At 73.9% G+C, this 56,617-nt stretch carries 52 protein-coding genes (1 of these 52 cut by a window edge); 21 read left to right on the top strand and 31 right to left on the bottom strand.

The genetic code is table 11. The annotated features are described in order from the left end of the window. The 8 genes from ABD811_RS42535 to ABD811_RS42500 form a co-directional block, all read left to right on the top strand. A protein-coding gene (locus tag ABD811_RS42535) for a SpoIIE family protein phosphatase (RefSeq protein WP_344959250.1) crosses the window boundary here: on the top strand, nt 1-1,796 show its 3' portion. Its footprint begins 616 nt before the window's first position; only the last 1,796 of its 2,412 coding nucleotides appear in the window; its start codon lies beyond the left edge, outside the window; the stop codon is at nt 1,794-1,796. Nucleotides 1,797-1,849: 53 nt separating this feature from the next. Continuing rightward, the gene (locus ABD811_RS42530; protein ID WP_344959248.1) at nt 1,850-3,064 is read left to right on the top strand and encodes an acyl-CoA dehydrogenase family protein; all 1,215 of its coding nucleotides are present in this window, start codon (nt 1,850-1,852) and stop codon (nt 3,062-3,064) included. Next, the gene (locus ABD811_RS42525) at nt 3,061-3,846 is read left to right on the top strand and encodes an SDR family oxidoreductase (RefSeq protein ID WP_344959246.1); all 786 of its coding nucleotides are present in this window, start codon (nt 3,061-3,063) and stop codon (nt 3,844-3,846) included. Before ABD811_RS42530 ends, ABD811_RS42525 begins: the two co-directional genes overlap by 4 nt. Before the next feature lie 13 nt (nt 3,847-3,859). Then, on the top strand, nt 3,860-4,477 hold the full coding sequence (locus ABD811_RS42520; protein WP_344959244.1) for a TetR/AcrR family transcriptional regulator: 618 nt from the start codon (nt 3,860-3,862) through the stop codon (nt 4,475-4,477). Between the two features lie 16 nt (nt 4,478-4,493). Next, nucleotides 4,494-5,648: an acetyl-CoA C-acetyltransferase gene (locus ABD811_RS42515; protein ID WP_344959242.1), complete on the top strand. Its 1,155-nt coding sequence runs from the start codon at nt 4,494-4,496 to the stop codon at nt 5,646-5,648. 34 nt (nt 5,649-5,682) lie between these two features. Then, on the top strand, nt 5,683-6,828 hold the full coding sequence (locus tag ABD811_RS42510; protein ID WP_344959240.1) for a CoA transferase: 1,146 nt from the start codon (nt 5,683-5,685) through the stop codon (nt 6,826-6,828). Further along, nucleotides 6,825-7,631 (top strand): HTD2 family dehydratase, encoded by an 807-nt coding sequence (locus ABD811_RS42505; protein WP_344959237.1) that lies wholly within the window; start codon nt 6,825-6,827, stop codon nt 7,629-7,631. The genes ABD811_RS42510 and ABD811_RS42505 overlap by 4 nt, the downstream gene beginning before the upstream one ends. 232 nt (nt 7,632-7,863) lie before the next feature. Then, complete coding sequence (locus tag ABD811_RS42500; RefSeq protein WP_344959235.1) at nt 7,864-9,045, top strand: acyl-CoA dehydrogenase family protein; 1,182 nt, start codon at nt 7,864-7,866, stop codon at nt 9,043-9,045. Between the two features lie 39 nt (nt 9,046-9,084). Here ABD811_RS42500 and ABD811_RS42495 read toward each other — a convergent pair whose 3' ends face one another. From ABD811_RS42495 to ABD811_RS42455, 9 genes are all read right to left on the bottom strand, one after another. Next, the gene (locus ABD811_RS42495) at nt 9,085-9,879 is read right to left on the bottom strand and encodes an ABC transporter ATP-binding protein (protein WP_344959233.1); all 795 of its coding nucleotides are present in this window, start codon (nt 9,877-9,879) and stop codon (nt 9,085-9,087) included. Further along, on the bottom strand, nt 9,852-10,898 hold the full coding sequence (locus ABD811_RS42490; RefSeq protein ID WP_344959230.1) for a FecCD family ABC transporter permease: 1,047 nt from the start codon (nt 10,896-10,898) through the stop codon (nt 9,852-9,854). Before ABD811_RS42490 ends, ABD811_RS42495 begins: the two co-directional genes overlap by 28 nt. Then, nucleotides 10,891-11,991 carry an ABC transporter substrate-binding protein gene (locus ABD811_RS42485; RefSeq protein WP_344959228.1) on the bottom strand — a complete coding sequence of 367 codons (1,101 nt, stop codon included), beginning with the start codon at nt 11,989-11,991 and terminating at the stop codon, nt 10,891-10,893. Before ABD811_RS42485 ends, ABD811_RS42490 begins: the two co-directional genes overlap by 8 nt. Nucleotides 11,992-12,061: 70 nt before the next feature. After that, the gene (locus ABD811_RS42480) at nt 12,062-12,643 is read right to left on the bottom strand and encodes a hypothetical protein (RefSeq protein WP_344959226.1); all 582 of its coding nucleotides are present in this window, start codon (nt 12,641-12,643) and stop codon (nt 12,062-12,064) included. Nucleotides 12,644-12,857: 214 nt separating this feature from the next. After that, on the bottom strand, nt 12,858-14,177 hold the full coding sequence (locus tag ABD811_RS42475) for an ABC transporter substrate-binding protein (protein ID WP_344959224.1): 1,320 nt from the start codon (nt 14,175-14,177) through the stop codon (nt 12,858-12,860). Between the two features lie 47 nt (nt 14,178-14,224). After that, nucleotides 14,225-15,325, bottom strand: coding sequence for a branched-chain amino acid ABC transporter permease (locus tag ABD811_RS42470; RefSeq protein WP_344959222.1), 1,101 nt, complete (start codon nt 15,323-15,325; stop codon nt 14,225-14,227). After that, complete coding sequence (locus ABD811_RS42465) at nt 15,322-16,200, bottom strand: branched-chain amino acid ABC transporter permease (protein WP_344959220.1); 879 nt, start codon at nt 16,198-16,200, stop codon at nt 15,322-15,324. Before ABD811_RS42465 ends, ABD811_RS42470 begins: the two co-directional genes overlap by 4 nt. A gap of 12 nt (nt 16,201-16,212) precedes the next feature. Beyond that, on the bottom strand, nt 16,213-16,920 hold the full coding sequence (locus ABD811_RS42460) for an ABC transporter ATP-binding protein (protein WP_344959218.1): 708 nt from the start codon (nt 16,918-16,920) through the stop codon (nt 16,213-16,215). Then, a complete protein-coding gene (locus ABD811_RS42455; RefSeq protein WP_344959216.1) occupies nt 16,913-17,740 on the bottom strand; it encodes an ABC transporter ATP-binding protein in 828 nt (275 codons plus the stop codon). The genes ABD811_RS42460 and ABD811_RS42455 overlap by 8 nt, the downstream gene beginning before the upstream one ends. Before the next feature lie 232 nt (nt 17,741-17,972). On the opposite strand from ABD811_RS42455, the gene ABD811_RS42450 reads away from it, so the two are divergent. Next, nucleotides 17,973-18,641 (top strand): TetR/AcrR family transcriptional regulator, encoded by a 669-nt coding sequence (locus ABD811_RS42450; protein WP_344959214.1) that lies wholly within the window; start codon nt 17,973-17,975, stop codon nt 18,639-18,641. A 13-nt stretch (nt 18,642-18,654) separates the two neighbouring features. Here ABD811_RS42450 and ABD811_RS42445 read toward each other — a convergent pair whose 3' ends face one another. Beyond that, a complete protein-coding gene (locus ABD811_RS42445) occupies nt 18,655-20,313 on the bottom strand; it encodes a long-chain fatty acid--CoA ligase (RefSeq protein WP_344959212.1) in 1,659 nt (552 codons plus the stop codon). A gap of 257 nt (nt 20,314-20,570) precedes the next feature. On the opposite strand from ABD811_RS42445, the gene ABD811_RS42440 reads away from it, so the two are divergent. Next, the gene (locus tag ABD811_RS42440; RefSeq protein ID WP_344959210.1) at nt 20,571-21,584 is read left to right on the top strand and encodes an aldo/keto reductase; all 1,014 of its coding nucleotides are present in this window, start codon (nt 20,571-20,573) and stop codon (nt 21,582-21,584) included. 88 nt (nt 21,585-21,672) lie between these two features. On the opposite strand, the gene ABD811_RS42435 is transcribed toward ABD811_RS42440, so the two are convergent. After that, complete coding sequence (locus tag ABD811_RS42435; RefSeq protein ID WP_344959208.1) at nt 21,673-22,251, bottom strand: peroxiredoxin-like family protein; 579 nt, start codon at nt 22,249-22,251, stop codon at nt 21,673-21,675. A gap of 60 nt (nt 22,252-22,311) precedes the next feature. Between ABD811_RS42435 and ABD811_RS42430 the strand changes: the two genes are divergently transcribed. Continuing rightward, nucleotides 22,312-22,932, top strand: coding sequence for a TetR/AcrR family transcriptional regulator C-terminal domain-containing protein (locus tag ABD811_RS42430; RefSeq protein ID WP_344959206.1), 621 nt, complete (start codon nt 22,312-22,314; stop codon nt 22,930-22,932). A 7-nt stretch (nt 22,933-22,939) separates the two neighbouring features. On the opposite strand, the gene ABD811_RS42425 is transcribed toward ABD811_RS42430, so the two are convergent. From ABD811_RS42425 to ABD811_RS42410, 4 genes are read right to left on the bottom strand one after another with little or no spacing between them, the layout of a single operon-like run. Next, on the bottom strand, nt 22,940-24,007 hold the full coding sequence (locus tag ABD811_RS42425) for an NAD(P)H-dependent flavin oxidoreductase (protein WP_344959266.1): 1,068 nt from the start codon (nt 24,005-24,007) through the stop codon (nt 22,940-22,942). Nucleotides 24,008-24,063: 56 nt separating this feature from the next. Beyond that, nucleotides 24,064-24,795, bottom strand: coding sequence for a CoA-transferase subunit beta (locus tag ABD811_RS42420; protein ID WP_344959204.1), 732 nt, complete (start codon nt 24,793-24,795; stop codon nt 24,064-24,066). Next, the gene (locus ABD811_RS42415) at nt 24,792-25,652 is read right to left on the bottom strand and encodes a CoA transferase subunit A (RefSeq protein ID WP_344959201.1); all 861 of its coding nucleotides are present in this window, start codon (nt 25,650-25,652) and stop codon (nt 24,792-24,794) included. The genes ABD811_RS42420 and ABD811_RS42415 overlap by 4 nt, the downstream gene beginning before the upstream one ends. Continuing rightward, entirely contained in the window at nt 25,649-26,422 is a 774-nt protein-coding gene (locus ABD811_RS42410) for an enoyl-CoA hydratase family protein (protein ID WP_344959199.1), read from the bottom strand. Before ABD811_RS42410 ends, ABD811_RS42415 begins: the two co-directional genes overlap by 4 nt. Nucleotides 26,423-26,486: 64 nt before the next feature. Here ABD811_RS42410 and ABD811_RS42405 point away from each other — a divergent pair, with 64 nt between their 5' ends. The 4 genes from ABD811_RS42405 to sigJ all read left to right on the top strand — a co-directional run bounded on the left by ABD811_RS42405 (nt 26,487) and on the right by sigJ (nt 30,278). Further along, a complete protein-coding gene (locus ABD811_RS42405) occupies nt 26,487-27,284 on the top strand; it encodes an SDR family oxidoreductase (RefSeq protein WP_344959197.1) in 798 nt (265 codons plus the stop codon). Next, on the top strand, nt 27,281-28,186 hold the full coding sequence (locus tag ABD811_RS42400) for an SDR family oxidoreductase (protein WP_344959195.1): 906 nt from the start codon (nt 27,281-27,283) through the stop codon (nt 28,184-28,186). Before ABD811_RS42405 ends, ABD811_RS42400 begins: the two co-directional genes overlap by 4 nt. Nucleotides 28,187-28,297: 111 nt before the next feature. Beyond that, nucleotides 28,298-29,131 (top strand): NAD(P)H-binding protein, encoded by an 834-nt coding sequence (locus tag ABD811_RS42395; protein WP_344959193.1) that lies wholly within the window; start codon nt 28,298-28,300, stop codon nt 29,129-29,131. 214 nt (nt 29,132-29,345) lie between these two features. After that, on the top strand, nt 29,346-30,278 hold the full coding sequence (gene sigJ / locus ABD811_RS42390) for an RNA polymerase sigma factor SigJ (protein WP_344959191.1): 933 nt from the start codon (nt 29,346-29,348) through the stop codon (nt 30,276-30,278). A 13-nt stretch (nt 30,279-30,291) separates the two neighbouring features. Here the strand turns inward: sigJ and ABD811_RS42385 are convergent, their stop codons facing one another. The 4 genes from ABD811_RS42385 to ABD811_RS42370 all read right to left on the bottom strand — a co-directional run bounded on the left by ABD811_RS42385 (nt 30,292) and on the right by ABD811_RS42370 (nt 36,028). Beyond that, nucleotides 30,292-30,843 carry a carboxymuconolactone decarboxylase family protein gene (locus tag ABD811_RS42385; RefSeq protein WP_344959189.1) on the bottom strand — a complete coding sequence of 184 codons (552 nt, stop codon included), beginning with the start codon at nt 30,841-30,843 and terminating at the stop codon, nt 30,292-30,294. 53 nt (nt 30,844-30,896) lie between these two features. Further along, a complete protein-coding gene (locus tag ABD811_RS42380) occupies nt 30,897-31,496 on the bottom strand; it encodes a TetR/AcrR family transcriptional regulator (RefSeq protein WP_344959187.1) in 600 nt (199 codons plus the stop codon). 151 nt (nt 31,497-31,647) lie between these two features. Beyond that, nucleotides 31,648-35,721 (bottom strand): trypsin-like peptidase domain-containing protein, encoded by a 4,074-nt coding sequence (locus ABD811_RS42375; RefSeq protein ID WP_344959185.1) that lies wholly within the window; start codon nt 35,719-35,721, stop codon nt 31,648-31,650. Nucleotides 35,722-35,728: 7 nt separating this feature from the next. Next, nucleotides 35,729-36,028 carry a trypco2 family protein gene (locus ABD811_RS42370; protein ID WP_344959183.1) on the bottom strand — a complete coding sequence of 100 codons (300 nt, stop codon included), beginning with the start codon at nt 36,026-36,028 and terminating at the stop codon, nt 35,729-35,731. 260 nt (nt 36,029-36,288) lie between these two features. Between ABD811_RS42370 and hrpA the strand changes: the two genes are divergently transcribed. Then, the gene (gene hrpA / locus ABD811_RS42365; protein WP_344959181.1) at nt 36,289-40,239 is read left to right on the top strand and encodes an ATP-dependent RNA helicase HrpA; all 3,951 of its coding nucleotides are present in this window, start codon (nt 36,289-36,291) and stop codon (nt 40,237-40,239) included. Between the two features lie 108 nt (nt 40,240-40,347). Beyond that, nucleotides 40,348-41,874 (top strand): coiled-coil domain-containing protein, encoded by a 1,527-nt coding sequence (locus ABD811_RS42360; RefSeq protein ID WP_344959179.1) that lies wholly within the window; start codon nt 40,348-40,350, stop codon nt 41,872-41,874. A gap of 66 nt (nt 41,875-41,940) precedes the next feature. Here ABD811_RS42360 and ABD811_RS42355 read toward each other — a convergent pair whose 3' ends face one another. Together ABD811_RS42355 and ABD811_RS42350 are read right to left on the bottom strand one after the other, a co-directional pair. Continuing rightward, nucleotides 41,941-42,729 carry a hypothetical protein gene (locus ABD811_RS42355; RefSeq protein ID WP_344959177.1) on the bottom strand — a complete coding sequence of 263 codons (789 nt, stop codon included), beginning with the start codon at nt 42,727-42,729 and terminating at the stop codon, nt 41,941-41,943. 244 nt (nt 42,730-42,973) lie between these two features. Continuing rightward, on the bottom strand, nt 42,974-43,489 hold the full coding sequence (locus tag ABD811_RS42350) for a hypothetical protein (RefSeq protein ID WP_344959175.1): 516 nt from the start codon (nt 43,487-43,489) through the stop codon (nt 42,974-42,976). Between the two features lie 240 nt (nt 43,490-43,729). On the opposite strand from ABD811_RS42350, the gene ABD811_RS42345 reads away from it, so the two are divergent. Next, on the top strand, nt 43,730-44,536 hold the full coding sequence (locus ABD811_RS42345; RefSeq protein ID WP_344959172.1) for an ABC transporter ATP-binding protein: 807 nt from the start codon (nt 43,730-43,732) through the stop codon (nt 44,534-44,536). A gap of 46 nt (nt 44,537-44,582) precedes the next feature. Here the strand turns inward: ABD811_RS42345 and ABD811_RS42340 are convergent, their stop codons facing one another. The 5 genes from ABD811_RS42340 to ABD811_RS42320 form a co-directional block, all read right to left on the bottom strand. Beyond that, a complete protein-coding gene (locus tag ABD811_RS42340) occupies nt 44,583-45,968 on the bottom strand; it encodes an AAA family ATPase (RefSeq protein WP_344959170.1) in 1,386 nt (461 codons plus the stop codon). After that, nucleotides 45,965-47,431 (bottom strand): hypothetical protein, encoded by a 1,467-nt coding sequence (locus ABD811_RS42335; protein ID WP_344959168.1) that lies wholly within the window; start codon nt 47,429-47,431, stop codon nt 45,965-45,967. Before ABD811_RS42335 ends, ABD811_RS42340 begins: the two co-directional genes overlap by 4 nt. 144 nt (nt 47,432-47,575) lie before the next feature. Next, complete coding sequence (locus ABD811_RS42330; protein ID WP_344959166.1) at nt 47,576-48,670, bottom strand: hypothetical protein; 1,095 nt, start codon at nt 48,668-48,670, stop codon at nt 47,576-47,578. Beyond that, nucleotides 48,667-49,779, bottom strand: a complete 1,113-nt coding sequence (locus tag ABD811_RS42325) for a hypothetical protein (RefSeq protein WP_344959164.1) — start codon at nt 49,777-49,779, stop codon at nt 48,667-48,669. The genes ABD811_RS42330 and ABD811_RS42325 overlap by 4 nt, the downstream gene beginning before the upstream one ends. An 80-nt stretch (nt 49,780-49,859) precedes the next feature. Beyond that, on the bottom strand, nt 49,860-50,486 hold the full coding sequence (locus ABD811_RS42320) for a class I SAM-dependent methyltransferase (RefSeq protein WP_344959162.1): 627 nt from the start codon (nt 50,484-50,486) through the stop codon (nt 49,860-49,862). A 133-nt stretch (nt 50,487-50,619) separates the two neighbouring features. Here ABD811_RS42320 and ABD811_RS42315 point away from each other — a divergent pair, with 133 nt between their 5' ends. Next, nucleotides 50,620-51,324, top strand: coding sequence for a histidine phosphatase family protein (locus ABD811_RS42315; RefSeq protein ID WP_344959160.1), 705 nt, complete (start codon nt 50,620-50,622; stop codon nt 51,322-51,324). Nucleotides 51,325-51,340: 16 nt separating this feature from the next. On the opposite strand, the gene ABD811_RS42310 is transcribed toward ABD811_RS42315, so the two are convergent. The 4 genes from ABD811_RS42310 to ABD811_RS42295 form a co-directional block, all read right to left on the bottom strand. Beyond that, complete coding sequence (locus tag ABD811_RS42310) at nt 51,341-52,207, bottom strand: NAD(P)-dependent oxidoreductase (protein ID WP_344959158.1); 867 nt, start codon at nt 52,205-52,207, stop codon at nt 51,341-51,343. A 36-nt stretch (nt 52,208-52,243) separates the two neighbouring features. Continuing rightward, on the bottom strand, nt 52,244-52,840 hold the full coding sequence (locus ABD811_RS42305) for a TetR/AcrR family transcriptional regulator (RefSeq protein WP_344959156.1): 597 nt from the start codon (nt 52,838-52,840) through the stop codon (nt 52,244-52,246). Between the two features lie 58 nt (nt 52,841-52,898). Further along, the gene (locus ABD811_RS42300; protein WP_344959154.1) at nt 52,899-53,954 is read right to left on the bottom strand and encodes a phosphotransferase enzyme family protein; all 1,056 of its coding nucleotides are present in this window, start codon (nt 53,952-53,954) and stop codon (nt 52,899-52,901) included. 126 nt (nt 53,955-54,080) lie between these two features. Continuing rightward, nucleotides 54,081-54,482, bottom strand: a complete 402-nt coding sequence (locus tag ABD811_RS42295; RefSeq protein WP_344959152.1) for a nitroreductase family deazaflavin-dependent oxidoreductase — start codon at nt 54,480-54,482, stop codon at nt 54,081-54,083. A 182-nt stretch (nt 54,483-54,664) separates the two neighbouring features. Between ABD811_RS42295 and paaI the strand changes: the two genes are divergently transcribed. Then, nucleotides 54,665-55,078 (top strand): hydroxyphenylacetyl-CoA thioesterase PaaI, encoded by a 414-nt coding sequence (gene paaI, locus ABD811_RS42290; protein ID WP_344959264.1) that lies wholly within the window; start codon nt 54,665-54,667, stop codon nt 55,076-55,078. Between the two features lie 98 nt (nt 55,079-55,176). After that, the gene (locus ABD811_RS42285; RefSeq protein ID WP_344959150.1) at nt 55,177-56,031 is read left to right on the top strand and encodes an LLM class F420-dependent oxidoreductase; all 855 of its coding nucleotides are present in this window, start codon (nt 55,177-55,179) and stop codon (nt 56,029-56,031) included. Nucleotides 56,032-56,077: 46 nt separating this feature from the next. Here the strand turns inward: ABD811_RS42285 and ABD811_RS42280 are convergent. Beyond that, the coding region (locus ABD811_RS42280; RefSeq protein ID WP_344959148.1) for a DUF5753 domain-containing protein at nt 56,078-56,617 on the bottom strand (540 nt) is incomplete at its 5' end.

Below are 56,617 nucleotides of genomic sequence, written 5' to 3'. Positions count from 1 at the left end.
GGCTGGGCTGCCAGCCCGGCGAGGCCCTGCAGCACCTGATCTGGCTGGCCCGCGACCTCGGCATGGAGCTGGAGGAGACGGCCGCGCTGCTGGTCGGGGACCGTCCCGCGGCCCGGGAGACGGGCGGCGACGCGTACGCCGTGGTCCGGGAGAGCGCGCTGAGGGCGCGGCGGCGCACCACCCCGCGCGGGGACACCGATCCGATGGTGGCCGTCGAGGAGCTGCTGGGGCGGCCGATCACCGAGGACGCCGAGGCCGACGCCGACCTGCTGGCCGCGACCCCGGACGACCCGGTGGCGCGGGCGATCCTGGACGCGGCGATCGTCTCGGCGGCCTGGCTGGTGCCGGTCCGCTCGCCCGAGGGACGTGTCGTCGACTTCGTCTACGCCGCGCTCAACGAGCACGCCGTGGACCCGTTCGGCCGCGGCATCCGCGAGCTGCGGGGGCGCCGGTTGCTGCGCGCCGACCCGGGCGCGGTGCTGAGCGGCCTTTTCGCCGCCCACGTCGACGTGCTGGAGACGGGGCGGCCGTTCGCCCGCGGCCCGTTCTCCTACACCACCAGCCGTAACGGCACCCCACGCACCATGCGGCTCACCATCCGGTCCGTGCGCGTCCCCACCGGTATCTGCCTGATCTGGCGCTTCCACGACGAGGAGGAGCGCACGGCGCGGCGGCTGGAGCAGGCCGAGCGGCTGGCGCGCATCGGGTTCGCGGAGTGGGACGTGGCGACGGGGGAGCAGGACTGGTCGTCGCAGATGCTGGCCAACTACGGCCGCACGGAGCAGGACGGGCCGGTCACGCTGAAGGAGATATCCGAGGTCGTGGTCCCCGAGGACCTGCCGCTCGCCGAGGACGCGCTGCACACCGTGCTGGACCGGCGCGAGTCCGTCCAGTACGAGCACCGCATCCGCACCCCGGACGGCGAGCGGCGGCACCTGTGGCTGTACGCCGAGCCGGTGCTGGACTCCTCGGGCCTGCTGGTCGGCGTGCGGATGCTGACCCAGGACATCAGTCACCGCCGGTCCCTGGAGGGCGCCCTCGCCGAGACCCGCCGCGACCTGCTGCGCCTGCAGGGCCAGTCGGCCCGGGAGCGGCAGGTGGCGCTGGCGCTGCGCCGCGCGATCCTGCCGCCCGACCTGGTGCTGGCCGGGGCGAGCGGGCTGAGGGCCGCGGTCCGCAGCATTCCCGCCGAGAACACCGCGCGCATCGGCGGCGACTGGCACGTGACGCGGGTGCTGTCGGACGGGCGGGCCCTGTTCGCCGTCGGGGACTGCAGCGGCCACGGCCTGGCCGCCACCGCCGACATGGCGCGCATGCGGCACGGGCTGCTGGGCCTGGCCTACACCGGCGAGTCCGCCGGACGCCTCATGGGCTGGCTGAACGACCTGGCCAACGACCAGGAGCCGACCGCCACCGGCACCGCCGTGATCGCGCATTTCGAGCCCGAGACCTGCCGTATGAAGTGGGCCACCGCCGGTCACCCGCCGCCGCTGCTGGTGCGCGACGGGCGGGCGCGGCTGCTGGACGACACGCCCGACCCGCTGCTGGGCGCCTTCCCCCGGCTGACGTACCGGACGCTCACCACGCAGCTGCAGCCGGGCGACGTGGTCGTCCTCTACACCGACGGCCTGGTGGAGCGGCGCGACAGCGACCTGGACGAGCAGATCGACCGGCTGGCCCGGATCGTCGAGAAGCACGACTGCGAGCCGGACCGGCTGCTGGACCTGGTGCTGACCCGGATGGGCTACGACCCGTTCGCCGACGACACCACGCTGTTCGTCGTCCGCGTGGCCTAGCCGCCGAGCCGGGGACGATACTTTCTAACAATCGTTTGGTAGAGTCCTCCGGTGTGAGGACGCGGTACGGGACGGGCCGGGCACCGGGCCGGGAGAGCGCGGCGGACCGCGCCTTCCGCGCTGAGGTCCGCGACTGGCTGGAGACCAACCTGGCGGGCGAGTTCGCCGGCGCCCGGGGCCTCGGCGGGCCGGGCCGCGAGCACGAGGCGTTCCCGGCCCGGCTGGCGTGGGAGCGGCACATGGCCGCGGCGGGCTGGACCTGCCTCGGCTGGCCGGTCGAGCACGGCGGACGCGGCGCCACCGTCGCCCAGCAGGTGATCTTCCACGAGGAGTACGCGCTGGCCGGCGCGCCCGCCCGGGTCGGCCACATCGGGGAGAACCTGCTCGGCCCGACGATCATCGCGTTCGGCACCGACGCGCAGCGCGCCCGGTTCCTGCCGCCCATCGTCGCGGTGGAGGAGCTGTGGTGCCAGGGCTACTCCGAACCGGACGCCGGGTCCGACCTGGCGGGCGTGCAGACCCGCGCCGAGCTGGTCGGCGGGGAGTGGCGCGTCACGGGGCAGAAGGTGTGGACGTCCCTGGCGACGGAGGCGGACTGGTGCTTCGCGCTCTGCCGCACCGAACCCGGGTCCGCGCGGCACGCCGGGCTGTCCTACCTGCTGGTCCCGATGCGCCAGGACGGGGTGGAGATCCGCCCGATCGTGCAGATGACCGGCACCTCGGAGTTCAACGAGGTGTTCTTCGACGGCGCCCGCGCCGACGCCGCGAACATCGTCGGCGCGCCCGGCGACGGCTGGCGGATCGCGATGGCGACGCTCGGCTTCGAACGCGGCGTCGCCACGCTCGGCCAGCAGGTCGGGTTCCGCCGCGAACTGCAGGGCGTGGTCGAGCTGGCCCGCCGCACCGGCGCCGTCGACGACCCGCTGCTGCGCGACCGGCTCACCCGCGCCTGGATGGGCCTGGAGATCATGCGGCTGAACGCGGTGCGCACCATGGCGGGCGTCGCCTCGGGCGCCCCCGGTCCCGAGTCGTCCATCTCCAAGCTGGTGTGGGGGACGTGGCACCGGGAGCTGGGGGAGCTGGCCATGGACGTCCTCGGCGCGGCCGGGCTCGTCGCCGACGGCGAACCCTACGACCTGAACGACTGGCAGCGGCTGTTCCTGTTCTCCCGCGCCGACACCATCTACGCCGGGTCCAACGAGATCCAGCGGAACATCATCGCCGAGCGCGTGCTCGGCCTGCCGCGCGAGCCGAAGGGGACCGGATGACCGAGGCGATGCCGCGGTACGTGGAAGGGCACGGCCTGCTGCGCGACCGCGTCGTGGTGATCACCGCGGCGGCCGGGGCCGGGATCGGCGGTGCGACCGCGCGCCGCTGCCTGGAGGAGGGCGCCGCCGTGATGGTGTCCGACGCGCACGAGCGGCGCCTGGCCGAGTCGCGCGCCGCGCTGGAGAAGGAGTTCGGCGCCGACCGGGTGGCCGCCCGCCGCTGCGACGTCACGTCCGAGGACGAGGTGCGGGCGCTGTACGCGGCCGCCGTCGAGCGCTTCGGACGCCTCGACGTCGCCGTCAACAACGCCGGGCTGGGCGGCACCGCCGAGCTGGCCGACATGACCGACGAGCAGTGGAACCGCGTGCTGGACGTCACGCTCAACGGCACCATGCGCTGCACCCGGGCCGCGCTGCGCATCATGCGGGAGCACGGCTCGGGCGTCATCGTCAACAACGCGTCGGTGATCGGATGGCGGGCGCAGCGCGGCCAGGCCCACTACGCCGCGGCCAAGGCCGGGGTGATGGCGCTGACCCGCTGCGTCGCGCTGGAGGCCGCCCCGCACGGCGTCCGCGTCAACGCGGTGGCTCCGTCGCTGGCGATGCACCCGCACCTGGTGAAGGTGACGTCACAGGACCTGCTGGACGAGCTGACGCGCGGGGAGGCGTTCGGCCGCTATGCCCAACCCTGGGAGGTGGCCAACGTTATCGTCTTCCTGGCCAGCGACTACTCGTCCTACATGACGGGCGAGGTGGTCTCCGTTTCCAGCCGGCATCCTTAGGAGCACACCGCCCATGAGCCCACGACGGCGCGACACCGAGGGCACCGCGGCCGCGCGCGCGGAACGGCGCGCCGAGCTTCTCGCCACCGCGGCCGAGGTCTTCGCGGCGAAGGGCTACGCCGCCACCACCGTCCGGCAGGTCGCCGACGCGGCCGGGATCCTCGGCGGCAGCCTGTACTACCACTTCGACTCCAAGGAGTCGATGGTCGACGAGATCCTCTCGACGTTCCTGAACGAGATGTGGGCCGCCTACGACCGCGTGCTGGCCGCCGGGCTCGGCGCGCGCGAGACCGTGGAGGCCATCGTCGTGGAGTCGTTCCGCTCGATCGACCGGCACCGGGCCGCGGTGGTCGTCTACCAGAACGAGTCCCGCCACCTGGCGGCCACCAGCGAACGCTTCGCCTACCTGCTCGACTCGCACCGCCGCTTCGAGCGGATGTGGATGTCGCTGCTGGAGCGGGGCGTGCGGGAGGGGGCGTTCCGCGCCGACCTCGACCTGCCCCTGGTGTACCGGTTCGTCCGCGACACCGTGTGGGTGGCGGCGAGCTGGTACCGGCACGGCGGGCGGCTGGCGGCCGACGACATCGCCAAGCAGTACCTGGCCATGGTCCTGGAGGGCATCCAGGCCTGAGGAGGGAGGCCCTGAGGTGGCCGAGGCATTCATCGTCGAGGCGGTCCGCACCCCGGTCGGCAGGCGCGGCGGGGGGCTGTCCGGGGCGCACCCCGCCGATCTGGGCGCGCACGTGCTGGCGGCGCTGATGGACCGGGTGGACGCCGATCCGGCCGCGGTCGACGACGTCGTCTTCGGCTGCGTCGACACCGTGGGGCCGCAGGCCGGTGACATCGCCCGGACCTGCTGGCTGGCGGCCGGGCTGCCCGAGGAGGTCCCGGGCGTGACCGTCGACCGGCAGTGCGGCTCGTCCCAGCAGGCGGTGCACTTCGCCGCGCAGGCGGTGCTGTCGGGCACCGCCGACCTGGTGGTGGCGGGCGGCGTGCAGAACATGTCGCAGATCCCCATCGCCTACGCGATGACCGCCGCGGAGCCGCTCGGCTTCGGCTCCGGCCCGTTCGCCGGGTCCAGGGGCTGGACGCGCCGGTACGGCGACGCCGAGGTGTCGCAGTTCAACGGCGCCGAGATGATCGCCCGTGACTGGGACATCTCGCGGGAGGAGATGGAGGCGTTCGCCTACACCTCGCACCGGCGCGCGATCCGCGCGATCGACGAGGGGCGCTTCCAACGGGAGATCGTCCCCTACGAGGACGTCGCCGCCGACGAGGGGCCGCGCCGCGACACCTCACCCGAGAAGATGGCCGGGCTGCGGACCCTGGTGGACGGCGGGCGTCTCACCGCCGCGCTGGCCTCGCAGATCTCCGACGGCGCCGCCGCGCTGCTCGTCGCGTCCGAACGCGCCGTGCGCGACCACGGCCTGACGCCCCGCGCCCGCGTCCACCACATCTCCGCGCGCGGCGAGGACCCGATCCGGATGCTGTCGGCGCCGATCCCCGCGACCGCGCACGCGCTGCGCCGCGCCGGGATGAAGATCGGCGACATGGACGCCATCGAGATCAACGAGGCGTTCGCGTCCGTGGTGCTGGCCTGGCTGAAGGAGACCGGCGCCGACCCGGCCCGCACCAACCCCAACGGCGGCGCCATCGCGCTCGGCCATCCGCTCGGCGCCACCGGCGCCCGCCTCATGACGTCCCTGCTGCACGAACTGGAGCGCACGGGCGGCCGCTACGGGCTGCAGACCATGTGCGAAGGCGGAGGCCAGGCCAACGTCACCATCCTCGAACGCCTCTGACGGCGCCGCGAACCCCGGGTTGCATAATGGGCTGATGCTGGAGGGCCTGCGGATCGTCGAGGTGTCGAGTTTCGTCGCGGCCCCGCTCGGCGGCATGACACTGGCGCAGCTCGGCGCCGAGGTCGTCCGCGTCGACCCGCTCGGCGGCGCGGCCGACGTGGGACGCCACCCGCTGGCCCCGTCCGGCACCAGCCTGGTGTGGACCGGGCTGAACAAGGGCAAACGGTCGATCACCGTCGACTTCCGGTCCCCGGAGGGACGCGACGTCGTCACCCGCCTGGTGGCCGACGCCGGAGCCGTGCTGACGAACGCGGTGGGCCGGGCCTGGCTGTCGTACGAGACGCTCTCGCAGGCCCGCCCCGACCTGATCCACCTGCAGATCCAGGGACGCGCGGACGGCACCGCGGCGGTCGACTACACCGTCAACGCCGAGATCGGGTTCCCGCTGGTCACCGGGCCCGCCGACCACGCCGGCCCGGTCAACCACGTGCTGCCCGCCTGGGACGTGGCGTGCGGGCTGTACGCGGCCGTGGGCCTGCTCGCGGCCGAACGGCGCCGCACCCGCACGGGCGCCGGCGCGCGGATCACCCTGGCGCTGCACGACGTGGCGCTGGCCATGGCCGGCAACCTGGGCTTCCTCGCCGAGGCGCAACTGGGCGCCGAGCGTCCCCGCATCGGCAACGACCTGTACGGCGGCCTCGGCCGCGACTTCCCCCTCGCCGACGGCGAACGCGTCATGGTGGTGGCGCTGACGGCCCGGCACTTCACCGACCTGTGCGCGGCCACCGGGCTGACCGGGACCGTGGCCGAGCTGGAACGCCTGCTGGGCGCCGACTTCACCCTGGACGGCGACCGCTACCGGCACCGCGAGTCCCTGTTCGCCCTGCTCGCCCCCTGGTTCGCCGGACGCACCCTCGCCGAGGTCGACAAGGCGCTCGCGCCGACGTCGGTGCTGTACGCCCCGTACCGCCGCTTCACTGACCTCGACCCCGCCGCCAGCCCCCTGCTCGAACAGATCGATCAGCCCGGCGTCGGCCGCGTGCACGCCCCGGCCTCGCCCCTGGACACCGGCCGGCGCACGGTCGTGCCCGCCCCCAGGCTGGGCGAGCACACCGACGCCGTCCTGGCCGAGCTGGGGCTGGACCCCGCCGGGCTGCGCGCGAAGGGAGTGGTCGCTTGATCGACATCGCCGGATGGGAGCCCGGCCCGCAGGAGCGCACGGAGACGATCCACCCCGCGCCCGCCCTGGCGCTGGCGGGACTGCTGGACGTCGACCCGCCCGGTCCGGAACTGCCGCCGCTGTGGCAGTGGCTGTACTTCCTCGACCGTCCCCGCACCGGCGACCTGGGCGCCGACGGCCATCCCCGCGACGGCCACTTCCTGCCGCCGATCCCCGACCGGCGCCGCATGTTCGCCGGGGGCCGGCTCACCCTGCGCCAGCCGATCCGCCTCGGCGACACGCTCACCCGCCGCTCGGAGACGGCCGACACCACGCTCAAGCACGGCCGCAGCGGCGAGCTGCTGTTCGTGACCGTCCGCCACACCTACCTGCGCGACGGCGCCGAGATCGCCGTCGAGGAACAGGACCTCGTCTACCGCAGCGGCGACCCGGCCACGCCCACGTCCGCCCCTTCGTACGAGCCGCCGCAGGTGGAGGCGCCGTGGACGCTGCCGGCGACCACCGACCCGGTGCTGCTGTTCCGGTTCAGCGCGCTGACCTACAACGCCCACCGCATCCACTACGACCCCGTCTACACGACCGAGGTGGAAGGCCATCCGGCCTTGGTGGTGCACGGCCCCCTGCTGGCGATCCTGTGCCTGGAACTGCCGCGCCGCGCCGGTCACAAGGTGAGCGAGCTGGCGTTCCGCGCCCGCAAACCCGTCTACGTCGGGCAGCCGTTCGTCGCCGCCGGCTCCCCGGACGGCCACCTGTCCATCGAGGCCCCGGCGGCCGTCACGGCCATGACCGCGACCTTCGCCTGACCGGGGTCTACGGGTCGGACGGCGGCCGCCGCCCACGCGGCGGACGGCGGCGCCTGCGCCCGGCCCGTCCGCTGTCGCGCAACGCCCTGAACAGGGCCCGCGACACCGCCCACATGTATCCCATGGTCTCCCTGACCCGCCCGGCCCCCGTGGGAGCGATCCACCAGTGGGAGCGATCCAACATTAACGATCAATCTGGTGCCGGGCCGGGAGATTCTGGAAGGTTGGTGGCATGGGCGACAGGTTGCAGCAGACGTACGGGTTGACCGACGAGCAGCGGGAGATCATCGCGACCGTCCGGGCGTTCGTGGACAAGGAGGTGCTGCCGGTCGCGACGGAGCTGGAGCATGCCGACGCCTACCCGCGGGAGCTGGTCGACCGGATGCGGGAGCTCGGGCTGTTCGGGCTGACGATCCCCGAGGAGCACGGCGGGCTCGGGGAGTCCCTGCTGACCTACGCGCTGGTCGTCGAGGAGCTGTCGCGCGGCTGGATGAGCCTGTCGGGGATCGTCAACACGCACTTCATCGTCGCCTGGATGATCGTCCAGCACGGGACGGACGAGCAGCGGGCGCGGTACCTGCCGCGGATGGCCGCCGGGGAGGTGCGCGGGGCCTTCTCCATGTCGGAGCCGGGATGCGGGTCGGACGTGGCGGCGATCCGCACCCGCGCGGTGCGCGACGGCGACGCGTACGTGATCGACGGGCAGAAGATGTGGCTGACCAACGGCGCCACGGCGAACCTCGTCGCCGTGCTCGTCAAGACCGACCCCGCCGCCGGACACCGGGGGATGACCACGTTCCTGGTCGAGAAGGAACCCGGGTTCGGGGAGGTCGCGCCCGGCCTGACCGTTCCCGGCAAGATCGGCAAGATGGGGTACAAGGGCGTCGACACGACCGAGCTGCTGTTCGACGGGTACCGCATCGACGCCGAGCGAGTGCTCGGCGGGCAGCCCGGGCGGGGCTTCTACCAGATGATGGACGGCGTGGAGGTCGGCCGCGTCAACGTGGCCGCGCGCGCCTGCGGGGTGGCGCGGCGCGCCTACGAGCTGGCGCTCGGCTACGCCAGGCAGCGTGAGACATTCGGCAGGCCGATCGCCGAGCACCAGGCCGTGCTGTTCCGTCTCGCCGAGATGGCCACCAAGGTGGAGGCCGCGCACCAGATGACGGTGATGGCCGCCCGCCGCAAGGACTCCGGCGAACGCAACGACCTGGAGGCCGGGATGGCCAAGTACCTGGCGAGCGAGTACTGCAAGGAGGTCGTCGAGGACGCCTTCCGCGTCCACGGCGGATACGGCTACTCCACCGAGTACGAGATCGAGCGGCTCTACCGCGAGGCGCCCATGCTGCTGATCGGCGAGGGCACGGCCGACATCCAGCGGATGGTGATCGGGCGGCGCCTGCTGGAGGAGAGCTGAGCGGAGGGCGTCCGGCGCCGCGCCGGACGCCCTCGTCGCTCACGGCAGCGACGCCACGGCGATGTGCGGACGGCCCGTCAGGGGATGCGGGCCGATGTGCGCCCGCACACCGAACACCTCGGCCACGAACTCGGGCGTGAGCACCTCCAGCGGCGGCCCCGCGGCCCGGACCGTGCCGCCGCTCAGCACGACGACGTGGTCGCAGTAGGACGCGGCGTGGTCCAGGTCGTGCAGGGCGGCCAGCAGGGTCAGGCCCAGCGACTTCACCAGGTCGAGCAGGCCGAGCTGCGCCCGCACGTCCAGGTGGTTGGTGGGCTCGTCCAGCACCAGCAGCGGCGCCCGCTGCGCCAGCGCCCGCGCCACCAGCACCCGCTGCCGTTCGCCGCCCGACAGCGTGGAGAACAGCCGGTCGGCCGCCCACGCCATGCCGACGCGTTCCAGGGCGTCGGCGACGATCGCGCGGTCGCCGGCGTCCTCCCGGTCGAGCAGTCCCTTGTACGGGGCGCGTCCCATCGCCACCACCTCGGCGACCGAGAACTCCCCGCCCAGCTCGCCGTGCTGGGTGACCACGGCGCGGCGCCGCGCCGCCTGCCGGGCCCGCATCCGCCACAGGTCGTCGCCGTCCAGCGACACCGCCCCGGCGGCCGGGCGCAGCGACCGGTAGACGGTGCGCAGCAGCGTCGACTTGCCGCTGCCGTTCGGCCCGACCAGCCCGACGAAGTCACCCGGCTCGGCCACCAGGTCGACGTCCGACACGATCGGCACGCCCTCGATCTCGGCGGTCACGCCGTCGATGACCAGCCGCATCAGCGCGTCCCCCGGCGCAGCAGCCACAGGAAGAACGGCACCCCCAGCACGGTGGTGATCACCCCGACCGGCAGTTCGTCGGGACGGTCCACGGTGCGGGCGGCGACGTCCACCACGACCAGGAACGCCGCGCCGAGCAGCAGCGCCACCGGCAGCACCCGCCGGTGGTCGGCGCCCACGAGGAACCGGGTGGCGTGCGGCACCATCAGCCCGACGAAGCCGATCCCGCCGACCACGCTCACCGCCGTCGCGGTCAGCAGCGAGGCGACGACCAGCAGCGTGACGCGCAGCGTCCGCACCGACGTGCCGAGCCCGGCCGCCGCGTCCTCCCCGGCCAGCAGCGCGTTGAGGCCGCGGGCCCGCAGCAGCAGGTAGCCGGTGCAGCCGGCGATGACCGCGGCGGGCAGCCCGAGGTCGGACCAGGACGCGCCCGCCACGCTGCCCATCAGCCAGAACATCAGCCCCTGCAGCTCGGTCTCGTCGATCTGCAGTTGCACGTAGCTGGTCGCGGCCGAGCACAGGTAGCCGACGGCGACGCCCGCCAGCACCAGCCGCGAGTCCACCAGCCGCCCGCCGCGCTGCGCCAGCGCGTACACCGCGAGCACGGTCAGCATGGCGGTGCAGAACGCCGCGCCGGTCACGCCGAGCCCGCCGAGCGCGCTCGCGCCGACGGCGGCGACCAGCACCGCGCCCAGCGAGGCGCCCGCCGACACGCCCAGCACGTACGGGTCGGCCAGCGGGTTGCGCACCAGCGCCTGGAGCGCCACGCCCGCGACGCTCAGTCCCGCCCCGGCCAGCGCCGCCACCAGCACGCGCGGCGTGCGGATCTCCCAGACGACCTGCTCGCGCAGCGGATCGGACGGCGCACCGGTCAGATGCGCGCCGATCACCTGCCACACCGCGCCGACCGGAACGGTGACCGAGCCGATCGAGATCGCCACCACCGACACCGCGACGAGCGCCACCGCCAGGCCGGCGATGAGCACGCCCGTCATGTGCCCCGGCACCATGTGCGGGCCGCGCCTGCGCACCCGCGCCTCAGCCATCGCCGTGCACCGCCTTGGCGATCTTCTCCACGGCCCACGCGTTGAGCGGCCCGAGGAACACCCCGTCGGAGGCGGTGGTGTACGTGCGGGTCCGTGACGCCCGCCACTGCGGGAAGGCGGCGAACAGCTTCCGCGCCTCGGCGTCCAGGTCCACGTTCGGCTCGAAGGCGCCCACCACCAGCACGTCCACCTCGGCGGCGGCGAGCTGTTCGCGGTTGAGGGTGGAGGTGACGTCGCGGGAACGTCCGGCGAACGCGTTGACGCCTCCGGCCGCGCGGACGACCTCGTCGGTGAGGCGGCCGGTCATCACCGCGGGCAGCCCGTTGACGTTCATCATCGCCATGCCCGGGTAGGCGATCAGCACCTTCCTGGCGGGCCGGCCGTGGACGCGGGCGCGCACCGCCTCCACCCGCCGCCGCAGCTCCGCGCTGACCCGCGCCGCCCGGTGCTGGACGTCGAAGACCAGCCCGAGCAGCGCCAGGAACTCGTACGACGACTCGATGGAGATGCCCTCGTACGCGGCCTTCTCCTCCGGCGAGGCGTCCGGTTTGCCCAGCGCGCAGTTGACGGGGTTGACGAGCGTGTTGACGCCCGTCGCGGCGAGCTGCTCGCGCGTGGCGAGGCCGCGCCTGGCGTCGAACCCGCCCGACCAGGTCGACAGCACCAGGTCCGCCTTGGCCGACAGCACCCGCTCGGCCGGCACCTCGAAGTTCTTGTTCATCGTGAACCCGCCGTCGGGCAGGGCCTGGACGTCGCGGAGCATCGTGGGGTGGTCCGACACGCCGTAGCGTTGCGCGTTGGCCAGCACGTGCTTCTGCAGGCCGAGCAGGACGACGCTCTCGACCTCGGCGACCGAGGTCCCGTTGAGGATGAGCAGTCGCCGGGGCGGCCCGGTGAACGTCACCTTCCGGCCGCAGTTGTCGAGGGTCAGCGGATAGGTGGTCCTGCGGGGGTCGGACAGGACGGCTCTGAGCGTCGTGTCCGGCTCGTCGTCGGGAGCGGAGTTCGCGCATCCCGACGTCACGAGCGTGGTCGTGAGCGTCACGGCGGCGCACGCGGACAGCGCGGCGCGCCGGAACGGCCGGTCGAACATCGAAGACTTCCTCGCGTTCCGGTGATCAGGACATGCGCGGGCACGCCGCGCGGCCCGTCGCCGGACGGGCTCAGGCGGCGTGCGGGCCGATCACCGGAGGGCCGCGGCGCCGGACGGCCCGGGCCAGCACGACGCCCGCGGGCGGCGGCCGGTCGCCGGGCGCGACCACCACCCAGGCGGGGCGTTCGACCGCGACCGGACGCGCCACCAGCCGCGCCACGACGATCGCGAAGATCGCCCCGCACAGCCACCACAGCGCCCGGTCGGCGCCCGCCAGCAGCGCGGCGCCCGCGACCGCCGCCACGGCGTGCCCGGCCAGCATCGACGGACCCGTGGCGGCCGGTTCGGGGACCGCGGACGGATGGTGCGCGGCGGCGGACGCCGAGCCCGCGGTGACCGTGAACGCCATGTGGAAGGCGACCTGCGCCCACCCGATGACGGCGAGGATCTTCCAGAACGAGGTCGTCCGGCGCGTGACGGCGACGCTCAACGCGCCCACCGCGCCGCCGGTGACCAGGACGGCGGGCAGCGGCGGCAGGCAGCAGTCCCGCGCACCGCCCCACACGTGACCGCCCAGCGCCAGCAGCGTGCACGCGGCGGCCAGGAACCCGCCTCGCACGTACCGCGGCACAGCCGCTCCCGGACCGGTCACGCGGTCAGCCTAAGGCCCGGCCCCGCCGGGCCCGCCGCGGGCCGGGCGAGGATGGCGCATATCGCGGTATGCGGGACCATCCCGACACCGCCGTCGCGTCGTGGTCGTTCCCTGGGCCGTGCGGCACGCCGTCGTTCGCGACCCCGGTCCGCCACCCGCCGACCGGCCCGCGTGACGAACTCGGGCGGGCCGGTCCCCGCTGCCCCGGCCGTGCTCAGTTCCGCGGCGGGATGCCGTTGGCGGGGGCCTGGGGCTGCCCGCCCGTGTACGGCTGGATGGGGCCGTCGCCCGCGTCCGTCGTCATCGGCTGCCCCTGGAGCACGACCGTGTCGCCCTTGATGACACCGATCTGCGCCCCGGTGTATCCGGCATGCGAGTCCTTGCTGTAGGCGAACGGCACCAGCCCCGGCCCGGTGAACTTGGACTTCTCCAGCGCCTCGACCAAGCTCTTGCGCGTGGGGTGCGGCCCGGCCGCCTGCAACGCCTGCACGAACGTGTAGGCGACGGACATGCCGTAGATGATGTTGCCGTTGAACGGCAGCTTGGGGATGTACTGGCGGTGGATCTGGCGGAACAGCCGGATCCAGCTGTCGTCGCTGCCGGGCGCCGACAGGTACGCGTCGGTGATGATGCCCTGGATGAGCGGGTTGCCCTCGACCTGGGCGCCGCCGCGTTTGGCGTGGCTCTCCAGCAGCCCGGTCAGCGTGACGGGATCCGACCCGACGTTGCTCACCACCATCTGCGGCCTGTAGCCGAGCTTGAGCGCCGCAAGGCGGAACAGCGCGGTGTAGGTGGGGATGGAGAACAGCACCACCACGTCCGCCTTGGACTGCGCGATCGCCTGCACCTGGGCGCCGACGTCGGTGCCGCCCGGCTGGTAGGACTGGCGGGTGACGACCTGGCTCGCCGGGATGTACCTGTCGAGGCCCTTGACGCCGTCCTGGCCGAAGTCGTCGTTCTGGTAGAAGTAGGCGACCTTCCTGCCCGCGAACGCGCGCCGCACGTGGTCGCCGAGGATCTTGCCCTCGCGCACGTAGTCGACCTGCCAGCCGAACGTCTGCGGGTGCCGCTTCGGCTGGTCCCAGCAGCCGCAGCCGGACGCCACGAACAGGTCGGGCACGCGCTGGGCGTTGAGGTAGCCGACCACCTTGGAGTGGGTGGGCGTGCCCAGCCCGTTGAAGATCGCGAACACCTTGTCCCGCAGGACGAGCCGCTGCACCACGCCGACGGTCTGCGTCGGGTTGTAGACGTCGTCGACGTACCGGTAGACGATCTTCCGGCCGTGGACGCCGCCGTTGGCGTTGACGTGGTCGAAGAACGCCTTGGACGCGGCGGAGTTGGCGCTGTACCCCGGCGCGGCGGGCCCGGTGAGCGGCTGGTGGCTGCCGATGGTCACGGTGGTGTCGGTGACACCGGGAGCGGAGGCCCCGCCGCCTCCGCCGTCGTCCCCGGAACCGCACGCGGCCGTCGTGCCGGCCGCGAGCACGAGTGCGGTGAGCGCGGCGGTGGCCCGCGCGAGTCGAGGTCGCTTCATGCGTTCCTCCAGGTGAGCGGTGGGTGGGCCCCCGATGGACGAGCCGGTCAGCCGGTGGCGCCGCGGGTCGGACGGCGGCGGCGGGCCAGGGCGGCCCGGCTCAGCGCGGCCCAGGCCACGCGCAGCCCGCCCTGCACGCCGCGCGGGAACGCCAGGGTGACCACGATCAGCACCAGTCCGTAGAGCGCCAGCGGCAGGTTGGAGGCGACGTTGTGGGACAGGTCGGCCCGCTGCGCCACGTCCGACGCCCAGGCCGGCACGAACACCAGGACCAGCGCGCCCCAGGCCGCGCCCGCCAGGCTGCCCGGGCCGCCGATGACGATCGCCGCGATGAGCTGCAGCGACAGGGTGAGCGGGAAGGCGCCCGGCGCGGCCAGCGCGGTCACCACCGCCAGCAGGCCCCCGGCCAGGCCCGCGCACGCCGCCGACACCACCGTGGCGGCGATCCGGACGCGGGCGACCCGCACCCCGTGCAGGGCGGCGGCGATCTCGTCGTCGCGGGTGGCGCGCAGCGTCCGGCCGAACCGGCCGCGGGTCAGGTTGGCCAGCAGGAACAGCGTCAGCACCGCGCCCAGGCAGGCCATCCACGCCTGCCAGCGCTCCACCGGGAACGTCTCGCCGAGCGCCGCGGGCGGCGCCGCCGGCGGCACCGCCAGCCCGTTCTGCCCGCCCAGCAGGTCCAGCAGCGGCGTGTACCCGGCCAGCCCGGGCAGGCCGACCGCGAACGCCAGCGTCGCACCGGCCAGGTACGGGCCGTGCAGCCGCGCCGCGACCGCCCCGACCACCGTGCCCACCGCGGCCGTCACGACGACGGCCGCGACCAGCACGGCGGCGAGCGGCCACGCCCGGTGGATCAGCAGCAGCGCGGTCGTGTACGCGCCGACCGCCATGAACGCGCCGTGCCCGAGGGAGATCTGCCCGCCGAGCCCGGTCAGCACCGTCAGTCCGGCGACCGCGCACGTCAGGTAGGCCGCCTGCGCGATCTGCAGGTCCCGGTACGGGCCGGCCGCGCCGGTCAGCAGGTACAGCGCGGCGAGGGCGGCGACGGCGCCGAGCGCGTGCCGCGCCAGCCGGTACCGGCCGAGCACGAGCCGCGCCCGGACCGCGGCGCGCACGGGTCCCGAGGCCCGCCGGGTCGCTCCGGTCACACCCGCCTCCCGGTGGTCGCGGCGAACAGCCCGTCCGGCCGGACGAGCAGCACGGCGATCAGCGCCGCCAGCGCCCCGAGCGTGACCAGGTCGGCGCTGACGTACCCGGACACGTAGCTGAGCGCGCAGCCCAGCAGCACCCCGCCGACGACCGCGCCGACCGGGCTGTCCAGGCCGCCGATCACCGCCGCGGTGAACCCGAACACCAGCACCGCGTCGAACTGCGCGGGCCCGACGAACACCGACGGGGCGATCAGCACCCCGGCCAGCGAGCCGACCAGCGCGGCCAGCGCCCAGCCGAGCGTGAGCATCCGCCCGACCCGGACCCCCAGCAGCCGCGCGACCTCCGGCGCGAACGCCGCCGCCCGCAGCCGCAGCCCCAGGTCGGTGCGCACGAACAGCACCGTCAGCGCCACCATCACCGCGCCGGCCGCGCCGAGGACGAACAGGTCGTTGGGCGACAGCAGCAGCCGCGTGCCGCCGGCCGAGAAGCCGCGGATGCCGAACGCCGGGGGATAGGAGTGCGGCGTGTCGCCCCAGATCATCCCGGCGCCCGCCTGCAGCAGCACGAACAGCCCCAGCGTGACGATCACCGCGTTGAGCGGCGGCTTGTCCTCCACCGGGCGGATCACCACCCGTTCGACCACCGCGCCGAGCACCAGCCCGGACGCCAGGGCCACCGCCAGCGCGACCCAGTACGAGCCGCCCGCGTCGATGACCGACCAGGCCAGGAACGTGGTGACCATCAGCATCGCGCCCTGCGCGAAGTTGACGATCCGGGTGGACCGCCAGATCAGCACCAGCGCCAGCGCGACCGTGGCGAACACCATGCCGGAGGTGATCCCGGCCAGCGTGAGGTTGACGAACCGGACCATGGCGGCGACCCCCTAGAACCCCAGGTAGGCGTGACGGAGGCGGTCGTCGGCGGCGAGCGCGGCGGCGGCGCCCTCGGCCGCGACGGCGCCGAGGTTCAGCACCAGCGCGCGGTCGGCGACCGACAGCGCGCTGCGCGCGTTCTGCTCGACCAGCAGCACGGACAGGCCGGTGTCGTCGCACAGCCGCCGCAGCACCGCCATGAGCTGGGCCACCACGCGGGGGGCCAGGCCCAGCGACGGCTCGTCCACCAGCAGCAGCCGCGGTTCGGCGACCAGCGCCCGGCCGAGCGCCAGCATCTGCCGTTCCCCGCCCGACAGGGTGGCGGCGGCGCGGGCGCGCCGTTCGGCCAGCGGCGGGAACAGCTCGTAGACGGCGCCGGTCCGCCGGGCCAGGTCGCCGCGCCGCCACCGCCACAGCCCGCCCAGCCGCAGGTTCTCCTCCACGGTCAGCTCGGTGATGACGCCGCCGGACTGCGGCACGTGCGCCACGCCGAGCCGGACGATCTCCTCCACCGGCAGCCCGGTCAGGTCGCGGCCGTCCAGCGCCGCCCCGCCCGCCCGGGGCCGCAGCAGCCCGGAGATCGTGCGCAGCAGCGTCGTCTTGCCCGCGCCGTTCGCCCCGAGCACCGCCGTCAGGGCGCCGCCGGCCACCGACAGGCTCACCCCGTCCAGCACCGGCTCGGCCCCGTAGGCGACCACCAGATCCCTCACCTCAAGCACCCGGCACCTCCGGCTCGCGGACCTCCTCGCCCAGGTAGGCGGCGACCACGGCCGGGTCGTCGCGGACCTCGGCGGGCGTGCCGTGCGCGATGACCCTGCCGAAGTCCAGCACCAGCACCCGGTCGCACACGTCCATCACCAGGTCCATGTGGTGCTCGACCAGCACCACCGCCAGCTCCTCGCGCAGTCCGCGGACCAGCTCGGCCAGCTCGGCGATCTCCCCGGCCGACAGCCCGGCCGCGGGCTCGTCGAGCAGCAGCAGGTCCGGCTCGGCGGCCAGGGCGCGGGCCAGCGCCACCCGCTTGCGCACGCCGTAGGGCAGCTCGCCGGGCAGCCGCCCGGCGACGCCGGCCACGCCGAGCCGGTCCAGCCGCGCCATCGCCCGTTCGCGCAGCGCGCGCTCGTCGCGGTCGGCGCGCGGCAGCGCCAGCAGGTCGCCGAGGAAGCCGGAGCGGGCGTGCCGGTCGGCGCCCACCAGCACGTTCTCCAGCACGGTCAGGCCGGGGAACAGGCCCACGCCCTGCAGCGTGCGGGCGATGCCGAGGCGGGCCAGGTCGTGCGGGCGGTGCCGGGACAGGGGCCGCCCGCGCCAGCGCAGCTCGCCCCGCCGCGGCCGGACGAAACCGCAGATCACGTTGAACAGGGTCGTCTTGCCGGCGCCGTTCGGGCCGATCACGCCGGTGACGCGGCCGGACGGGACGGTCAGGGACACCGCGTCGAGGGCGACCAGCCCGCCGAAACGGACGGTCACCTCACGCAGGCGGAGCAGTTCAGGGAGTTCGGGGGCTTCGGGGTCGGTGCGAGTCGGATCTTCGGACATGGCGGCCCCATTCCGAGTGACGACGCGAGCCCGGAAAATGTGCGGGGAATTGCATACCGACCAGTCGGTCTCAGCAGCGTATGATCGGGGCGGGAACCCGTCAATAGCCGGTTCGGCGACATGGCGAGGGCCTGCGGGTGCCGGGCCGGGAGACCGGCGCCGGTACGCTGAACGCTGATCACGAGGGGAGGCCGTCCCCGCGGCGGGACCGGCCTCGGGACAGGGGAGAGTCATGGCGCAGCGGCTGGCGGGTAACGCGTCCGCCTACGCGTCCATCCCGGACCGCCTGCTGGCCGTGGCGACGCGGCTGTTCGCGGAGAAGGGCTACGAGAGCACCTCCGTCCAGGAGATCGTCGCCGCCGCCGGGGTCACCAAGGGCGCCATGTACCACTACTTCGGCGCCAAGGACGACCTGCTCTACGAGATCTACCACCGGCTCCTCGGCCTGCAGACGCGGCGCCTGCGCGAGTTCGCCGGCGGCCCCGGCACGGTGGAGGAGCGGCTGCGCGCGGCCGCGGTCGACGTGCTGTCCACCAGCTTCCAGTACCTGGACGAGTTCACCGTCTTCTTCCGCTCCATGCACGTGCTGCCCAAGGAGCGCCGCCGTGCCGTGCGGGCCGAGCGGCGCCGCTACCACGAGGAGTTCCGCGCCCTGGTGGAGGAGGGGCAGCGCGAGGGCGTCTTCCGCGCCGACGTCCCCGCCGACCTGTCGGTGCACTACTTCTTCGGCGCCGTCCACCAGGTCAGCACGTGGTACCGCCCGGACGGGCGGCTGGACGCGCAGGAGATCAGCGAGTACTACGTCGAGCTGTTCCTCAACGGCCTGCGGGCGCGTCCCGAGGCCCCGGCGGCCGCGCCCGGCCGTCCCGGACGGGACGACCGGGGCGCGACGTCCGCCTGAGACCGGCGCGGGCTCAGCCCCGCGCGGCCCGCTCGACCCGCTCCACCTCGAAGGCGGCCTCGCGGAACCGCGCCCGCAGCGGCTTCTTGTCGAACTTGCCCACCGTCGTCTTGGGGATCTCGTCGAGGAACGTCCAGTTCTCCGGCACCTGCCAGCGCGCCACCTTGCCGTCCAGGAAGGCCGCCAGCTCCGCCGCCGAGACGGTCGCGCCCCGCCGCCGCACCACGCACGCCAGCGGACGCTCGGTCCAGCGCGGGTCGGGCACGCCGATCACCGCGGCCTCCAGGACGTCCGGATGCGCCATCAGGTGGTTCTCCAGCTCCACCGAGGAGATCCACTCGCCGCCCGACTTGATGACGTCCTTGGCCCGGTCGGTGATCTGGAAGAAGCCGCGCTCGTCGATCGTGCCGATGTCGCCGGTGCGCAGCCAGCCGTCGTGGAACTTCTCCGGCGCCGGGTCGCGGTGGTAGGAGCCGGTGATCCACGGCCCGCGGACCTCGATCTCACCGACGGACGCGCCGTCCCACGGCAGCTCCTCGCCCCGGTCGTCGACGACGCGCATCTCCACGCCGGCCGCGACCCGGCCGGACCGCATCCGCCAGTCCACGTCCTCGGGCGTGCCGGGCTTCACGCCGGGCGGCGGGAACGCCATGCCGCCCAGCGGGCTGGTCTCGGTCATGCCCCAGCCCTGAATGATCCGCAGCCCGTACCGCTCCTCGAAGCGCTCCAGCATGGCGCGCGGCGCGGCCGCGCCGCCGGACGTCGCGGTGCGCAGCGACGACAGGTCGATCTCGTGCTCGGCGCCGTACTCCAGGATGCCGTTCCAGATCGTCGGGACCGCGGACGCCACGGTGCTGCGCTCGGCCGCGATGAACCGGGTGAGGTGCTCGGGCTGCATGAACGGCCCGGGCATGTGCAGGGTCGCCCCCGACAGCAGCGCCCCGTACGGCAGGCCCCAGGCGTTGACGTGGAACATCGGGACGATCGTCAGCACCCGGTCGGCCTCGGTGACGCCCACCAGCGACGCCGACTGCACCGCCATCGCGTGCAGGAACGTCGAACGGTGCGAGTACACCACGCCCTTGGGGTCGCCGGTGGTGCCGCTGGTGTAGCACATCGACGCGGGCGCGTGCTCGTCCACCTCGGGCCAGGCGAAGCCCGGCTCCTCGGCCGCAAGCAGCTCGCGGTAGCGCAGCACGCGGGCCCGGCCGCCCGACGCCTCCGCCAGCGCGCTCGCGTCGCCGTCGCCCACCACGACGTAGGTCTCCACGCTCGGCACCCGCCCGGCGACGCGCGCCAGCAGCGGGACGAGGTTGTCGTCGACGATGACGATCCGGTCCTCGGCGTGGCCGATGATGTGCGCCAGCTGGTCGGGGAACAGCCGGATGTTCAGGGTGTGCAGCACCGCGCCCATGCCGGGCACGGCGAAGTACGCCTCCAGATGCTCCTGGTGGTTCCAGCAGAACGTGGCGACCGCCTCGCCGGTGCGCACCCCGAGCCGGGTCAGCGCGGCGGCGAGCCGCTCGGCGTTCTCGGCGACCTCCGCGTACGTGGCGCGGCGCGCGCCCGCGCCGGTCCAGGTCACGCATTCGCTCCGCCCGAACACCCGGGACCCGTGCCTGAGTATCGCGCCGACGGTGAGCGAGAAGTCCTGCATCGTGCTTCGGATCATGCGTTTCTCCGGGGGTGGGCGAATGCGTGTGCCGGCGATTCCTCCGGCCGGTCCGTCGTGCTCGAGAACACATACCGACCGGTCGGTTAAACGTTAGGGTCGTCCCGTTCGCGGCGTCAACGGGTCGCCAGGGTGGTGGTGGCACCACCAGGAAGAGGGGAGCCTGTCTGAGCGGCCGCGCGCCGGGCAGGATCGAAGGCATGAACCGGCGCGGCGACGACGCCGCCGCGATCTCCATATCCGCCAGAAGGGACCCCATGAGGACACGTACGTTCGCCGGGACGCCGGTCGGGGCGGTCGGGCTCGGCTGCATGGGCATGAGCTGGGCCTACGGCGCCTCCGAACGCGACGACGAGGCGTCGGTGGCGCTGATCCGCGAGGCGCTCGACCTCGGCGTCACGTTCCTGGACACCGCCCAGGTCTACGGGGTCGGGCACAACGAGACCCTGGTCGGCCGCGCGCTGCGGGGCCGCCGCGACGAGGCCGTGCTCGCCACCAAGACCGGGCTGGTCGTCGAGGACGTCGAGAAGATGAGGATGGCCACCCGGGGCACCCCCGAGTACGTCAAGCGCTCGGCCGAGGAGAGCCTGCGCCGCCTGGAGACCGACGTCATCGACCTGTACTACCTGCACCGCGTCGACCCGGCCGTGCCGCTCGCCGAGAGCTGGGGCGCCATGGCCGAGCTGGTCGCCGAGGGCAAGGTGCGGCACCTGGGCCTGTCGGAGGTGACGGTCGCGCAGGCCGAGGAGGCGCACCGTGTCCACCCGGTCGCCGCGATCCAGTCCGAGCTGTCGCTGTGGACGCGGGACGCCATGGGCGCGCCGGGCGGCATCGTCGGCGCGTTCTCCGGGGGAGACCCGGCCGCGGGCGGCGAGGGACCGGGCGACGTGGTCGGCTGGTGCGCCGCCAACGGCGCGGCGTTCGTGCCGTTCTCACCGCTCGGCCGCGGCTTCCTCACCGGCACGGTGACCACCGCCGACCTGGACGACGACGACTTCCGCAGGCGCAACCCGCGCTTCCAGGAGGAGGCGGTCCGGCAGAACATGCGCATCGTCGACGTCGTCAGGCGGGTGGCCGAACGGCACGGCGCCACCCCCGCGCAGGTCGCCATCGCCTGGACGCTGGCGCGGGGCGAGCACGTCATCCCGATCCCCGGCACCAAGAAGCAGCGCTACCTGCGCGACAACGCCGGTGCCGCCGACCTGGACCTCACCGAGCAGGACCTGGCCGAGCTGGACGACATCCCGGCGCCGGCCGGCAGCCGCTACTGACCCGTCCCCGCGGCGCGGCGCGCCTCCTCGTCACCTCGGAAGGGCGGTGCGCCGCGCCGCACGCGGGCTCACGGCCGGACGGCCGCGTTCACGCCACCGGGGCCGCGCGCCGAGCCTCGGCGGCCAGGGCGAGCAGCTCGTCGACCGGCCACTGGTCGTAGGCGTGCCGGCCGTACCCGGCGGCGACGACGCGGCCGTCCGGGGCGATGAGGAAGTCGGCGGGCAGGCCGAGCCGTCCGTGGGGCTGGCGGGCGGCCGGCGTGCGGTCGCGCCGGAGGGCCACCCGCACCGCCGAGCGGGAGACCGCGACGAGGATCGGGCCCCACACGCGCGGGTCGAGCAGCGCGCGGCGGCCGGCCTCCACGCCGAACTCCCGGTACAGCCGCTTGTCGGGGTCGGCGACGACGGCGAACGGCAGGTCGGCCGCGTACGGGAGCAGTTCCTCGGCGGGGGAGTGGAACACCGCGACCTCGCGGACGCCCGCCGCCTCGATCTCGGCGTGCCGTCGCGTCACCGACCGCAGGTGCAGGTTGCAGACCGGGCATCCGGCGAAGCGCCGGAACTGCAGGTGGACGAGCCGTTCCGGATCGGGCACGGGCACCGGCGGGCCGCCGACGGCGGCCAGCTCGCGGGCGGTGACCGGCGAGCCCACCGAAAGCCTGGACATGGGAACCTCCGCTTGTAGGCGTACAGCATACGCCTACGAGTGTAGGCGTATCTTGTACGCATGCCCAGGCCCCGTTCGCTCAGCCCCGCCCGCATCGCCGAGGCCGCCCTCGCCGTGATCGACCGGGACGGCCTGCCCGCGCTCACCATGCGGGCGGTCGCCCAGGAGCTGGGCATGGGCACGATGTCGCTGTACCGGTACGTCGACGACCGGCAGGAGCTGGAAGGGCTCGTCGTCGAGCTGGTGCTGGGCGCCGTCGACACCGTGCCGCCGCCCGGCGCGCCCTGGCGCGAGCAGGTCGCGACGCTGGTGCGGCGGGTGCGCGACGCGGTCGCCGCGCATCCCGCCGTCGTCCCGCTGACGATGACGCACCGGCACAGCTCGCCCGCCTCGCTGCGCTGGGGGGAGGCGGTGGTGGACGTGCTGGCCGGGGCGGGGTTCGACGCCCGGAGCCGCGTCATCGCGCTGCGCGCCCTGCTCGGCTACCTCCTCGGCGCCATCCAGCTCGAACACCTCGGCCCGCTGGCCGGCGCCGGCACCGATGTGATGGCCGCCCTGCCGGACGACACCTACCCCCGGCTCGCCGAGACCGCCCGCAGCGCGAAGACCGTCCCGCCCGATGAGGAGTTCGACGGGGGGCTGGCCGCCGTGCTCGCCGGGATCGAGGCGGGCGCCCGCTGACCCGCCGCTAACCCCGCACGATCATCGACTGCTGCGCGGCGATCGCCTCGGCGGCCTCGCGGACGATCCGGCCGATCAGCTCCGCGCACGTCGGCAGGTCGTCGATCACCGCCACGACCTGGCCGGACGCCATGACGCCGAGGTCGGGACGCCCGTCGACCATCGCCGCCCGGAGCAGCATGGGGGTGTTGGCGGCCATGAGCACCTGCGACCACGACAGGTCCCTGCCGTGCCGCATCGCCCGCCCGTCGGCCAGCATCGCCCGCCACGACATGCCGGAGATCCGCCGGAAGCGGGCGGCGTTGCGCACCGCCCGGACCAGGCCGGTGACGCGGCCGGAGCGTTCGAGGCCGTCCACCAGGTCGCTGCGCAGCACCCGGTGCGGCAGCCCGTCGACCTGCCGCGTCACCACGGTCTCGGCGGCGCCCAGGTACACGCTCTTGACCGCGTCGGGCACGGAGCTGTCGGCGGTCAGCAGGAACCGGGTGCCCATCGCCACGCCCGCCGCCCCGTAGGCCAGCGCGGCGGCCAGGCCGCGCCCGTCGAAGAACCCGCCGGCGGCGATCACGGGAATGTCGACGGCGTCCACGACCTGGGGGAGCAGCAGCGTCGTGGCGACCGGGCCGGTGTGCCCGCCGCCCTCGCCGCCCTGCACCAGCACCGCGTCCGCGCCCCACCCGGCGACCTTCTCGGCGTGCCGCCGCGCCCCCACCGAGGGGATCACCACCACGCCCTCGTCCTTCAGCCGGGCGATCAGCTCGCGTTTGGGGGCCAGGGCGAACGAGGCGACCCGCACCCCCTCCTTGACGATCAGGTCGATGCGCTCGCCCGCGTCGGCGGCGTCGGCCCGCAGGTTGACCCCGAACGGCGCGTCCGTGCGGTCCTTGACCTCGCGGATCGCCGTGGCCAGCCGGTCGACCGTCATGGTCGCCGACGCCAGCACGCCGAGGCCGCCCGCGTTCGCCACCGCCGTGACCAGGCGCGGCCCGGCCACCCAGCCCATGCCCGTCTGCACGATCGGGTGCCGGACGCCGGTGAGCCGGGTCAGCGGCGTGTCGAGCACCTGCCCTGTCAGCTCCCCGGACGCCTGCCCGGTCGTGTGCCCGGTCGTGGGCTCGGTCGCGTCGCCGGTCACGCGGGGACCTCGCGTTCGCGCAGTCCGTGGGGATCGAGCACCTCGCGCATGATCCGGAGTTCCTCGGCGGTGGGCGCGCGCGTCTCGGGCACCTCGTCCGGGACGACCAGTTCGAAACCGGTGCGGGCGACGACGTCCTCCACCGTCACACCGGGGTGCGTGGAGCGCAGCCGCATCCGCCGGTCCGGGGTGTCGAAGTCCAGGACGCCGAGGTCGGTCACCACCGTGCGCAGCTCGAAGGCGCCCCGGTCGCAGCCGATGCCGCTGACGAAGTCGACCTTCTCGGTGAACACGCGGGGCGAATGCCGGGGAATCCAGTAGCTGGTGGTGTTGACGCGCGTGTTGCCGGGCGCACCGCGCACGCCGAGCAGCTGCCGCGCCGGGCGCTCCCAGTCGCCGATGCAGGAGATGTTGGAGTTGCCGAACCGGTCGATCTGGCTGGCGCCCAGCACCACGTGCCGGCGCCCGTTCAGCACCAGCCACAGGTGGTCGCGGAACGGCAGCCAGCCCTCGACCGCACCGGCGGGCGCGCCCAGCGGCACCGGCTCGGCGGTCAGGTTCGGCCCGCCGTCGGTGGTCAGCAGGTCCGGTTCGAACGTCATCCGCGCCAGCCGCGCCCCCAGCGCGGGCACCATCCCGGACACCGCCGCCGCGACGATCTCCCCGTCCCCCCGGAACAGCTCCGCGCACGCCACCGCGCACACCTCGGCCCGCGTCGCCGCGCTCATCGCGACTCCTCCTGCCAGGTGCGGACGGCGTCCTGGTAGGCGGCCTCGTCGCCCGACAGGAAGCGGTCGCGGAACGCCCGCCACTTCTCCGGATCGCCCGCCGACTGCGCGTACAGCCGCTGGAACGCCTCGTCGCGGCCGTGGTCGGGTTCGCAGGTGGTGAAGTGCGCCCCGTTCGGGGTCTCCACCACGCCCGCGACGTGCGAGCGGCTGATCAGCAGCGACTGCACCGGTCCCTCCTTGAGCAGGTCGCCGGTGTCGACGAGGCGTTCGCACGACACGTACGCGCGGGCCGCGGCCTTGGCGAACAGGTCGTCCATGTACGGGTCGGGGCCGAGGTACTGGCCGTTGCCGCGCGCGTCGGCGCGGTTCATGTGGACCAGCGCGACGTCCATCGTCAGCGGGGGCACGGCGATCAGCTCGGTGCCGTCCGCGTACGGCGAGCGGACGGTCCTCAGCTCGGGGTTGACGCGCAGCACGTCCGAGCCCAGGCCCGCCGGCGTCGGCAGGAACGGCAGCCGGTGCGCCGCCGCGTACAGCCCGAACATGAACATGCCCTCGTCGTACTCGGTCAGCTCGATCGCCCCGTTCTGCCGCGCCGCCCGGAAGTGCGGCTCCAGCGGGATCGAGTCGAGCGTGACGAACGGCGCGACCAGCCTGCGGACCTTGCCGTACGCGCACAGCAGGCCCACGTCCGGGCCGCCGTAGGACACCACCGTCAGGTCGGTGACCGGCGACCGGCAGATCGCCCGCACCAGCGCCATCGGCTTGCGACGCGAGCCCCAGCCGCCGATCCCGACCGTCATACCGCTGTCCAGCGACGCGACGACCTCCTCCACCGTCATGACCTTGCTCATCGGCCCTCCTCGGCGGCCCGGCCGTCCCGGCCGCTGCGGACGAAGGCGTCGCGGTGCCGGTCGCCCGCGCCGGTCAGGTTCAGCTCGAACGTGAAGCCCTGCTCGAACCGGTAGCTGCGCTTGACGTCGACCGGGTCGATGCCGTTCAGCGACTCCTTGGCCCGCCGGATCACGTACCGGTCCTTGGCGGCGATGTCGCGGGCCACCGCCATCGCCGCGTCGCGCAGTCGCGCCGCCGGGACCACCTCCAGCACCGATCCGTGCCGGTGCAGTTCCTCGGCGGTGACGTTGCGGCAGGTGTAGACCATGGCGCGCATCAGGTGCTGCGGGACGAGCCGGGCCAGGTGGGTGGCGGCGCCCAGCGCGCCCCGGTCCACCTCGGGCAGGCCGAAGTAGGCGTCCTCGGACGCCACGACGACGTCGGCGTTGCCGGCCAGCCCGACGCCGCCGCCCAGGCAGAACCCGTGCACCGCCGCCACGACCGGGACCTCGCACTCGTACACCGCCGCGAACGCCGCGTAGCACCCCCGGTTGGCGCCGACCAGCGCGGTGTGCCCCTCGGCGGCCTGCATCTCCTTGATGTCGACGCCCGCGTTGAAGCCGCGTCCGTCGGCGCGGAGCACCACCGCCCCGACGTCCGGGTCGCGGCCCGCCGCCAGCACGGCGTCGGCCAGGTCGTACCAGCCCCGGACGGTGAGCGCGTTGACCGGGGGCGCGGTGACGACGATCTCGGCCACCCCGTCGGGGTGGGTCGTGGTGGAGACTCCCATGCGCTACCTTTCCACCAAACATTTGTTAGAACAGACGGTAGCAGGAACCCGCCGGGAGGGCCCGATGTCGCTGACGCTGGATCTGAGCGGCCGCCTCGCCGTGGTCACCGGGGGCGTGCGGGGCGTCGGACGCGGCATCAGCCGGGCGTTCCTGGCCGCCGGGGCCGACGTCGTCGCCGTCGCCCGCCGCGAGCCGCCGGACCTTCCGTCCGTGGACGGCCGCACCGCCCGCTTCGTCTCCCTCGACGTGCGCGACCCGGACGCCGTGCGGGACTTCATGGACGGCCTCGACCGGATCGACGTGCTGGTCAACAACGCGGGCGGCACCCCGTTCCTGCCGCTGTCGGAGGGCGACCTCCGCACCCACGCCAAGATCATCGAACTGAACCTGACCGCCCCGCTGATCTGCGCCCGGGCCGCCGCCGCCCGCATGCGGGCCCGGCCCGGCGGCGGCTCCATCATCATGATCGGCAGCGTGAGCGGGGTGCGGCCTTCGCCCGGCAGCGCCGCCTACGGCGCCGCCAAGGCGGGCCTGCACAGCCTGGCGACCTCCCTCGCCGTCGAATGGGCCCCCGACGACATCCGGGTGAACGCGCTCGTCCTCGGCATGGTCCGCACCGAGAGCTCCGACCTGCACTACGGCGACGAGGCGGGGATCGCCGCCGTCGGACGCACCGTCCCCCTGGGCCGCCTGGCCGACCCGTACGCCGACGTCGGCGCGGCCTGCGTCTATCTCGCCTCGGACCTGGCGGCCTACGTCACCGGTTCCGCACTGCTCATGCACGGCGGCGGTGAACGCCCCGCCTTCCTGGACGCCGCCACCGCCAACAGGCCCGGCCTGAACGAGGAGGACGCCAAGTGATCTGCGAGGACCGCGTCGTGGCCGTCACCGGAGCGGGCCGCGGCCTCGGCCGCGCCCACGCCCTGGAGTTCGCCCGCCAGGGCGCCGCCGTGGTCGTCAACGACGTCGGCGTGGCCCGCGACGGCACCGGGGACGCGGCCGACGGCCCCGCCCAGCGGGTCGTCGAGGAGATCGAGCGGCTGGGCGGCCGCGCGGTCGCCAGTGTCCACGACATCGCCACCGAGGACGGCGCGGCCGCCCTGGTCGCCACCGCCCTGGAGGCGTTCGGACGCCTGGACACCCTCGTCAACAACGCCGGGTTCCTGCGCGACCGGATGCTGGTCAACCTCACCGAGGAGGAGTGGGACGCGGTCATGCGCGTCCACCTCAAGGGCCACTTCCTGCCGCTCAAGCACGCGGGCCGCCACTGGCGCGCCGAGAGCAAGGCGGGCAGGGCCGTGGACGCCCGCGTCGTCAACACCTCCTCCGGCGCCGGGCTGCTCGGCAGCGTCGGCCAGGGCAACTACTCCGCCGCAAAGGCCGGGATCGTCGGCCTCACCCTGGTCGCCGCCGCCGAACTGGCCCGCTACGGCGTGACCGTCAACGCGATCGCGCCGGCCGCCCGCACCCGCATGACCGAGGAGGTCTTCGCGCGGACGATGGCGCCGCCCGCCGAAGGCGAGTTCGACGCGATGGCCCCGGAGAACGTCTCGCCCCTGGTGGCCTGGCTCGGGTCGGCGCGCTCGCGGGGCGTCACCGGCCGCGTCTTCGAGGTCGAGGGCGGGAGGATCTGCGTGATGGACGGCTTCCGGCACGGCCCGATGATCGACAAGGGCGGCCGCTGGGAACCGTCCGAACTGGACGACGTCGTCGCCGGCCTGCTCTCCAGCGCACCCGCCCCGGAACCCGTCTACGGCGCCTGAGCGAGACGCCCGAACGAGACGCCTGAGCGAGACGCCCGAACGAGACGATCGCGTATGGGACGTGGACGCTCGTCCATGGTCCGTCGCGTCTCCGTCTGGTGAGCTGGGCGCATGACCGAAAACGCACCGATTCTCGTTCTCGGCGGCCGCGGCAAGACGGGCCGCCGCGTCGTCGCCCGCCTGCAGGACCGCGGCGTGCCCGTGCGCGTGGGCTCCCGCACGACCGGCACCCGCTTCGACTGGACGGCCCCCGAGACCTGGGGCCCGGCGCTCGACGGCGTGGGCGCCGTGTACGTCGTCCCCATGAACGAGTTCGTCGACCAGTCCGCCGTGGAGGACTTCGTTCGCCTGGCCGCCGAGGCGAAGGTGCGGCGGCTGGTCCTGCTGTCGGCACGCGGTGGGGACGGCCACGCGCTGCCGGAGCAGGAGCCCGTCGAGCGCGCGGTGCGCGATTCCGGCGCCGAATGGACGATCCTGCGTCCGGCCTGGTTCGCCCAGAACTTCAGCGAGGACTTCTTCCTCGAGCCGCTGCTCGCGGGCGAGCTCGCGCTGCCCACCGGAGAAGGCCGTGAGGCGTTCGTCGACGCCGAGGACATCGCCGACGTGGCCGTCGCCGCCCTCACCGGCGACGGCCACGCGGGGGAGATCTATGAGCTGTCCGGGCCGGAGGCGCTGTCACTGCGTTCCGTCGTCTCGTTGATCTCCGAGGCCACCGGCCGCGACATCCGCTACCTGCCCGTCGGCGTCGCCGATTTCACGGCGGCGCTGACTTCGCAGGGCTGGCCGTCCGACGTGGTGGAAACGGTCACCGCGCTCCTGGGCAAGATCGCCGACGGCCGGGGCGAACACCTCAGCGACGGCGTCCAGCGCGCCCTGGGACGCGCCCCCCGTCCCTTCGCCGACTACGTCAAGTCCACGGCCGCCACCGGCGTCTGGAATCCCTGACGGAAGATCGCGGCGCGCACCTTACTATGTCAAGGCCGTCGCCCGTACCAAGCTCCCACCGGCCGCCGGCGAAGGCGTCGGCGAAGGCGTCGGCGACCGGGGGAGCCTGCCGGGCCCCGTCGCACGGTGACGTCGCCGGCGCCGGCCTCACAGTTCGGCGGGCTGTCTCGTCGGACTGGTGAGGGCGGACGCGACCAAGGGAGCCTGCGACACCATGACCACCTCCGAGCCGGAGCGGGACCGGCCCGATCCGAGCCTGAACGCGATCATCAGCGAGCGGCGTCAGCTGATCAATATGGCGTACCGGCTCCTCGGCTCCCTGGCCGAGGCCGAGGACGTCGTCCAGGAGACCTACGCCCGCTGGTACGCCATGTCCCGGCCGCAGCAGGACGCCATCGAGTCCCCCGGCGCATGGCTGACCAGGGTCGCCGGCCGCATCTGCTACGACCTGCTCGGCTCGGCGCGGGCCCGGCGCGAGCGCTACGTGGGCGAATGGATCCCCGAACCGCTGCCCGACTCCACCGAGTGGATCAACGGTCGGCAGGGGAGCGCCTCGGCCGACCCGGCCGACCGCGTCACCCTGGACGAGTCGGTCACCATGGCCTTCCTCGTCGTGCTGGAATCGATGACCCCGGCCGAGCGGGTGGCGTTCGTCCTGCACGACGTCTTCCGTTTCTCCTTTCCGGAGGTGGCCGAGATCGTCGGCCGTACCCCGGCGGCATGCCGCCAGCTGGCCTCCTCGGCCCGCCGCCGCGTCCGCGCGTCGCAGGGGCCCGCGACCCCGGCGGCCCAGCGCGCCGCCGTCGTCCGGAGCTTCAAGGAGGCGTGGGAGGCCAAGGACCTCGACGCCCTCATCGCCCTCCTCGACCCCGACGCCACGGGCATCGCCGACGGCGGCGGCCTCGTCAGCGCCGTGCTCGAGCCGGTCGAGGGCGCCGAGCGGGTCGCGCGCTTCCTGGTGGACATCGCCGACCGGGCAGCCGACCTGACGATCACGGAGCGCCTGGTCAACGGCCAGCCCGGTCTGGTGGCCCGGCCGGACGACGTCACGGTGGCGGTGATGGCGTTCGACGTCGTCGGCGACCGGATCAGGCGCATCTGGGCGGTGCGCAACCCCGAGAAGCTCCGGCCCTGGACGACGGGCTGACGACCGGGCCGGGTCAGGCGCGGCTCCAGCGCTGGTCCTGCCAGGCAGGGTCCAGCGGGGTGTGGGCGATGTGGTTGGTGTAGTTGGACAGGGTCTTCATGCCGACGCCCAGGACGATGTCCATGACGTGGCGGCGGGTGTAGCCAGCCGCCAGGAAGGCCTCGACCTCTTCTTCCTCCACCCATCCCTGCCGGGTGACCATGGCCTGGGTGAAGCGGCGGACGGCCTCCAGTGCGGGGGCGGCCAGCGGCTTGCCGTCGCGCAGCGCCCGTACGACGTCGGCGGGGACGCGTGAGCGCAGCGCCAGGGTGGAGTGGGCCGCCACGCAGTACTCGCAGTTGTTCTCCACGCTGGCCGTGATCCACACGACGTGCTTGGCGGGGCCGGGCAGGGAGGACTTGGCGAACAGTTCGGCCAGGGCGTTGTACCCGGCCAGCAGTTCGGGGGACTCGGCCATCACCCCGTTGAGGGTGGTCACGAATCCCATCCGGCGCTTGGCGGCCTCCAGTTGGGGGCGGGCCGCCTCGGGGGCGTTGGTCTCGTCGTAGACGGTGAAGCCGGTCATCGGCGGTCCTCCGTGGTGTGGGTTCGGGGTGAACGGGTCTGTGGTCGAGCCGGTCAGGGGCGGGCGGCGCCGGTGAGGGCCCGCAGGGTGGTGGTCGCGGTGGCCAGCAGGTCGGCCGCGGGGGCGCCGGCGCGGGAGCGCAGGTTCATGCCGTAGGCCAGCAGCGCCAGCATGTCCGCGGCCGCGTCCAGGTCCAGGCCCGGCGGGATCTGCTCCTGGGCGCGGGCGTCCTGGAGCGCGGCGCGCATCGCCGCGCGCAGGCCGCGGTGGTGGTCGTCCAGGATCTCGCGCACCTGCGGGTCGTCCCGGTCGGGACCGGCGTGGGCGTTGGAGACCATGCAGCCCCAGCGGGCGTGCTCGCCTTCGCAGCGCGCCCGCACCAGGCGGTCGAAGAACTCGGTGATGGCGGGCAGCCCGCGCCCGTCGGCGGCCAGGCGCTCGAACACCGGGCGGGACTGGCTTTCGACGTAGCGGCGCAGCGCGGCCGCGTACAGGTCGCGCTTGCCGCCGAAGGTGGCGTACAGGCTGGAGCGGCTGAGCCCGGTCGCGTTCACCACCTCGGCGATGCCCGCCGTGGCGGCCCCCCGCTCCCAGAACAGCCGCACCACCTGATCCAGCACCGTGTCGGGATCGAAGTGCTTCACGTCGGGCATCCGCGTCACCACCTATCTTGGAACGAATGTTCCAAGATTCGCACGACGGCTGCCCGGGCGCAACCCCCGAAGATCGACCGGTGTAAGCCGCCGCGCGCCGGGTTCGCCGCGTTCGCCGCCAAGGGTCGAGGCCCGTTCGCCTCGGCCGCCCCTACGAGCCGTCCGTCTCGGACGAGAAGGCGTCATGCACGAGCCGCACCGCCTGGGGTTCGAGTACGGCGAGGGCGGGAAGCGTCCGATACCACTCGTCACCGGTGAGGATCTCCGCGACGATCCGGACGGCCCGCCCGGTCTGTTCAGAGCCCGCCCGCGCGGCCCGAAGGGCGACGTCGGCGAGTGCCCTTCTCCTGTCATGCACGTAGCCGATGGCGCGGGCGGCCTGCTCGGCCTCTTCCAGCAGGTGCGCGGCGCCCAGCGCCGGGACCACGTCCTGCAGGGCCAGATCCCGGTCGGTGTCCGAAGTGAGACTGGAAGCCGTGCGCCACGCCTCCTGCGCCGTGTGTGCGGACAGCGTGGGATCGATCCCGGTGAGGGCCATGGCCACGCCGCTCAGTTCCTGTGCACGCAGTGTGGGAGACTCGACGGCTCGGGCCTGCCGCAGCGCCTCGTGAGCGGACGTCATGGCGCCCTGGGGGAAGGACTCGGCGAGTCCCTCGGCAAGAGCGCTCCACTGCCTGGCGTCGGCGGCGAACTGGTGCGACGCGAACGCGTCGATGAGCCGTTCGGGCCGGTCGACCAGCCCCGCGGCCGACAGGTGGCGGATGACCGCGGCCCCCGCCTCCCGGGTGTCATGGAGGTCGGTGACCCCGTGCCGGCCGAGCGAGACCATGACATCGACGATCGACGCGACGACGTCGTCCAGACCGGCGCCGTTCTCCGGATGCGCGATGGCGTGCCACGCCTTGGTCGTCTCCTCGGCGTCGTGAGGAAGGGCGGAGGCCGTCCGGGCCGCCAGATCGAAACGACCGCGGCGAGCCCATTGACGGATCAACCCGTGCCGGGCCGCCTCGAGCGCGTGGCGCTCATCGATCTTCGAGACGGCCAGTTCGGCCTCGGTGAACAGTCCCACACCGGCCAGTGCCATCGCGGCGTCCCGGAGCGTGGCCTCGCCGAGCGAGGTATGGGCCTCGCGCTCGGCGGCCGCCCACGCCCCCAGGGCGGCGACGTCCGCCCGGCCCGGATCCGACTCCGCGACGGCCGCGGCGACCGCGCAGAGCACGTCGCATCGGTGGTACGGCTCGACAGAGGTCTTCCAGGAGGCCCGCAGCGCCTCCTCGGCGGCCTCGGCCGCCTCGGTGCCACCATACGGCCGCTCCTTGGCGAGGGCGGCCGCGATCGCGGTGAACGCCCGCGCCCGCCGCCGCGGCGCAGCGATGCCGGTGGCCGTTCTTCGCGCCTGCTCGATCCGGCCCGCCGTCGCCAGCCGCACGGCCAGGGAGGCGTTGAGTTCGTCGCGCTCGTGGGGGGTGGTCACCGCGGCGACGAGCCGCTCCGCCCGGTCCGGCGAGTTCGCCGTCACCATCTCGGTGATGAGTTTCGCCTGGGCCGAGACACGCTCGTACGCCCTGGGGATCGCCGTGGCGACGCGTTCGGCCTCGTCGAACAGCCGTGCTGCCCCCAGGGCCTGAACGAGCCCCTCCGATGCGCCGGGCCTCCGCCACCCATCGGTCCTGGCGACGGCCAACCGGGCCTCCGTGGCCGCTCGCGTCGCCCGATCGGGTGCGGTGGAGGCGACGGCCACGGCCACCGAGCCCCAGGTGAGCGCGGCCTCCCAGGGGTCCTCGACGGCGGACATGCACTCCCAGGCCGCGGCGGCGAGCCGCACCGAATCCGCCGGGGCGGTGACGGCCGACGACCGGGCGAGCGCGGCCAGCGTCTCCGCGCGGTGCCACGGGTCGGTGACGGCTCTGGCCACCTGCTCGGCCCGGTCGAGCATCGAGGCGTCGATCAGGCCATCGACCAGGCCCCGCATCATCCACCCCCGCTCTTGCTCGTAGTAGGGCGGTGCCTGTTCGGCGCGGACCGACAGGGCGTGGGCGCGTGCCGGGTCCAGACGGGAGAGCGGCACGATGATCGCGCTCCACGCGGCCACCTGGTCTCGTGTCTGCGGCAGGGCCTCGGCGATCTCACAGCACTCTTCGACGATGTCGGCCGCGCGGTCCGGGGCCGTTTCGACGAGAGCCTCCGCCACGGCGCTCAGCGCGTCGACGCGGGAGGTGGCCATCTCCAGGCTCCGTGCCAGGGATCGAGCGAAATCCACCTGGCCGAGGCGGGCCCAGACGGCGGGAAGACGGGTCGGGACGGCGTTCCCGCGCTGGCCGATCCTGTCGCGTTCGACGGACAGGCGGACCAGGCCGGTCAGATCGGGCGCCGGCCCGCCGAGGATCAACTCCGTCGCCGCCGTGATCTCGCTCAGGGCGTCGAGGTCGGAGCGGCTCCGGCGGAGCATGAGCTCGTGGCGTTCCGCGTCCGCGGCCAGTTCGAGCAGAGACTCCGTCCGGCCTTCGGCGGCCAGCAGCCGGACGTACGGGCGCAGGAGATAGGCCGGTGTCCTGTCCGGCCAGCGCGCCCGCCGATACATGTCGGCCCACGCTTGGATGCGCTCCCGGTAGGCGCCGAGGGCATCGCCCAAGGTCTCCTCGGCGATGACCTTGAGGGTCTCGTGTGCGAACAGGTAAAGCTCGGCCCCGTCCCGCCGGCGTGTCCTCAGGCTTCGGCCGAGCGCCGACCCGAGCCGCCCCTCCAGCGAGTACCGGGGGCGGCCGGTGAGCTCGCAGAGGTCGGTCACGGTCAGGCCGCCGCCGGAGGCGGTGACCAACCCGATGATCTCTTCCGCGTCCGGATCTCCGCTCAGGTGGTCGAACAGCTCGTTCTTCGCCTGGATCTCGAGGTACCGCGCGTACGGCGAGGACGTGAGGCGGCGCCGCCGGCAGTGCCGGAGCGGATGGTCGCCGGGCACGTCGCCCGGCACCCCGGGGCCGAGGCGGCTGGTCACCAGGACGCGCACGCCGTCGGGCGGATGGCGCGGCAGCAGGTAGGCGATGCTCGGCTTGGCGCCCTGGTCCTCGTCCAGGCCGTCCACGACCAGCGCCAGCCGCCGGCCGCGGTCGCGCAGCCGCCGTGCCGCGGTCTCCAGAAGGTGCAGGAACCGTCCGCTGCGGGCCGACATCCCGGCGACGGGCACGGTGGGCTCTCCGGCGAGAACCTCCAGCTGGTCGATCATCGCCCGGAGAAACGCGTCGGCGTCGTTCTCACCGGACAGCCGCGACGTCACGAAGAACGCGACGACGCGCACCCCGGCGGGCGGACGCAACGCGAACGTCGACGTGAGTGCGGTCTTCCCGGCCCAGGGAGGGGCCTGCCACCACTGATACGGTTCCTCGCCCGCGCAGAACGCCAGCAGCTCGGCCAGCTCCTCCTCGCGGTCGAGTAGATACTCCGGGGCGAGGCTGCGGACCTGAGCGGTGTACGCGGCGTTGACCAGCGCCCCCGGGGACGCGGGAGCCGCGTCCGGCAGATCGGCGGCGTCCTCGGGCAGCCCGAGCAGCTCGCGGAGCCGCCGCAGATCCTCGGCGGGCAGGGCGGCGAACCACGTGTCGCACCGCGTGGCGGCCAGCCGTCCGAGCCCGTCGGAACGGTGATGTTCGCTGATCACGCCGACGATCAGGCCGCCGGAGAAGACCGCGGCGCCGGACATCCCCTCCCACGGTGACCGCGCCGGATCGGGATCGGGCGCGGGCGGAGGACCGTCCAGGCAGACCTCCAGCGTGCGTTGCTTGCGGTTGGACAGCAGCGGCGCCGTGCCGACCAGATGACAGCTGTCCCGGTACTGGGACGGATCCCCGTCGGGGAGCCGCCTGGCGTGGTCGTCGCGCAGCTTGAATCTGGGGAATCCGGTGGCGGTGCAGGGGAGCACCGCGTCCCGGGCGCCGATCCGGGCGAACCGCGCGGGTTCGATCGGCCCCTCGTCCTCCCGATGGGGAATGCCGACCACGGCCACGTCCCCGGCCCGGGAGATGAGCAACGGTGTGGCGGCGACGACCCGCTCATCGTCCCGCTCGGCGTTGAACCTGACGCGGATCCGCTCCGCGCCGTCGACGACGTGCGCGGCGGTCAGGACCGCGCCGGCCGACACCCGGAATCCCGATCCGCGCCGTCCCGGGCCGCCGTCGGCGGGTTCGACGAGCAGCTCGGCGACGCGGTCGGCGTGGTCGTTCGCCGACATCGCCGGCTCAGCGTTCGCCCGCGCCCGCCGTACCCGAGACGTGCGGGGGCTCCGATGATCCCGCGACCGTGGGCTGCAGGGTGAGCTTGATCCGCTGCGTGGTGGCGTGTGTGTCCTTCAGGTCGCCGCCCAGCTCCACCACCCAGAACTTGACCTTGCCCTGCGCCCCGCCCTCCTCGGTCACCGCGACGGTGACCTCCAGCTCGATGGGGCCGAGTTCGAAGCGGAGCCGTTCGCTGGCCGCCGCGTCCACCGCGGCGCCGAGTTCCCGGCGAAGCTGCTGAATCACCGTGGACAGTTCGATCACGTGTCCTCCGATCTGCGACCCTGACCCAACACTAGGACAGGCCCGGCGGCCACACGGTTCCACGAGCACGGGCGGGGGTGCCGGTGGTGGAATGCCGGGCGTGTGGATGATGTTGTTAGACCCTGGGACGGCCGGGAAAACCGATCGCCTTGGGCGCGTCGTCCCGGCTACGGTGCCAAGGTTGCGGGGACGCCCGCCCGGCGCCGCCCGGCCGCCCTGCCCCGCCCTTGGTCACCCGTTCGACGGTAATGAGGACGCACGTGAAATCGCCGCTCGCCGACCTGCGCGCGCGCCTGCCCGAGCTGACCCTGTACGACTCGCACCGGTTGCGCCGCCGTCTCGACGGTGCGCAGAAGCTGCGTGACGAGCGGCGGCGCGCCCGGGTGCTGGCGGAGATCGGCGCCGAGATCGAGGCCGCCGAGCGGCGGGTGGCGCGGCGGCGTGCGGCCGTTCCGGCGATCACCTATCCGGCCGCGCTGCCGGTGTCGCAGAAGAAGGACGACATCCTGGCGGCCGTGCGGGACCACCAGGTGGTGATCGTGGCGGGGGAGACCGGGTCCGGCAAGACCACCCAGATCCCCAAGATCTGCCTGGAGCTGGGCCGCGGCGTGCTCGGCTCGATCGGGCACACCCAGCCGCGGCGGCTGGCCGCCCGGACCGTGGCCGACCGGATCGCCGAGGAGCTGGGCACCGAGCTCGGCGAGGCGGTCGGGTACAAGGTGCGCTTCACCGACCGGTCCGGCGACGACACGCTGGTCAAGCTGATGACCGACGGCATCCTGCTGGCCGAGATCCAGACCGACCGGCTGCTGCGCCGCTACGACACGCTGATCATCGACGAGGCGCACGAGCGCAGCCTCAACATCGACTTCCTGCTCGGATACGTCAAGGAGATCCTGCCGAGGCGGCCCGACCTCAAGGTGATCATCACCTCGGCGACGATCGACCCCGAGCGGTTCTCCAAGCACTTCGACGACGCGCCGATCGTGGAGGTGTCGGGCCGGACGTATCCCGTGGAGGTCCGGTACCGTCCGCTGGTCGACCCCGACGACCCGCAGGCCGACCCCGACCGCGACCAGATCCAGGCGATCTGCGACGCGGTGGACGAGCTGTCCGGCGAGGCGCCGGGCGACATCCTGGTGTTCCTCAGCGGCGAACGGGAGATCCGCGACACGGCGGACGCGCTGGGCAAGCACCTCAAGGGGCGGCGGGGGCCGCAGACGGAGGTGCTGCCGCTGTACGCGCGGCTGTCGGCGGCCGAGCAGCACCGGGTGTTCAAGCCGCACGGCGGACGGCGCATCGTGCTGGCCACCAACGTCGCCGAGACGTCCCTGACCGTCCCCGGCATCAAGTACGTCATCGACCCGGGCACCGCGCGCATCTCCCGCTACAGCCACCGGCTCAAGGTGCAGCGGCTGCCGATCGAGCCGATCTCGCAGGCGTCGGCCAACCAGCGCAAGGGCCGCTGCGGACGCGTGTCGGAGGGCATCTGCATCCGGCTGTACTCGGAGGAGGACTTCGAGGCGCGGCCGGAGTTCACCGAGCCGGAGATCCTGCGCACCAACCTGGCGTCGGTCATCCTGCAGATGACGGCGCTGGGCCTGGGCGACATCGCCGCGTTCCCGTTCGTCGAGCCGCCGGACCGCCGCAACGTCAAGGCGGGCATGGACCTGCTGCACGAGCTGGGCGCCATCGACCCGGCCGAGAAGGACCCGCGCAAGCGGCTCACCCCGCTGGGCCGCCGGCTGGCGCAGCTGCCGATCGACCCGCGGCTGGCCCGGATGATCCTGGCCGCCGACGAGGGCGGCTGCGTCCGCGAGGTGCTGGTGATCGCCTCGGCGCTGTCCATCCAGGACCCGCGGGAGCGTCCCGCCGAGCACCAGCAGGCCGCCGACGAGAAGCACCGCCGCTTCGCCGACCCGACGTCGGACTTCCTGGCGTACGTGAACCTGTGGAACTACCTGCGGGACCGGCAGCGGGAGCTGTCGGGCAGCGCGTTCCGGCGGATGTGCCGCGAGGAGTTCCTGCACTACCTGCGGGTGCGTGAATGGCAGGACCTGCACTCGCAGCTCAAGCAGGTCGCCAAGTCGCTGGGCGTCACCGTCAACAGCGCCGACGCCGACCCCGACCGCATCCACGTGGCGCTGCTGTCGGGCCTGCTGTCGCACATCGGCCTGCAGGACACCGACCGCAAGAAGGACGAGGGGAACCAGCGGCGGCGTCCGCAGGTGGAGTACCTGGGCGCGCGGGGCGCCAAGTTCGCCGTGTTCCCCGGGTCGGCGCTGTTCAAGAAGCCGCCCCGGTGGGTGATGGCCGCCGAGCTGGTGGAGACGTCCCGGCTGTGGGGCCGCATCAACGCCCGCATCGAGCCGGAGTGGGTCGAGCCGCTCGCCCAGCACCTGGTCAAACGCACCTACAGCGAGCCGCACTGGTCCAAGAAGCAGGCGGCGGTCATGGCGTACGAGAAGGTCACCCTGTACGGGGTGCCGATCGTGGCGCAGCGCCGCGTCAACTACGGCCGCATCGACCCGGAGCTGTCGCGCGAGCTGTTCATCCGGCACGCGCTGGTCGAGGGCGACTGGGACACCCGTCACCGGTTCTTCCACGACAACCGCGCGCTGCTGGACGAGGTGGAGGAGCTGGAGCACCGGGCGCGGCGCCGCGACATCCTCGTCGACGACGAGACGCTGTTCGACTTCTACGACGAGCGGATCCCGCCGGACGTGGTGTCGGGGCGGCACTTCGACGCCTGGTGGAAGAAGGCCCGCCACACCGAGCCGGACCTGCTGAACTTCGAGAAGTCGATGCTCATCAACCAGAGCGCCGACGACGTCAGCGAGGCCGACTATCCCGACGCCTGGCGGCAGGGGCCGCTGCGGCTGCGGCTGACGTACCAGTTCGAGCCGGGCACCGACGCCGACGGCGTCACCGTGCACATCCCCGTGCAGATCCTCAACCAGGTGCGGCCAGACGGGTTCGAGTGGCAGGTGCCGGGGCTCCGGCAGGAGCTGGTCACCGAGCTGATCCGGTCGCTGCCCAAGCCGGTGCGCGTCAACTTCGTCCCGGCGCCCGACTTCGCGCGGCGCGTCCTGGAGCGCGTGTCGCCGCGCACCGAGCCGCTGCTGGCCGCGCTGGAACGCGAGCTGACCGCCATGACCGGCGTGCCGGTTGCCCGGGAGGACTGGGACCTGGCGCGCCTGCCCGCCCACCTGCGCATGAACTTCCGGGTGGTGGACGAGCGCGATCGCGTGCTCGGCGAGCACACCGACCTGGACGCGCTGAAGCGCAAGCTGCGCGGCACGATGCGCGGCACGCTGGCCAAGGCCGCGTCGAGCGAGGGCATCGAACGCGCCGGGCTGCGCGAGTGGACGATCGGCGAACTGCCGCGCACCTACCAGCGCAGCCAGTCCGGGTACGAGGTCAAGGCGTATCCGGCGCTGACCGACGAGGGCGACGCCGTCGCCGTCCGCATGTACGAGACCGAGGCCGAGCAGCGCCGCGCCATGTGGCTCGGCACGCGCCGCCTGGTGCTGCTCAACTGCACGTCCCCGGCCAAGCTGATCCAGAAGGGGCTGACGAACCAGGGCAAGCTGGCGCTCAGCCACAACCCGCACGGTTCGGTGGCCAAGCTGTTCGACGACTGCGTCACGGCCGCCGCCGACCGGCTGATCGCCGAGGCCGGCGGGCCGGCGTGGGACGAGGCGGGCTTCCGCCGCCTGTACGACCACGTGCGCGCCGAGTTGCACGACGCGACCGCCGCGATCGTGACGCACGTCGAGCGGATCCTCGCGGAGGCGCACGAGATCGACCGGCGCCTGCGCGGCACGACGAGCCTCACGCTGGTGCCGGCCCTGACCGACGTGCGCGAGCAGCTCGGCAGGCTCATCCATCCGGGGTTCGTGACCGCGACCGGCTGGCACCGGCTGCCCGACCTGCCCCGCTATCTGCGGGCGTTGCGGATCCGGCTGGACAAGCTGCCGGAGAACCCGGGCCGCGACCGGCAGCTGACCTTCCAGGTCCACCAGGTGGAGCAGGAGTACGAGGCGCTGCTGCACCGGCTGCCGCCGGCGCGTCGCGACGAGGAGGCGGTCCGGCAGATCCGCTGGATGCTGGAGGAGCTGCGGGTGTCGCTGTTCGCCCAGCAGCTCGGCACGCGCGTCCCGGTGTCGGACAAGCGCATCCGCAAGGCGATGGCGCAGATCACGGTCTGAGGCGGGGTTGTCGGCCGCCCGGTCGGAGTCTGTCAGCCCGCGTGTTGATCATCTTCGTCGCCCCCCAAGTCACTGCAGTCACGGGTACTAGTGCGTATCGTTCATTCCATGCCTAATAGCGATGAGCGCGACAACAGCGGTCCTGGGGGGCAGACCGTGACTCCCGAAGCCGCTGTCGCAGAGGCAGGCGCACAGTCCACCGAGGGCGCTCCCGCCGCTCCCGAGACCACCGCCGCCGAGAACGCCGCCGAGAACGCCGCCGCGGCGGTCGACACGGCCGCCGAGACCGGAACCTCCGCCGCCGTGCCCGAGCGCCGTACCGACGCCGCCGTGGCGCGGGTGGGGGATCCCGTCGCGGTCTGGCCGTGCGCCAACTGCGGCCGTCCGGTGCCGCAGCCGGTCGGGGCCGTGCGCACCGTCCGCTACTGCCAGGACAACGACGGCGCCTGCGCCCGCGAGGCGCGCGAACGGCGCGAACGGGGCCGGGACGCGCCCGGCCTGACCGGGCAGGTCGCCGCCACCTGGGAGATGGTGGAACGGCTGGAGCGCACCGCCGACCTGCTCGCCGAGTCGCTCACCCAGGAACTGAGCGTCGCCGGCGTGGAGCGGCGCGTCGCCGAGGTGCGGGCCGAGGCCGCCCGCGAGCTGGCCATCGCGCAGAGCGAGCGCGACGTGTCCCAGCGGCGTGCCGAGGAGGCCTGGCAGGAGGCCGCCGCGGCACGCCAGCGCGCCGACGACGCCGAGCAGGCCGCCGCCAAGGCCCGCGAGGAGGCCAAGCTGGCCACCTCCAAGCGGGACGCCGCCCAGCAGGCGTGGGAGGAGGCCCACCAGATCGCCCAGCAGGCGGTGTCGGCCAAGCTGGCCGCCGAGAGCGAACGCGACCGCATCGCCGCCCGGGAGACCGAGCTGCTGGCCGCGCTGGAGAACACCCGCGCCGAGCTGGTCGCCCTGCACGCCAAGCTCGCCGAGACCGAGGGCGCGGTCGAGGCCCAGCGGGTGGAGGCCGCCGTCGCCAAGCAGGGCGCCGAGGATTTGCGCACCGCCATGCGCGACACCGAGGCGCAGCGGCAGCGCGCCATGCAGTCCGCCAGCAAGGCCGAGGCCGAACGGGCGGCCGCGCTGCGCGCCCAGTCGGAGGCCGAGGCCGAGGTGGTGCGGGCCAACGCCCGCGCCGAGGACGCCGTCAAGGAACGCGACGCCGCGCTCGCGCAGGCCCGGCAGGCCACCGCCGAACGCGACGAGCTGGCCACGAAGGTCAACGACCAGGCGCTGCAGCTGCGGCAGCTGTCCCAGTCGGTGGCCGAGCAGCAGGCCGCCCTCGCCGCGCTGGCCGAGGAGCGCGACGCGGCCCGCGCCGAGGCCGACCGGGCGCGCCGCCAGATCGACCAGCTCACGCAGGGCACGCTCTCGTCGAACTTCGTGCCCGCCCCGCCGCCGCCCGCAGCCGGGCATCCGCCGCAGTTCGGGACGCCCCCGCCCTACCCGAACGCGCTTCTGGCGCAGCAGGGCGGCGAACAGGGGCCGTCACCGACCGTCCCCGGCCTCCCCGTCCACGGCGGCGCTTCGGCGGCCGCACGCGGGCAGCAGGGCGCCGTGCCGACCGACCGCGAGGACCCGCTGTTCACCGGCCCGTGACGGCTCCGGAAACGCCGCCGTGCCCGCCGCAGTGGGCAGGCGGCAACGGCCGGACGTGCCCCGCGGTCAGGACGACCAGCAGTGCTCGGTCGACGGGGTGGTCTCCTCCAGGGCGAAGCTCACCGAAGGGGACATCTCAGGCTTGGCCGCGGGGGCGGACTCGGCGGGCGGCGCGAAGCGCTCGGGATCGACCTCGATCCAGATCTGCTCGGCCCGGCCGAGCAGGCGGCCGTCGGCCCCGTACAGCGCCGTCGCCGCGTGGGTCTTGCGGCCCTCGCGGGTGCGCGCCAGCCCCATCACCACGCACCGCTCGCCCGCCGCGGGGACATCGGTGACCTGCGCGGTCATCGTGCCCAGCACCGACGGACGGCCCGGTTCGAGGAACGACCACACGCCCGGGCAGTCCAGCGCAGCCCACACCAGCTCCCGTCCCGGCTCCTCGGCCGGCGTCCACGGGGCCGCCACGGTGCCGTCGCCCACCGGGCCGGGCGCCAGCCGCAGCCCGTCGCCGGGCTCGCGGTCGGTGCCGCACACGAAACAGCCGGGGAACGGATGGTCGTCCACGCCGCGGAAGTTCGCGGCCGCCCCGAGCGCATCCTCGTACGGCACCGCCGCCACCGGCGGCACCACGATCGCCCCGGCCAGGGCCTCGGCGACCACCGCCTCGCCGTCCCACAGCCGGGCGCTGAGCCCCCGCTCGTCGTCCACGCTCACGCGCAGCTCGGTGTCGAGCGGCGGCGGGCGGCGCAGCGTGACGGTCACCGTGTCGGTGGACAGGTGACCGGCGAGCAGCCCCGCCACATAGCCGCCGTTGCCCGACCCCTCGGGCCCCCGGAACCGCGTCTCTATGATCAACTGAATCCCCCGGAGTCCGCTTCGGTATGAAAACTCCGCCGATAATAGTGATCCGCCCCGACAGTTCCGCACCCCGGGTGACCTGCCGCTACTACCGTGAGCAACGGCACTTGTCCGGCCCGGGGGAGGGCGGCCGCGCCGTGGACCACTCGCGGCGGTAAGCCCGTTCCGTCAAGGTTCGCGCGTTCCCGAGACCTTTTCGCGTGGGAGCGCGTCAACCGTTCCCGTCAGAACGACGGCGCGGTCACAGGGCGCGGGACGGCTGGGGACGACCCGGCCGGGTGGTGAAGAACACCGACAGCGACCCGGTGAGCCGGGCGCGCACCGTCGCCTCGTCCACCGGACCGTCCTCGGGGACGGGGGTGCGTTCCAGCGCCCGGGCGATCAGCTGCTCGACGTTGCGGTCGGCGACCAGCACCGAGCACGTGTCGCAGGCGTACCAGGGGTAGAGCATGTTGAGCACGGCCACCGCCGTGTCGTCGTCCGACAGGTGGGTGGTGTCCAGCTCGACCTCGAAGATGTCGGTGTCGTCGGGGTCCAGGGTGGGGTAGTACAGCCAGCGCGGGCCGGAGCAGCCGCAGAAGTCGCATGTGCGGTCGCGCTGCTCGGGGGCGCCCACGGCCAGTTCCAGCTCGTGGTCCCACGGCTCCACCCGCCGGTTGTGGCGGTAGCCGACGCCGTCCAGCGTGCCCTCGCGGTTGTGCGTCACGTCATGCACCTCGCCGCCGCAGCGGGCGCACATGAAGCCGATGTCCTCCATGTCCCTCCCCGGTTCGCTGGGCACCGGCTCTCACAGTATCCGGCCGCGGCCGTGCTCGTCCGCCGGGGCGGGCACCGGGATCCGGGGTGCCCCGCGGGCGGGGGCGCGCACCGTCGGGTACCTTGATGATCCTCCCTGGTGCGCTCCGGTGATCCCGGCAGCCCCCGTCCTGTTCCCTCCGGCCGCCGCATCCGGCTCTCCGCGCCGGTTTCCACGCCCGAGCCCGACCGAGGAGGTTCCGTGTCACTCGTTCCCGCCCGCACCGACGTCGTCCTCAACGCCGACAAGGTGGACCTGGTCCGCGACGGCCGGACACTGCTGGACCAGGTGACGATGACGGTGCTCACCGGCGAGCACTGGGCCCTCCTCGGACCCAACGGCGCGGGAAAGAGCACGCTGCTCGGCATCCTCGGCGCCTACACCCACCCCACGCGCGGCACCGCCGAGATCCTCGGGCACCGGCTCGGCCGGGTCAACGTGCACGAGCTGCGCGCCCTCATCGGGCAGGTCAACCCGCGGCACCCGCTGCAGTCGGCGCGCACCGTCCGCGAGATCGTCCTGACCGGCGTGACCGGCACGATCGAGCTGGTGCCGCGCTGGACGCCCACCGACGACGAGCGGGCCCGCGCCGACGAGCTGATCGAGCTGATGGGCCTGGCCCGCCGCGCCGACGCCCGCTGGCCCCACCTGTCGCAGGGCGAGCGCGGCCGCACCCTCATCGCACGGGCGCTGATGCCCGACCCGCCGCTGCTGCTGCTCGACGAGCCCGCCACCGGCCTGGACCTGGCCGCCCGCGAACGCCTGCTGGCCAGCCTGGACGAACTGCGGCAGCGGCGCCGCGACCTGACGACCGTGCTGGTCACCCACCACCTGGAGGAGCTGCCCACCAGCACCAGCCACGCCCTGCTGCTCAACGAGGGCCGGGTGCTGGCCGCCGGACCGGCCGACGAGGTGCTCACCACCGAGTTGGTCAGCGCGTGCTTCGAGCACCCCGTGACGATCTCCCGGCACAACGGCCGCTGGGCCGCCACCGCCGGAACCCCGTAGGCACGCGGCCGCAGCAGACGGCCCCTGGCACACGGCGCGACGGGCCTCAGGCGTCCGCGGGGACGCGGTGGGCGGCCAGGTGCGCAAGCACCGACTGGTTGGCCTCCCACCCGTCCGGGAACTTCACCGGCACGCCCAGATGCACCGGCTCGGTGGACGGATGGGCGTCCAGCAGCTCGGGAATCCCGGCGCGGGCGACAACCACGCACGCGTGCCGGTGCCGCGAGGTCAGCACGCACAGCCGCCCCGACTCCAGGTGGAACGCGGTGGCGTCGCGGCGGCCCGACAGCGGATGCAGCACGACCGTCACGTCGTACTCGCGGCCCTGCAACCGGTTGGCGGTGTCGACGGTGATGCCCGCGCCCAGCGAGCCGAGCGCCGCGCGGATCGCGGCGACCTGGTCGCGGTGCGCCGCGCCGATCGCCACCCGGTCCGCGCTCACCTGCTTGGTGCCCAGCTCCGAGTGGGCGACCGGGCCGCGCTGCAGCAGCCGCACCGCCAGCGCCGCCGTCGCCCGCACCGCCTCGGCGTCGGTGCGCAGCGTGTGCCGGGCGGGCAGCTCGTACAGCGCCCAGCCTGTGGCCGCGGCCTCCTCCAGCGCCCGGTCGTAGGTGGTGCCCATGCCGCGCGCGCCGAACTCCAGCCGCCGGTCCTCCGGACCGGTGCCCGAACGGAACCCGGTGAACGGGTAGAACGCCTCCGACACCAGCGGCGCCGCCGACGCGGGCAGCCGCCACGACACCGGCAGCCGGTGCACCGGAAGGTCGGGGTTGTGCGCCAGCAGCACCGCCACGGCGCTGCGCAGCGGGTCCCACGTCAGCCCCGCCCACCGTTCCACCTCCACGGTGGAGAACGGGTCGAGCTGCCCGGGGTCGCCGACGAACAGCGCCCGCTCGAACCGGCCGGCGATGCGCAGCAGCATGTCCGAGCGCATCTGGTACGCCTCGTCCACGATCGCCCACGGCCACGACCCGTCCGCCAGCGTCGCCCACTTGGCCGCCGTCGCGATCACGATGTCGCGGTCGGCCAGCTCGTCGGCCTTCTGCGCGACCCGCACCGAGGCATGCGCGGTGACCCGCTCCGACGGCGCGTAGGTCGACGCCGACAGCCGCCCGATGCCCAGCGTCGGATGCCTGACGGCGATGCGGTCGATGAGGTCGTCGACCTGCTCGTTGGTCTGCGCGACGATCATCAGCCGTTCCCCGGCCTCGGCCAGGTGCGCCGCGGCCCGCACCACCAGCGTCGACTTGCCCGCGCCGGGCGGGGAGTCGACCACCACGCCCCGGTGCTCGCCCGCCAGGTCGGCCAGCACCGCGTCCACGACCCGGGCCGCCGCGACCGAGGGTTCGGGCTCGTCCTGCGGCCCGCGCACCAGGCGCAGCGGGCCCGCAGCGGACGGGCGTGCGCCCGTCATGACCGTACGGTCCGTCATGACCACTCCTCCGCGGCGTCCTCGTCGGTGGGCACGTAGTCCTCGGGCGGGCCGCCGTGGGTCCACGGCGTCTCCTCCCGGTCGGGGAACCGGGCCGCGCCCCAGGAGTCGGCGACCCGCGAGGTGAAGCACACCCGGTCGCCGACCTGCGGGATCGTCCCGGGTTCGGGCGTCAGCTTGCGGCCCATCCCGCCGGTCAGCTCCAGCAGCACACCGCCCGCGTCCAGCTCCACCACGCGGCCCTTGAGCGCGGGACGGTCGGCGCTGCACACCGTCGTGCCGGGCTCCAGCCGCACCGGGTCCTCGGTGCCGACGCGCAGGTACGGCCGCAGCCGGGGCCGCTTGCCCGTCTCGTCCAGCCGGGTCGGGTCGCACTCGGTGACCACGCCGCCGAACGCCTGGCCCGCCAGCCGGTGCTCGGCCATCACCAGCGGATCGTCGAACGCGCGCTGCGCGTCGTAGCTCTCCTGGGCGCGTTCCAGGTCGTGCAGCCGCCGCGCCGCCCGCACCGGCGGATCGCGGCGGGCCTGCGGATACGCCTCGCCGAACGTCTGGTGGTAGTAGGTGAACGCGTCGCGGTCGCGTTCCCAGCGGGCGGGCACGCTGGCGCCCTCCGGCAGTTCGCGCAGCAACCGCATCCCCCGCCACATCAGATCCCAGGTCGGGGTCAGCTGGCTCTCCAGCGCCGCGCGGATCCTCTCCTCCGCCTGCGGCGCCCGGTCGTTGTAGGCGGCGATGGCCGGGGCCAGCACCTCGTTGTCGAACGTGGGGTCGGTCGCCGGACCGGCCGGGGGACACGTCACCGGGTCCTCGGCGAGCGCCGCCGCCGCGGGACCGTCCATGCCGTCCGGCGGGTCGATCCAGCCCAGCAGCGCCGCCAGGTTGCCGTCCTCCAGCGAACTCTGCCCCGTCGCCCAGTGCAGCCGCAGCATCTCGGTCATCGCCAGCAGCAGCGAGCTGCCCGGGTGGTCGTGGCGTTCGGTGAACCAGGTCAGCCACCGGCCCAGCGCCGGGACCGCCGCGTCCACCGCGTACGGGCCCTCGGTGCGCCGGAACCGCGTGGAACGCCCCAGCATCCGCAGGAACGCCACCCCGCCCCGGTTGGGCACCAGCAGCTGCGGCGCGTCGCTGTAGCGGGTCTTCTCCTCGCCGTCGCGTCCCGGCGGCAGCTGCTCCACCGACCCGCGGCTCGCTTCCACGTGGTCGAGCACCACCTTGGCCAGGTCGGCGGCGAACGCGAACCGCAGGTCGCGGTTGCGTGGCTGCGGCACCACCAGCAGCGTCGGGTCGGACGGGCGCGTGCCGAGCATCACCGCCAGCGGCGCGGCCGCCTCACCGGCCAGCTTCAGCGGCACCATCACCAGCGGCGCCTCGGCCAGATGGCAGTGCCGCACCGTGGCCAGCGGCTGCGCCCGGCCCGTGGCCACCGCCTCCAGCTGCGCCAGCGACGTCAGCGCACTCAACCCTGCCCCCCGCTCGCCTCCGGGGCGCCGAGAAGGCGCCGCCTTCCCTCCTCACTCGTCCCTCGCTCGTCAGTCCAGGCGGCGCCGCGCCTCTCCGGCTCGCTCATTACCGGTGCCTCTCCACCGGCGTTCGCGGGGCGCGGGTCACGCGGCACCGTCCAGGGCCTCGCGGCGCAGGCGGGCGGCGGTGCGCAGCTGCGCGGCGGTCTCGGCCAGATCGGGCGACGGCTCGATCGTGCCGTTCGCCAGCGCCAGCGCGGTGCCGACCGAGTCGACCCCGCCCAGGTCGTCGCGCACCGACCGGCCCAGCGCGCCCGTCGAGCCGCACGCGCGCGCCTCGTCCCGGCAGAAGAACGCCATCTCGCAGGTCGACATGCACTCGGGCGCGTAGCGGGCCGCCACCGCGCGCACCGCCTCGGGCAGCGCGTCGCCGGGCGTGAACGTCAGGTCGTCCGGCAGCGCCTCCAGGATGCGGTCGACGCGGGTGAGCCGCGCCAGCTGCCGATCCAGCACCGCCAGCTGCGGCCGCACGTCCAGCAGCGACGCGGTCGGGCGGTTGGAGAAGTTCTCCGGGCACACCAGGAACACCTCGTGCGACACCCGGTCGGCGGGCGCGCCCAGCTCGGCCAGCAGGCGGCGCAGCGCCAGCACGTATACCGCGGACTGGCGGGCGGCGGCGGCCACCTGGTCGGGCTCGGCCTGCCCGTCGATCACCGCGAACGACTTGATCTCGATGACGTGGAAGCGTCCTTCCAGCTGGAAGGCGATGACGTCGGGCTCCAGGTAGGCGGGCTGCCCCGCGATGTCCAGCCGCAGCAGCGGATGGTCGAACAGCGTGCCCTCGCCCGACTCCAGCGCGCGCGCCAGCAGCCGCCGGGTGCGCGTGTAGCGCAGCTCGCGGCCCTCGTTGCCGCCGACCACCTCGAGGTCGTCGTAGGCGACCTCGGGCACCTCCAGGCCGAGGCGGTCGCGCAGCAGGGTGAGCAGCTCGGCGCAACCGTCGGCCTTCACCTGCGCCTCGAACGCGTTGCCGCGCGTGATGGCGAACTGCGACTGGCCGAACTGCGCGGGGAAGCCCAGCGCGCGGGCGACGGCGTCCTTGTCCACCCCCGCCGCGTCCATCACGCCGCGCCGCGCGCAGCCGGGGTTGGCCGTCAGCGCGGCGATGGTGCGGGCGTCGTGGTTGCGCGGTTGCGCGCCGCCGCGCAACCGGTCGAGGTCGAGTGCGGTGTCGGTCATCGGTCGTCTCCGTTGCTGGCGCCGTCCGGACGGCGCCGCGGCGGGGCCGGGTCGCTCGTCCGACGGGAGGTGCGGGGTGCCGCCTCGCCGCCCGGGCCGCCGGACGGCACCGTCGCCGCCCTGCCGCGCTTGGCGGCCGGGGCCGGCGCGGACGAGCGGCGCTTGGGCGTCTTCTTGCGGGACGCGGCGGCGGTGCTCTTGCGTGAGGCGGTGGTGCCGGCCCGGCGCTGGCGCGGCACCGCGGGAGCCGGGGCGCCCGGTGGGACGCCGCCGACGGCGGACGCGGCGGTGCGCATCGCCCGCAGGCGGGTGCCGAACAGCAGCTCGGCCTCGTCGAGCTGCGCGCGGGCGCGTTCGGCGGCCTGCCTGCGCTGGTCGCGGTCGGCCGCCTCGTGGACGTCGAGCTCGGCCCGCGCCGCCTCGGCCAGCACCGCCGGGTCGACGACGCCGACCGTCCCCGTCGCCGGCACGTCGGCCGCGCCGGGGATGTTGGCCGCGAACCGCCACAGCAGCCGCCGCACCTCCGGCGACGACGCCGCGTCGCCGCGCCCGGCGTGCTCGGCGACGCGCATCGCCGCGGTGAGGAAGTCGGTGCGCGGGCTGAGCGGCCCGACGATCCGCTGCTCCAGCGGCCACGTGCTCACCGTCACCAGGCCGCGCGCCGCGGCGAGCAGGTCGGCGGTGAGCCCGGCGCACAGATAGTACGGCCGGGCGTACGGGGCGGCGCGGAACGAGCGTTCCTCGTCGCGGCGCAGGCTGGTCAGCCGCGTGCCCAGGATCTCGCCGGGGAAGAACGCCGCGTACACCGACCCGATCAGCTTGGGCGCGGCGGGCACGCCGAGCAGCGTCAGGGCCTGGTGGACCTGGTCGCGCACCGGCAGCAGCCCGCGTTCGGCGCCGCCGCCCGTCCGGGGGCGCTCGTCGGCGGGATCGCCGCCGTCACCGAGCACCGCCTCGTCCCAGGCGCGTTCGGCGCCGCGCAGCTCGGCGCGCAGCGTGCGGGCCTGCCCGCGGTCACCGGCCGCCATGGCGCGCCGGACCGCGGCGCGCAGCTCGGCGATGCGCTCCTCCAGCGCCTCGGGCGTGAGCGCGTCGGGTGACGTCGGCATGCGGGTGAGACTAACGCAGCTTCCCGACAGTTCCAGTGTTTTCCAGTGATTGGAGTGTCGGCTGTGGCGTCGGGGAAGCGTCAGCGCGGCCTGCGCCAGATGATCGAGTAGCGCCACAGCGCGTGCCTGCGGAATCGCGCGCCGGGCAGCACCCGCAGCGCCTCGTCCCGCACCTCGGCCCACGTCATGTCGGGGTCGGCGACCGGCGCGCCCGGGTTCCCGGCGCGGCGCCGGTTGCGCCACCGGTGGAAGTAGTGCGTCGGCACGGCCACGGCGTCGTACAGCAGGTCCGTCAGCTCGCCGTTGCCGGCCACGCTGATGACCACCAGGCTCCCGCCGGGGCGCAGCGCGTCGCGCATGGTGCTCAGGGCCGCCGTGAAGTCCATGTGGTGGATCGCCGCGACGCTGCAGACGAAGTCGAAGTGCTCGCGCGGCACGTCGTACTCCAGGAAGTCGGCCTCGACGAACTCGACGTTGCCCACGCCCTCGCTCAGCTCCCGCGCCCTGGCGACCATCTCGGCGGACGCGTCGAGACCGGTGACGTGCTCGGCGCGCGGCGCCAGCCGCCGCACCAGCAGGCCGTCGCCGCACCCCACGTCGAGGGCCGCGCCGCAGCCGCGCGGCACCGAGCTCAGCACCACGCCGTGGTAGTGCGTGTTGTGGTTCCAGTAGTCGTGCGCCGGGTCCGATGTCGCCGGAAGGGGCACGCGTCCTCCTGGGGGGCGGGCCGCGCGGGGGCCGGGCGCGGCGGTCGTGGTCGTCGGAGAGCCCCCACGATAACGATCACCAGGAGGTGCCGGGGCCTTCCCGTCGCGGAGGCCGCGTGCCAGGGTGGACGACATGATCGACACGAGGGTGCGGCCGATTTGGCTGATCCGGCACGGGCAGAGCGAGTCCAACGCCGGGCTCCCGACGAACGGACCGGGCGCCGCCCCGCTGACCGCACTGGGGCGTGAGCAGGCGGCGCGCATGGCGGCGGCGTTCACCGCGCCGCCCGACCTCGTCGTCAGCTCGCCGTTCGTCCGCGCGCGGCAGACCGCCCAGGCCACCCTCGACCGCTTCCCGGACGTGCCGTACGAGGAGTGGCCCGTCCAGGAGTTCACCTACCTCGGCGCCCTGCACGCCCACGGGACGACCGCCGAGCAGCGGCAGCCGTTCGCCCGGGCGTACTGGGAGCGCTGCGACCCCGCGCACGTCAGCGGCGGCGACGGCGAGTCGTTCCGGGAACTGATCACGCGCGCCCACGCGTTCCTGGACCGCCTCGCCGAACGCGAGGACGGACTCATCGCGGTGTTCACCCACGGCATCTTCATGCGCGCGGTGATCTGGACGCTTTTGTCCGGCGTCACCGACCCCGACGCCGCCGCCATGCGCTCCTACCGGCGGTTCCAGGGCGCGTGCGACATCCCCAACTGCGCCGTCACGGAACTGTGGCGGCCGAAGGGCCAGCACGGGTTCCGTGTCGTCGGCGGCGGCACGACCCACCTGGCCGGCGCCGCCACCGCCCAGCCCGCCGCCCCGGCACGCGCGTCCTACCTGGACTGAGCGCGTCCGGAGCCGCTCAGTCCGGGAAGCTGGCGAAGTAGCCGCCGGCCATGTCGTCGTCGGCGTGGCCCTTGGCCTTGGCGCGGCGGAACCGCTCGCCCGCGGCCTCGTTCATGTCCACCCGGACGCCCGCCGAGGCGGCGGCCTCGCTGATGAGACGGGTGTCCTTCTCGGCGTTGCCCACGGTGAAGCTGGGCGTGAAGTCGCCCGCGAGGATGGCCTTCATCTTGGCCTGCAGGTACGGGCTGTCCATGGGGCCGCCCGTGACGACCTCGCCGAACAGCGCCGGGTCCAGGCCGAGCGCCTTGACCAGGGCGAGGACCTCGGCCAGCACCGACGTCAGCGAGATCCCGTAGCTGACGGTCGCCATCTTCAGCCGGGTGCCAGCGCCGCCCGCGCCGTCCTCGTCCAGCCACAGCGTCTTCTGGCCCACCGCGCCGAACACCGGCTCCAGCGCCGCGCGCGCCTCCTCCGGGCCGGCCGCGAGGATGACCAGCTTGCCCTGCTCGGCGGGCTGCCTGGTGCCCTGCACGGGCGCGTCGACGAACGTGACGCCGTGCTCGGCGGCCAGGTCGGCGAGAGGCCGCAACGCGCCCACGCCGACGGTGCTCATCTGCGCCCACACCTGGCCGGGCCGCAGCGCGGACGCGGCGTCGGACATGGCCGAGAGCACCGCCTCCCCGTCGCTGAGCATCGTGATGACGACGTCGGCGCCGTCGACCGCCCGCGCGGGGGAGTCGGCGACGGCCGCGCCGTCCGCGGCCAGCGGCTCGGCGCGCGCACGGGTGCGGTTCCACACCCGCACGTCCAGGCCCGCCCTCGCCAGGTTGCGGGCCATCGCCGCTCCCATGATCCCGGTGCCCAGCACGGCGACAGAAGACATGACGCTCTCCCAGAAATTCTTGACCGATCGTTCTAATTAGTTGGCGGGGGCGGCCGGCAGAGCGCCCAGGGCGGTGTCGACCACGGCGGACAGGCGCCGCCGGTCGGCACCGGCCTTTCCCTGCACGCGCAGGCCCTGGATGGTGGTGACCAGGAAGTCGGCCAGCGCCGTCACGTCGGCGTCCGGCGGCAGCTCGCCGCGCTCGCGGCCGCGCCGCAGCGCCGCCGCCACCAGCTCGGCCAGCAGGTCGAACGCGCGGCCGACGACGCGTCCCGCCAGCGGGTCGCCCGGCAGGCGCTCCACAGCGGTGTTGGTCATCAGGCAGCCGCGCCGGGCCGGGTCGGCGACCGTGTCGTCCACCAGCTCGAGCAGCAGGTCGCGCAGCACCACGCGGACCGGCTCGTCGCGCTCCAGCCGCTCCCGCATGCGCCCGAGCGACTCTTCGGCGTAGCGCCGCAGCGCCGCCTCGTACAGCCCGTCCTTGCTGCCGAACGCCGCGTACAGCGATCCCCGGCCGATGCCGGTGGCCGCCACCAGATCCTGGATGGAGGTCGCCGCATAGCCCCGCCGCCAGAACAGCTCCATGGCGTCGGCGACGGCCGCGTCCACGTCGAACTCCCGGGTACGCCCCATGCCGCCAACCCTAGGATTTTCTGTAACGATCAGTCAAGTAAGGGTCGGAGAGGGCGGATCAGCCGTAGGCGGGAGCCTCGTTGGAGATGTCGGTGTAGGGGGCGGCGAACAGGTCGAGGGTGCGCTCCAGGTGCGCGGACCACCAGGTGACCAGCCCGGCCGGACCCGCGGGGGCGCGGTCGCCGGGACGGTCGTCGCCCAGGTAGCGCTGCCGCAGCGGCGCCACGTCGCACAGGCGCTCCCACCACACCCGGTGCACCGCCGACTGGATCTGCCCCGCGTCCAGGGGGAACGTCGCGCGGTGGCCGCGGACGAACGCGCGCACCCGGTCCAGGTCGAGGCCGGGCTCGTCGTCGGAGGCGAACAGGGACGCGGCGGCGCGCACCACCTCACCGGCGACCGGTCCGGTGGTCAGCGCGTCCCAGCCCAGCACGGCCGTCACGTTGCCCGACCCGCCGTAGCGCAGGTTCCCGGCGTGGAACGCGCCGTGCAGGTGCCCCACCGTGCACACCTCGATCTCGGGGGGCTGGTGGTCGGCGAACTCGGCGAGCAGCTCGCGACGCTCATGCAGGCGGCGGGCGGTGAGCGCGTCGAAGTCGGTGCCGTCGCCGGGCAGCGCGTCCAGCATCCGGTCGACGGCGTCGATCGCGTCGGCGGCGTGCGGCGTGGGGACCAGCATGCTCTGCTGGACCGGCGGGGTCAGCCGGTCGAGCTCGGCGTGCAGGGCGCCCAGCAGCTCGCCGAGCCGCTCGCACTGGACGAACGTCAGCTCCAGCCCGCCGCGCCGCCGCCCCGCCACCCACGGATGCAGCGCGTACGCCGTTCCGGCCGAGGTGACGAGCGTGCGGCCGCCGCGCGCGGGCACCGGCGCCAGGACGGGCAGCCCCGCCGCGTCCAGCTCGGTCGTGACCGCGTGCTGGAACAGCACCGCGCGCCGGTCAATGCCGGTGTACCCGGTGAGCAGGTACGCCCCGTCGGCGGTGTCCACCCGCCAGCACCGGCGGCCGTGCCGCTCGGCCACCGGTGTCGGCGCCCCGGCGGGCGCGCCGATCGGCCAGCGTTTCAGCAGCCGCGGTGGAAGCTCGGTGTCGCAAGCGCTCTGTGACGTCGGCACCCCAGCACCTCGGTGGCCCTCGAACGGATGTTCACGTACCGACGCTACACGTCCGCCCGGTGCGGTGGAAGCGGAACCGGCGGCGCGGTGCGCCCCGGCGCACGGCCCGGCACGCCCGGCGGTATCTCAGCGGCGTTCGAGGACCACCACGGGGATGTCGCGGTCGGTCTTGCGCTTGTACTCGTCGTAGTCGGGCCAGGCGGCGACCATCGTCCGCCACAGCCCGGGCTTCTCCTCGGCGGTGGCGGTCCGCGCCCGCGCCGTGAACTTGTCGCCCTTGACCTGCACCTTCACCTCCGGGTCGGCCTGCAGGTTCAGATACCACTCCGGGTGCTCGGGCGCGCCGCCCTTGGACGCGACGATGACGTAGTCGTCCCCCACCTTCTGGTAGATGAGCGGCGTGGTGTACTCGCGGCCCGTGCGGCGCCCCTTGGTGGTGAGCAGCAGGGTCACGGTGCCCTGCCAGTCGTGCCCTTCGGCCCCGTCGGTCTCCTGGTACCGCTTGACGTGCTCCTTGCCGTACAGCATGAAACCCCTCTCGGTCGGCGTTGGCCCGCGCACCGCCGAGCCGTCGCGCCGCGCAGCCGGACGCGGCGGCTCGGAGCCGGGACATCGCGGTGATCGCCGAAGATCCTTACCCGGCCGGCACGGAACAATACGCTGGGCGGGTGAGCGAGGCGGCGGACAGGGCGCGGCGATGCGCCAAGGCGATGTACGAACGGGACGAGGCGACACGGCACCTCGGCATGGAGATCACCGAAGTCGCGCCGGGGCGGGCGCGGGTGCGGATGACCGTCACCGACGTGATGGTCAACGGGTTCGGCATCGCCCACGGCGGCTATGTGTTCCTGCTCGCCGACACGGCGTTCGCCTACGCCTGCAACACCCACGGAGCGGTCACCGTCGCGGCGGCCGCCGACGTGACCTTCGTGGCGCCCGCCCGCGCCGGCGACGTGCTGGAGGCGGTGGCGGACGAACGCGTCCGCTACGGGCGCAACGGCGTCTACGACGTCACCGTGCGCCGGGTGGGCGACGGGGTCGTCATCGCCGAGTTCCGGGGTAGTAGCCGCAGCAGGAACGAAAGCGTGATCGCCGAGGCGGAGCCGGACGGGCCGGGGAGCTGACGCCGCCGGACACCGCGGCGGTGAAATACGGCCGGCGGCGCCGCGGTTGTCGCGACCGAACGCGCCATGAGCGAAGCCGTGACGGTATGGAGGTGGCCATGGAACTCGGCCGGGTGGGCATCTGGAGCATCGGGCTGCGGTCGGACGATCCCGCGGCGCGTCCGCGGATCGCGGAGGCCGCGGCCGAACTGGAGGAACTCGGATACGGTGCCGTCTGGCTGGGCGGCAACCCGGGGGTGAACCACGCCAGGCCGCTGCTGGAGACCACGTCCCGCCTGGTGGTGGCCACGGGCATCCTCAACATCTGGGAGTACGAGCCCGAGCGGGTGGCCGAGGAGCAGTCCCTGCTCGCCAAGGACTACCCGGGCCGGTTCGTGCTGGGCCTGGGCGCCAGCCACGGACCCCTGATCGGGGACAAGTACCAGCGGCCGTACACCAAGATGATCGACTACCTGGACCGGCTGGACGCGGCCGGATCGCCCGCCTCGCAGCGGGTGCTGGCGGCGCTCGGCCCGCGGATGCTGGCCGCGTCCCGGGACCGCGCGGCGGGCGCCCACCCGTACCTGGTCACGGCGGAGCACACCCGCAACGCGCGCGAGATCCTGGGCCCCGGCCCCGTGCTGGCGCCCGAGGTCAAGGTGGTGCTGGACGACGACCTGTCCCGTGCCCGCGCCGCCGCCCGCGGCCACCTGGAGATGTACCTGCGGCTGCCCAACTACACCGGCAACCTGCTGCGGCTGGGGTTCGACGAGGAGGACTTCGCCGACGGCGGCAGCGACCGGCTGCTGGACGCGGTCTTCGCGCTGGGCGACGTCGACACGGCGGCGCGGCGGGTCGCCGAGCACTTCGACGCGGGCGCCGACCACGTCGCCATCCAGGTCATCACCGCGCAGCCGCAGGGCCTGACCACCCGCGAGTGGCGCGAGCTGGCCGTGCTGAACGAAGGCTCCTGACGCCGGGAACCGCCGAGACCTGGCGGTGCCGGGCGCCCCGGGATCGTCAGGTCTCGCGCAGGACCTTGGTGAGGAACGTCGCCGTCTCGTCGGGGCGGTGGGCCGTCACGCACAGGTTGTTCATCGTGCGCATGTAGGTGTCGACGTCGGTCGGCTTGTCCAGGTAGAGGGCGCTGGTGAGCTGTTCGATGAACACCACGTCCGACAGGCCGGGCTCGCCGAACCGCAGGATCGTGAACGGGCCGCCCACCGCGGTGTGCCCGCCCGCGCCGAACGGGACGATCTGCAGCGTGACGTTCGGCAGCTCGCACATCTTGATGAGGTGCTCGATCTGGCCGCGCATCACCTCGCGGCTGCCGATGCGGCGGCGCAGCACCGACTCGTCCAGCACCGCCCACATCGTGGGCGCGCCGGGCTCGGTGAACCGCTGCTGGCGCGTGAGCCGCACCTGCACGCGGCGCTCGACCTCCTCCTCGGCGGCGTCGGAGTGGCCGAGCAGCACCACCGAACGGGCGTAGTCCTCCGACTGCAGCAGCCCCGGCACGAACTGCACCTCGTAGGCGCGGATCAGCGAGGCCGCCTCCTC

The sequence above is a fragment of the Actinomadura miaoliensis genome (genome assembly GCF_039536785.1).
GTDB lineage: Bacteria > Actinomycetota > Actinomycetes > Streptosporangiales > Streptosporangiaceae > Spirillospora > Spirillospora miaoliensis.
This window is presented reverse-complemented; position numbering and strand designations above follow the sequence as displayed.

What these genes read in the sequence shown, in the direction of transcription:
- ABD811_RS42525 (WP_344959246.1), top strand. Translation starts at nt 3,061, where the DNA reads ATGACCGAGGCGATGCCGCGGTACGTGGAAGGGCACGGCCTGCTGCGC.
- ABD811_RS42520 (WP_344959244.1), top strand. Translation starts at nt 3,860, where the DNA reads ATGAGCCCACGACGGCGCGACACCGAGGGCACCGCGGCCGCGCGCGCG.
- ABD811_RS42510 (WP_344959240.1), top strand. Translation starts at nt 5,683, where the DNA reads ATGCTGGAGGGCCTGCGGATCGTCGAGGTGTCGAGTTTCGTCGCGGCC.
- ABD811_RS42500 (WP_344959235.1), top strand. Translation starts at nt 7,864, where the DNA reads ATGGGCGACAGGTTGCAGCAGACGTACGGGTTGACCGACGAGCAGCGG.
- ABD811_RS42490 (WP_344959230.1), bottom strand. Translation starts at nt 10,898, where the DNA reads ATGGCTGAGGCGCGGGTGCGCAGGCGCGGCCCGCACATGGTGCCGGGG.
- ABD811_RS42485 (WP_344959228.1), bottom strand. Translation starts at nt 11,991, where the DNA reads ATGTTCGACCGGCCGTTCCGGCGCGCCGCGCTGTCCGCGTGCGCCGCC.
- ABD811_RS42475 (WP_344959224.1), bottom strand. Translation starts at nt 14,177, where the DNA reads ATGAAGCGACCTCGACTCGCGCGGGCCACCGCCGCGCTCACCGCACTC.
- ABD811_RS42465 (WP_344959220.1), bottom strand. Translation starts at nt 16,200, where the DNA reads ATGGTCCGGTTCGTCAACCTCACGCTGGCCGGGATCACCTCCGGCATG.
- ABD811_RS42455 (WP_344959216.1), bottom strand. Translation starts at nt 17,740, where the DNA reads ATGTCCGAAGATCCGACTCGCACCGACCCCGAAGCCCCCGAACTCCCT.
- ABD811_RS42450 (WP_344959214.1), top strand. Translation starts at nt 17,973, where the DNA reads ATGGCGCAGCGGCTGGCGGGTAACGCGTCCGCCTACGCGTCCATCCCG.
- ABD811_RS42445 (WP_344959212.1), bottom strand. Translation starts at nt 20,313, where the DNA reads ATGATCCGAAGCACGATGCAGGACTTCTCGCTCACCGTCGGCGCGATA.
- ABD811_RS42440 (WP_344959210.1), top strand. Translation starts at nt 20,571, where the DNA reads ATGAGGACACGTACGTTCGCCGGGACGCCGGTCGGGGCGGTCGGGCTC.
- ABD811_RS42435 (WP_344959208.1), bottom strand. Translation starts at nt 22,251, where the DNA reads ATGTCCAGGCTTTCGGTGGGCTCGCCGGTCACCGCCCGCGAGCTGGCC.
- ABD811_RS42430 (WP_344959206.1), top strand. Translation starts at nt 22,312, where the DNA reads ATGCCCAGGCCCCGTTCGCTCAGCCCCGCCCGCATCGCCGAGGCCGCC.
- ABD811_RS42420 (WP_344959204.1), bottom strand. Translation starts at nt 24,795, where the DNA reads ATGAGCGCGGCGACGCGGGCCGAGGTGTGCGCGGTGGCGTGCGCGGAG.
- ABD811_RS42415 (WP_344959201.1), bottom strand. Translation starts at nt 25,652, where the DNA reads ATGAGCAAGGTCATGACGGTGGAGGAGGTCGTCGCGTCGCTGGACAGC.
- ABD811_RS42410 (WP_344959199.1), bottom strand. Translation starts at nt 26,422, where the DNA reads ATGGGAGTCTCCACCACGACCCACCCCGACGGGGTGGCCGAGATCGTC.
- ABD811_RS42405 (WP_344959197.1), top strand. Translation starts at nt 26,487, where the DNA reads ATGTCGCTGACGCTGGATCTGAGCGGCCGCCTCGCCGTGGTCACCGGG.
- ABD811_RS42395 (WP_344959193.1), top strand. Translation starts at nt 28,298, where the DNA reads ATGACCGAAAACGCACCGATTCTCGTTCTCGGCGGCCGCGGCAAGACG.
- sigJ (WP_344959191.1), top strand. Translation starts at nt 29,346, where the DNA reads ATGACCACCTCCGAGCCGGAGCGGGACCGGCCCGATCCGAGCCTGAAC.
- ABD811_RS42385 (WP_344959189.1), bottom strand. Translation starts at nt 30,843, where the DNA reads ATGACCGGCTTCACCGTCTACGACGAGACCAACGCCCCCGAGGCGGCC.
- ABD811_RS42380 (WP_344959187.1), bottom strand. Translation starts at nt 31,496, where the DNA reads ATGCCCGACGTGAAGCACTTCGATCCCGACACGGTGCTGGATCAGGTG.
- ABD811_RS42375 (WP_344959185.1), bottom strand. Translation starts at nt 35,721, where the DNA reads ATGTCGGCGAACGACCACGCCGACCGCGTCGCCGAGCTGCTCGTCGAA.
- ABD811_RS42360 (WP_344959179.1), top strand. Translation starts at nt 40,348, where the DNA reads ATGCCTAATAGCGATGAGCGCGACAACAGCGGTCCTGGGGGGCAGACC.
- ABD811_RS42350 (WP_344959175.1), bottom strand. Translation starts at nt 43,489, where the DNA reads ATGGAGGACATCGGCTTCATGTGCGCCCGCTGCGGCGGCGAGGTGCAT.
- ABD811_RS42340 (WP_344959170.1), bottom strand. Translation starts at nt 45,968, where the DNA reads ATGACGGACCGTACGGTCATGACGGGCGCACGCCCGTCCGCTGCGGGC.
- ABD811_RS42330 (WP_344959166.1), bottom strand. Translation starts at nt 48,670, where the DNA reads ATGACCGACACCGCACTCGACCTCGACCGGTTGCGCGGCGGCGCGCAA.
- ABD811_RS42325 (WP_344959164.1), bottom strand. Translation starts at nt 49,779, where the DNA reads ATGCCGACGTCACCCGACGCGCTCACGCCCGAGGCGCTGGAGGAGCGC.
- ABD811_RS42315 (WP_344959160.1), top strand. Translation starts at nt 50,620, where the DNA reads ATGATCGACACGAGGGTGCGGCCGATTTGGCTGATCCGGCACGGGCAG.
- ABD811_RS42310 (WP_344959158.1), bottom strand. Translation starts at nt 52,207, where the DNA reads ATGTCTTCTGTCGCCGTGCTGGGCACCGGGATCATGGGAGCGGCGATG.
- ABD811_RS42305 (WP_344959156.1), bottom strand. Translation starts at nt 52,840, where the DNA reads ATGGGGCGTACCCGGGAGTTCGACGTGGACGCGGCCGTCGCCGACGCC.
- ABD811_RS42295 (WP_344959152.1), bottom strand. Translation starts at nt 54,482, where the DNA reads ATGCTGTACGGCAAGGAGCACGTCAAGCGGTACCAGGAGACCGACGGG.
- paaI (WP_344959264.1), top strand. Translation starts at nt 54,665, where the DNA reads ATGTACGAACGGGACGAGGCGACACGGCACCTCGGCATGGAGATCACC.
- ABD811_RS42285 (WP_344959150.1), top strand. Translation starts at nt 55,177, where the DNA reads ATGGAACTCGGCCGGGTGGGCATCTGGAGCATCGGGCTGCGGTCGGAC.